This is a genomic window from Niameybacter massiliensis (assembly GCF_001282685.1).
Taxonomy (GTDB): domain Bacteria; phylum Bacillota; class Clostridia; order Lachnospirales; family Cellulosilyticaceae; genus Holtiella; species Holtiella tumoricola.
In genome coordinates, this window is the sequence record NZ_LN875035.1 from 229,308 (window position 1) to 286,978 (window position 57,671).

Sequence of the window (57,671 nt, forward strand, 5' to 3'; positions counted from 1 at the left end):
CAATAGAAATATAGTACATAGACGAAGTTGATCTAATAATATAATTTTCACTTAGAACACTAGGAGCCTGTTCATCTAAATCAGGCTCACGTAAAATGTAAAATTATCATCGGTTGTAATATGTCCTGATAGCTATCTTAGATGCTGATAATAGGGGGCTTTACCAAAAGCTATTTCATAAAATGCATCACCTGCACTCTTACCTTCTGGCGTATTCATATAATACCCCAGAATTTTTCCATCTAGAGAGGTCATCATGTGACAACGATATAAGATCTATTCATTTTGTCTCATTTCACTTATACATTTTTATCCTACCATCAAACTATACAACTTAGAGTTAACTAAAAGTGCTTTATAAGCTACACATAGAATCTATGAATTCAGAGCAAATGGAATAAGTAACGTGTACTTAGTATCACAACTATGATTGCTAACAGTAACTACCTTTGTATTTTTATAATAAAAATTCTAAGTACCACTATTGTGATTTAATAAGCCTCTGGTATATATGTATTGTTTAAAAGGATTCCTTTAATTCAGTACAATCTCCTTATGCACATTAAAGGAAAAAAGGTAGGATTTTATTCCTACCTTTCTACATTCATTATAAAATATGTTTGTATTATTTTTATGTTAAATCTTTTGCACAATATTACCTATTATGCGTGATACATTCCTATTTTCTATGATCTCTCAACTACTTTATTTTGGGCAGTTCTTTGAATCGTTCCCCATGTCTTTTTACTTTTCTTATAACCAATGAAAGCCATAACTCGAGTAAAAGATATAAGATATCGGAAAAATACATTTTCTAAGACACACATAATAAGTGCTTTAAACATATCACCCCAAGTAAGTTTCAAGCTTTGTACATAGGCGCATTGAGAAAAAGCCGTAAGTGTTAGGAGTATATTATAAAGAGTATAAAGAATAAAAAATTGTACCATAGCCTTCATATTTAATAAACCAATAGAACATCCTAATACTATAATCAGTATCCCTGCTACCTCTATAATAGGTGATAATAGTTCATAAAATAAATAATACATATATGAAATAGCACTTATCATCCCATATCTAGAATTTGCAAATACTTGACGATATTTGATCATACACTGGAGTAATCCTAGATGCCATCTGCGTCTTTGTGTGATTAAATCTCGCAACCTTGTTGGGGCTTGACTCCAACAAACTGCATTCGGCTCATATTTTATAGTATAAGGGATATTATTGTTTCTACAAAATGAATGTAATTTTACAACAATCTCCATATCTTCACCTAGAGTATCTGTTGCATATCCTCCTACGGCAATAACTATATCTTTTTTAAAAAGGCCAAATGAACCGGAAATAATAAGATTACCATTAAAGTGATCTAATAAAATCCGAGACGCAAAAAAGGAACGCATATATTCCATTACTTGAACACCAATAATAGGCCTCCATGATAAGTGGTCTTTTGTCACTTCCCCCCTTACTATTTGTACACATTGGGCAATTCGCACTAATCCTCCTACGGCTACAATTTTATCATTTTCCAATAAGGGTTTCACAATATTTTCTAGAGAATCTTTTTGCAGCATAGAGTCTGCATCCATACATAAAAAATAGGGACTTTCTGCTGCATTAATGCCCATGTTTAAAGCATCACCTTTACCACCATTTTTCTTTTTAATTAGGGTAAGCTTAACTTTTCCTTTCTTAAATTCATAAATAGCTTCGTGAGTTTGACAAGGTATTTTTTTTCGAATAGGCCTATTCACCTCTTCCATTCGAAAATGATCTATCAATACTTGAGCTGTACCATCTTTTGAACCATCATCAATTACTATAATTTCATATAATTGATAATCCAAATGCATCAATGATAGCACTGTATCAACAATAGTGACTTCTTCGTTATAAGCTGGAATTAAAATCGAAACTGGAAAATAAAATTTATGCCTAAGTTCATTTTGAACCTTCTTCATTCGATTGCGTTGATAAAGGCGATAGCCTCCACTTATTACACCAATCCATAAAAAAGTGGCATAAAAAATAAGATATATAATATAAAATATAGAAACATAATCAAAAAACTTCTCTATTCCTATCATGACACTTGCCTTATCCTCTCTCTATCATTCAAAGCCATTGTTCTAAGCATATAACTTAGCATTTCACTTGCATAATGATCAGCACCCTTTAGAATTTCATCAATTTCTTCACCAGTGATGCCTAAATGAATTAGCGCTATGGCTGCATTATGCCTTATGTACCAATCACTATGATGTAATGCCTTCTTAAGTACTTTCATGGTAGTGGCTCCCGGATAATTTTCTAATGCCGAAGTAGCCACAATACCTAATATTACATTTCTCTCATCACTTTCTTCTATATACTGACACAATTGCTTACCAGCAGGTTCATAATAATGCTTTTTGTAGTAACGTATAAGTGCTAGCCGAATCTCTATTTGTACATTTGAATCATTCATCATCTCCCAAAAAAGTTCTGTAAAGTCTTCATCACACTTGGTGATAAATTGAATAATTGCAATAACCATCTCATCATCCCATTCCTTACAAGACTTCCATAATACTTGTGCAAGAAATTTCTGATTACCTGAAAAGGTTATAAGTCCATCTGCTAAAAGTTTAGAATGATGAAAATAGTGATGATCATTCAAAATCCTTAAAGCATTTTCTACTGCCTGTATATTACCTATACGATACAATGCTTGCAATACATTTTCTCTACAATAAACTGTTGTCTCAATTAGATAAGAAACTAAAATATCCATCATTCTATGATGTTCTTTCATATGACATGGCCAAAAGAGAGAAATCACATAAGCTAGATATGCTTTTTCCATATCCTCTTTTTTACTATATTCCATCCCTAAAAATACAAAAATCGAAGTTATTTCTATAATGTAGTCATCTAATATATCTATCTGTTCGTCTTGCTGTTTTTGAAGTGCATGCTGAAAAGCTATAAGATGATTCAAATGAATAAGCTTCTTACATAGAAATTTTTTATGTTTTTCTGAACATTTATTTCCTTTTGCTAATCCTCTACATTGCTCCTTGATTGCTTCTTCCCAAAAGATTGTTCTCTTACTGGTTAATTGATTTACTTTCCTTTCTTGTACCTTATAAAATATACTATATGCTACTAGTGTTAAACAAATGGTTCCATATATATATACGAGGACTTCAATACCTATACTCATCATTATTACTTACTCCCTCCCCATGCTTGTTGCACAATATAGTAGGATTGCTTTAATCGCTCATGATATGCTACATCTTGTCCCCATCCTTTGAGTGATAAGGCTTCCATAGGAATAGGCTCATGCTTATTTCTATTAGCTTTTGCAATACCTATATATAGTTCATCAATTGATGTATGCTCTACACCATAGTTACGATAATAATCTGCATGAATTTGCATATGTGAAGGGTCAGAAAAGTTTAAAAGTTGCCAGGGAATACGTATTTCAATTAAATCCTCTCCATAATAAAAGTCTGCTAAGGAATTAAATGTCTCACTCTCTGGATTTCCATTACCATAATGAAGCTTACCTGTTTCCAATACGTCAGTTAAACGCTTAGATTGTATCTCCTTAATTGTTTCATCTAGTCCTATTAAATCTTTGTCATTACTCATCATGTGAATGGGTACAAATAATGGTGTAGATGCTTCTGGTACTTCTACATAAGCATCTACTCCTGTTGTTTCGATTGAATAATTTGCGCGTATAGATTCGTATCGTTTTTGAACTAATACTTGACTATTATCTGGTCCATCTAGTACAAGAAGAAAATCTGCATTTTTTTCAAATTGTAAAAGATATTGCTCACAATCTGAACTACCTGTTTGCTTTGTAGTATCGATAGGAATATAAAGGGGTTGTTTACTATTAACTTGCTCTCCCTGTATTAAAAGATAGATCCCACGTTCATCATATTTTGCAGATAGTTGCATTCCGTCATGCTCTATAATTACATCTTCTTCTGTCCACTCTGAGTTCTTACCATCAATATAGCATATTGATTGAATTTCGCCTGGATCAAAACTTAATAGACCATTACCTTGGTTATAAGATTGTATATCATTCCAATAATGTCTATTATTTAGTGTTACAGCATATGATGTATTCCAGGTTGATTGCCCCCATATATCTTGCCAAGCAGATATTACAACGCCGGCTGATCCTGCTTTTATAAAGTCTTCATACCCCTTTACTAGGGCTTTACCTTGTTCAAACTCCGATAATGGACCACTTTTTACAGCACCTCTAGATGAAGAAAATCCATATCCCACTATAACAGGTATTGTATGATATGCATTAAGTAATCTAACATATCCATCATAAGTCTCCCCTTGTAGCTCCTCTACCTGTTGAGTATCTAATAATCTTTCTTTTTGTTCTTCTGAAAAATAGTCATAAAAATTTTCACAAAAATCATATACACGATAAGAAGCAAAATAGCCAGACTTAAATGCCTTTTTCACTTTAAGGTTTTCTGCATCTAGCTGAGTATGTTTACCAAGCTGTTTTGCATAATGTTTATCATACTCAAATGGATCTATCACTGGGCTATTCATAAAAGATATGAGACGTTGTACATGATACTTTTCACTTTCATAATCTATCATTTGATCCATGATTTTAGCAAGCATTGCTTCAAATGCTGTTGCATCACTTGTTGTTTGTATGTATTCACCATCATATATTGCGTCATACCCATTATGATTTGTATAAGCCACTGTATCTGCATTCCAATCTGTTGCCAAAATATATCCAAGTACCCATTCTGATACATCTTTGTTGTAATGACCAGTTCCTATTCCTTTATTAATTAGAATTTTTTTCTTTCCATGAATAACATCTACCGCTCCCATTCCTGCCTCTTTTAAAGCTTGGTAAAAGCCTTCACTATATGCATCTTCTTTATTGTTATTGGCATAATCTGTAATAGAAATTCCTTGTAATACATATAAAGGTGACTCATTTTGAGTATTATAGTTATAAAGTGCATGATAAAAATTCTCATCCATAATATTGGGAATACTAATCGTATTTGCACCCATTTCTTGTATCCATCTAAACCATCTTAAATAAGTTGTTTCATTTATTGCATAATCTGTAATATAGTGACCTGGAATACTGTTTGTAAGCTCAACCCCTTTAATAGTTAATGCTTCATAATTACCTTCTTGATTCTGGTATTCAATCATTTGCCCATTAGTACGTACCTGAATAGTTAAAGGCTTATCCTCTCCCCCCTTCATGTATATACCTTTATAATAGATACCATAATCTAGCCCTAAAATAATACTTAGAATTACAAAAACGCTAATAAAAAACTTTTTCATAATAACCTCCTTCCATCATCTCATCCTATTATTGATTATAAAAATGAGAATTCTTTGATGGATGAGCATATTGATATAAGGTATCTATATGTTCATCTAGCCAACGACCTCTCTGGATAATATAGTCTTTTAACTGTTCAACCGCCTCTTCGTAGCTGGGATAATTCCTTTCTATCGGTGAAAGGAAGTTAAGTCCATCGGCGTTATCTAAATCAAAAACATATCCCCATACCTGATAATTACGCTCTATGGCATCATCTAAATAAGCAATTGTTTCATCAATATAGTTTAATAAATAGGTTTCACTTAGCACACCCTGACGTAGCCTATGATACTCATCAATTATCTTATCCACAAAGACCTGATCCTTAATTAACATAGAAAACCAAGGAGCATTTAACATAGTAAATCCTGCTTCATCCCAAGTATAATCAATATAATTATCACAGGCGTTATTAAAGTCCCATACACAGGGTTTAAGCTTTCCTCTTATATCTTTGTAATAGAAAGTTGAAAATCGCCCAGCATCTACATTTCCAAAAAATTCATTAATAATGAAGTATTGCGCAAAAGCTCTGACATCAATATATTCAGAATAATTATAGTCACTTTCATATAAATCATAAGAATAAATCACTTTTTCTATTTTACTTATATCTTTCTCTATATACGCCATACGTCCGGGTGTAATTAGTTTTTTTCCAGGATAGCGTACATCTAGTCCCGATACATCTGACTTAAAAGTATATGTAGTTAAATTATTAAGCTCATGATCACCTTTTCCTGCACGATCCCAACGTACAATATAGCTTGTCCTATCTCTATTTTTCTCTGGTTTACTAATATTAATTCGAGCTGTTGATCGGCTCACACTTTCTATAATTAAGTAAAGACCTTGATATTCACCATCTAAAAAGAGCTCACAAAATCTAACATTAGGTGCATACTCCATAATTTCACCTGCAATATTAAGACACATATAATTTCTAATTAGTGTACGGTCTAAAAAGGGACCATTAAGAACCCATTCATCATCTTTAGGTAAACCTGCTAATTCTTGTGGGTTTTCATTTCCATTTTCATCAATAAAATGCATCATCATCGGTTTTTTATCAAAAAATCTTGAAGAATTTCCTCTATATCTAATATTTGCTTTTGTTACAACTTGTCTTATATCATCTAAACTGTTTTGTCCATCTTGACTATCTATTAGTGAAAAGTCTACTATTACTTCTTCCTCTCCTTGAGGTCCTGTTTGAAATCCAGTAATCTCTTCCTCATGAAAAATAGGAGAGCCTGGTATTAACTGACCCTTTGTATTAATTTCTACAATCGGTAGATGTGTTGTAAACAATCCCTCATTCTCTTGTGCCTTGGATAGTGGAGATACTCTATGTTGATGTACTCTACTCATGCCAGATTCAAAATCGAGAAATTGCAACCCAATACTCAAGATAAGTATAAAACATAACACTCCTATATAAATGATTTTATTTTTCAATTGAATCACCCACTAATTTCATCACTTTGGGTTACAATATTTACATACTCGATATCCCCTAAACCATATAATTTTTCTGCAATACTTGTTTCTTGTTGATAAGATAAATGATATACTTTTTTAGACATTTCAAATATGAGTTCGATATGAGATGGTGTAGTATTTTTTACTCTTTGTACAGCCTTACCTTTAAAATAACTAAAAATAATTGATTCAATCTCTCTTTCCTTTATAAATGAACCACGCACTATGAGTAAAATACGATTTTCATTTCTTACACGTCCTAAGCAAAGAAGTACTACAAAAGTTACAGCTGTACCTATTCCTGCTACTACAAAATCACCTACTCCACAACAAATCCCTACAGTAATTGCCCAAAATATATAAGTTGTATCTCTAGAATCTTTAATAGCTGTACGAAAACGTACAATAGATAGAGCTCCAACCATTCCTAAAGATAGAGCCACATTATTCCCAATAACAGTCATTACTGTTGCTGTTAATATTGTTAGTGTTACAAGTGAGACATTAAACTTTTGACTATATGTAGTACCTGAATGGGTATACCAATATGATATATAAATTGCACTACTTATAAGTGCTGCCGCTACAATATACATTATAATTTCTTCTAAGCCCAGCGTTCCGCTTTGTTCCAATACATTTTGTAAATATTCTTTCATAACTTCTCCTTTTTGGGTATGATCACCATATTATGTTCTATCGCATCTCTTTAAAATAAATAGTGCTTGCTCACTGAGCGTCCTAAGCAGTATTTACTGACTGAAATCTCACTTGCATTACATTCTTGTAAAATATCCTTCAAATAGCTTAAAAGGAAACCATTATACTTTACTTCTAGAACAACCAAATCACTATTAAAAATAGTATTTTGAAGTAGGTCTTTAGAAAAAATATCATAATAACTTTCAGTGCCTCTAATTTGATAGTCAAATGTAATACGAATATTATTTTCCTTAGCTATATATGCCTTGCGCTTATACTCTACTACCGCTTTCGGGCTATAACATAATGCATTTAATAAATAATAACATTCTGCTGCAAAAGGTTCACTGTATTTTAAAAGAACACTATAATCTTTTTGTACCAGTTTTTGTGCATCTTCTTTGGGCATCTTCAAAGAGCGTTTTTTCTGCATGCTTCCTTGCTTTTGCTTCATCTCTAATACAGCAAAAGAACTTTCAGCTCCATAATTTCTAAGTCTAATCTTTCGTCTAATCTCTACGCCTTCTTCTTTCTCCGTAAAATCTTTGTCATCTAATGTATCAAAATATAAGGAACGTATTGTATAGCCTTCACCCTTATTGTGTATGTCTTGTTGTATAATCTGATCGAAATAATGAGTATACTGATAGAATTGAGCTAACGAAATTAAAAATTTCTTTTCTTGCCTTAATACCTCATTCAATATTTACAACCTCCTTTAGTGCCTCATAGTCATGTAATGCAAAACTAAATAATTTATAATTAAAAAAGCCCTTCAAGCTCTCCCAACTCTTTAGGATAGGCTGTAACCCTTCGTGGTAGTAAGTACTCTTTTCTGTCAAACCGTGTGTTCCCGGAGCTTTTAATTCATAGATTTGGATAATCTTCTTACTATATTGATGTGCCAACTCCATTTCTTTTACAATATGCTCTTGTTCTTTTTCCTTATAGTAGTTCATGACAGCTATTGTATCACATCCATTTTGCACCAATGTTTCAAGCTGCTTCTCATAACCTAGACTATCGTAAAAATAAGGAATACAGATAAGCCCCTCTAAATGATTTTCTGTTATTATTTTGTAGGCCTTTTCCATTATCTTTACATACTGATTCATAACACCTTCTTGATCCTTATCCCATTCATCTGTTAGATAAGGCTCTACATCTAAAATAATACCTTTAAACCCTATTCTTTCTGGAAAACTTTCATTAAGAGTTATAATATGCTCAATATATGTCATCATCTTTCCACTAGATTTTTCAATCCCCCATTCAGGTGCACCTGCTAGATAATAAACATTAATCTTATACATATTAGCTAATTTTAAAAAATCTACTATAACTTCTTGAGGTGTATCTTCTGGAAATTCTTGATATAAAGAATGCACTCCCATTTCTTTCATCATTTCAAACAATTTTTCTTTTTCTTCAAAAGCTCTTGAAAAGGACCATGAGAATAGTCCTATTTCTTCCTTCTTCATCGCACATCCTATCTGGGTTAAGACTAATGCCATTATCATAATACGTAAAATTATTGACTTTCTACACTTTCTTATCATCCTCTCCTCCTTTCTTATTTCTACATTTTTTGTATATTTAGACACTGCATCTTTAACAATTTTATTATATATAACTTTCATATTTAAGTAAATATTTCATCAATACAACAACAAATTACATAAAATACCAAGATAATGCAACTTATTGGGATATCTCACTTTTAGTATGATATAATATATATTTTTATTTAATACTTTTTACTAATAAATCCCCTAAAGAATAATGTTTCTTTAGGGGATTTATAGTCGTTTATGCTTATTCTTTCATATATAACGAATAGGCCTTACCTGTATACTTTTTAAAACACTTCCCAAAATAGTTAGAATCAGGTATACCTACTTCTTTTGCTGCGCAATACATCATTACTTCACGCCTGGCTAATTGCTTAGCCTTCTCCATTCTACATTCCGTTAAGAAATCAATAAAACTATCGCCAACTTCTGCTTTAAATATTCTACTTAAATAGCTTGGATTAAATCCAAAATGCATGGCAGTTGAGGTTAGATTCAAATCTGGATCCATATAATGTGCTAATATGTATTGTTTGATTTGATGAATGACTTCATGGCCTATACATTCATCTTTTACGTCTTCGTCCATCATTTTTTCTTCAACCTCATGATCTAGTTCACTCTTGATTTTCTCTAATACGGTTTGTATATCCGTTTGGGCAACGGGTTTTAGAAGATAGTCCTTAACACCAATTCGAATACACTCTCTTGCATATTCAAATTCATCAAAGGCTGTTAATATAATAATCTTTAGCTTGGGATAACGTTCAATTGCTAACTTCGCAAATTCAATGCCATTCATAAAAGGCATTCTAATATCTACAAAAACAATATGAGGTTTTAGATCATCAATAATATTAATAGCCTCTACACCACTTGCTGCTTCTCCTACCACCTCAACATCTAAGTTCGTCCAGCTAATTTTAATTTTGAGTAAGTTTCTAATGGATGTTTCATCATCTATAATCATGATTTTATACATGAACCTTCCCCCTAGATAACTGGTATGATAATTTCTATTTCTGTAAAAACACCTACTTGACTTCTAACCTTAAAGACATCTTCTTTACTGTAATAATAACGAATTCTTTCAATAGTACCTTTGAGACCAAAGCTTTTATGCTCTTTAGAATTCATAATGGTATGTAGCTGCTCCACATCTATGCCTATTCCACTATCATAAACTTTGATATGAATCTGACCTTCTAACTTCTCAACTGTAATTTTAATAAGTCCTTTCTCCCCTTTAGGTCTTAATCCATGATACAGACTATTTTCCACCAAGGGCTGTAGAATTAACTTAGGTATTTTAAAGTCTAATAGATCGTCTTGAATATTATATTCATCTTCAAAAACCTCTTCATAACGTAACTTTTGAAGACTTAAGTAGTCTTTAATAATTTCAATTTCACCTTTAATCGTTATTTCTCTACTTCCTTTGCTTAAAAACTTTCTATAAAAACTTCCTAATGTTTCTAAAGCCTGATAAACATGGATTGCATCATTTTCAAGTGCGAGATAAGCAATGGTATCTAACGTATTGTATAGAAAATGAGGTTTAATTTGTTCTTGCAATACTTCTAGTTCTGCTTTTTGGATAAACTTCTCTTTGTTAATAAGTTGAGTGATCAAGTCATTCATTTCCTTAATCATTCCATTATAGCTTTCTTTTAAATCCCCTATTTCATCATTTGCAACTGACAAAGATACTTTTTGAACCTTTCCTTGTTTAAAGCTTTTCATCGTTGCAACCAATTTTTCTATAGGATTGGTAATAAATATAGATATAAAAACACCTATCATACTCATTGCTATTAACGTAAGTATTAAAATACTCCCAATAATCCAACCTGCTTCTTTAGAAATCATCTTACTAATTCCTATCTTTTCAACTGCAATAAGTGTAATAGGCATATTCTCTATTGGGTATAACCCTGTAACACTTTCATTTACTATAAATCCTTCTTTGTATTGAACATAGTGCTTCTGCTCTAGTGCTAAATCTCCAATTTGTTCTATACTTAAGTTGCCACAAAAAAGCTTATTACCATAAGCATAGCCAAAGCTTTTATTCCCGCCTATCATATCTTTATATGTACTTGTAAAAATGCTTTTAGACACATTAATAATGAGCATCCCTTTAGGTTGTTGTGTTTCAATATCATTCATTAAACGAATAAAGGAAATTACCTGCTCTTTTCCACTAAATGCCCCATCTCCGTCTAGGCGTATTCTATAACCACCTGCAGCTTGAACAATTTCATCATACCATTGGTGTTCTTGTATTCTTGCCGAATCTAACTTAACCGTATTACGACTTACGTTAATATAGCCCCCTTCTTTATTAAAGACATAAATAGAATTAATATGGTTAAAAGTATTCATTAAATCAAACAAAGCGCTTTTAGCTTCTTGTGCATGACGCACGCCTTCTTTATAGCCATTATCTAAGTATTTATTAATGATACTATCTGTAAGAATTAACTTGCTGACATTATTAATCGTCACAAATTCTGTCTCCAGATTATTCCCAACAGCAGTTATGGTATTCAAATTATTTTCGAAGGCATATTGTACCATATTGCGTTTTAAAACGAAGGCATAGGCAATAAAAAATATAATCATATAACTCATAATAATAAAAAGAAATAAGTACTTGATTTTTTGCTTAAGTTTTAAGTCTAAAAAGCGTTTGAACAACCTTTTGCCTCCTTTTATGGCCCTTACCCTTTATGATTGCATCATAAGTATATTTTAACATAATTTAACTTTAAATTTTATATTTTTTATAATATTTATACATATATATTCTATACAAATGTATCAATATCTCTAATAACCCATTCCATTTCATCAATTAAGCTTATAAAAAGAGGCTAGGAAAATGTTCTATCCATTTTATCTAGCCTCTTAGGGTTTATTTAAATATTACATTTACTTGTACGGGTTTCATCTTTGTAAGTTCTTCACTTCTAGTATCCGGTTGACTTGTTCCAACAAAAAGGCTAAAAGTAGATGAATCATAGCGTCTTTCACCTTTTGCATCAACTATTGTAAAAGCATTCCATGGAATGGTTAACTTTACTTCTTCCTTTGCTTTTCCTTTAAGCGCTACACGTTTAAATGCACATAGGCTTGTATTAAGCACAGCATATTGAGAGGTCTCATTTTTTACATAGACTTGTAAAACCTCTTCTGTATCATATAAGCTATCATTAAAAAGTTTAACGAGAAGTTCTACATCGTGTCCAACCTCTAATGGACTCATAATTTGGGCCTCTTCACAGAACACTTTACCATAGGATAGGCCATAGCCAAATGGATATAAAGGTTGGTCTTTCATATAACGATAAGTTCTACCTTCCATAGCATAGTCTGTAAATGCAGGAAGCTGGTCGGATGATTGATAAAATGTAACAGGAAGTTTACCTGATGGAGAAGTTTTGCCAAACAAAATATCTGCAACAGCTTTACCACCTCTTGCACCTGGATACCACACCTGCAAAATGCCCTTGCAATGGGCCTCGGCATAGCTTAAGTTCATTGCACTTCCTGTCATCATACATAAAATCACAGGTTTGCCTATTGCAACAACTCTTTCAAGAAGCTTCTTTTGAACTTGTGGAAGTTCTAAATCCTTTTTATCGCCTGAACCCACTTCATTACCTTGGTCAAACTCCTCACCCTCCAGTGTCTCATCTAATCCAAGACATAAAATGACTACATCACTATGCTCTGCCACACTTAATGCTTCACAGATTCTGTCATATTCCATGGCTAAACCTTCTGTTTGCCTTTTTATGAGCTCACAACCTTTGGCAAATAAAACTCGTACTTCATCACCTACTTCATCTTGAATCCCCTCTAATAGGGTAATATATCTAGAGGACGTGCCGTAGTAATTCCCTTTTAACGCTAGACGACTATTGGCATTAGGTCCTATTACACCAATGGTTTTAAGCTGCTTTTTATTAAGGGGAAGGATGTTCTCATTCTTAAGAAGTACCACACTTTTTCTAGCAGCTTCTACTGCTAGATCAATATGTTCTTGGCATTCTACCTTGTCAAATGAAATCGTATCATATTCACAGTCTTCAAATAAACCCAGCTTAAATCGTGTTGTAAAAAGTCTCTCAGCTGCTTTTGTAATCTGTTCTTCTGGAATAAGCCCATTTTGATTTGCCATCATCACGTGCAAATAAGTATTCCCGCAATTTAGATCACAGCCAGCATCCATTGCTAAAGCTGCCGATTCTTCTGGTGTAGATGTGACATGATGGTGCATATGGAAATCTTTTATGGCCCAGCAATCTGATACAAAATGCCCATTAAACTGCCACTGCTCCCTTAAAATATCTTGAATGAGGAAATAACTCCCACAGCAAGGTTCTCCATTGGTTCTATTATAAGCACCCATGACACTTTCTACTTGCCCTTCCTTGACACAAGCTTCAAATGCTGGCAAATAGGTTTCCCATAAATCTTTTGGACTTACCTGTGCATCAAACTCATGTCTTAAATCCTCTGGACCACTATGAACAGCAAAATGTTTTGCACAAGCTGCCACTTTCATATGCTCTCCATGACCTTGAAGCCCTTTAATAAAAGCTACCCCTAGCCGACTTGTAAGGTATGGATCTTCTCCATAGGTTTCATGGCCCCGCCCCCATCTTGGATCTCTAAAAATATTAATATTAGGTGACCAAAAAGTCAGCCCCTTATAAATATCACGATCACCATGACGTGCACTTTCGTTATATTTTGCCCGTCCCTCTTCGGCAATAGCACTTGCTACTTGCTCTAAAAATTGTTCATCAAACATTGCTGCAAGCCCTATGGCTTGTGGAAAGCTCGTTGCTGTTCCTGCTCTAGCTACTCCATGTAATGCTTCATTCCACCAGTTATAAGCTGGTATATTAAGCCTTGGTATTGCTGGAGCATTATACGTAAGCTGGCTTGCCTTTTCTTCTAAAGTCATTTGTGAAACTAACTGAACCGCCTTTTCCTTGCATACTACATCATTAAACATATGTAATCCCCCTATCCTTTGACTGCGCCTACAAGTAAGCTTTCTTGAATTTTTTTATTCATAAAACAATAAACAATTAATGTTGGGAAAGTTGCAATGACAAGTGCTGCACCTATTGGCCCCCAATCTGTTGTATAGGCACCACATAAGGTCTGTATCCCAACTGACAATGTTCTATATTTAGAACTACTAATAAAAATAACAGCAAACATAAGCTCGTTCCAAGCTTGCAAGAAAACAAAAATACCAATAGTTGAAAGTGCTGGCTTCATAAGTGGTAAAATAATTCTAAAAAAGATACCATATACACTACATCCATCTATACAAGCTGATTCTTCTAACTCTCTGGGAATGCTCTGCATAAAACTTCCACTAATCAAGATTGCCATAGACAAAGCAAACGCGGAATACGGCAAAATCAATGCTTGATAAGAATCTAGCATTTTCAAATTACGTAAAATAATAAATACAGGAAGTATGGCCGCATGGATAGAAACAGTAAGTCCTAACATAAAAATGATGTTCATTACTTTTTGGCCTCTCCAAATCATTCTTGTTAATGCATAAGTTGCCATTAAGGCTAACATTGTTGTAAGTAAAATAGTTCCACCTGTTACAATCACACTATTAAAAAAATAACGTCCCATGTTACCTGTTGTTAATGCTTCGCTATAGTTAGACCAAAGCCAGTTTCTAGGTAATCCTATTATATTTTGCCCAAAGATTTCTGAGTTATCTTTTAGTGAGAAAGTAAACATCCAGTAGAGAGGAAAAAGTTGAATCGCAGCCCATATTATAAGAATAACAAAAACTATTTTTTTTCCTAGACTTGACTTCATTTATTCCACCTCCACCTTAAACATTTTCTTTATCAAAATAGAAAAGAAGAAACATAAGAAGATAATACAAATAGCAATGGCGCTCCCTACCCCATAACGATTACGACCAAAGATCATAGATACCATCAAGGTACTTGGTACCTCGCTGGCATGGGCTGGACCTCCATTGGTTAGAACATAAATTAAATCAAAAGCCTTTAATGAACCTGTTACCGCAAAGATAACGCACACTTGGATGATTGGCTTAATAAGTGGAATAATAATATATTTACATGTTTGCCAGTAAGATGCACCATCTATAACAGCTGCTTCTCTTACATCATTTGAAATAGACTTAATACCAGCATAGAGTAAAAGCATGTGATATCCTACGTATTGCCACAATATTGGTACAAAAACAGCCAGTAATGCTGTCTTTGGATCGCCTAACCATACACGCGTCAGGTGGTTTAATCCTAAGGCATTTAACCCACTATTAATAATGCCGTAGTCAGGGTTATAAATTTTTGCCCACAACTGTCCAATAACAACTGTTGAAATTAATACAGGAATGAAGAAAACCGTTACAAAAAACCTTTCTCCTTTAATCCCTCTTGCAAGTGCAAGGGCTAAAAACAATGAAATAGGTAACTGAATAAAAACAGATAACACTGCCAAAATACATACATTTGAAAGGGCTTTAGGAAAGGCAATAGACTTGCTTGTAAAAAGGGTTATATAGTTTTCTAAGCCTAAAAAAGTTCCTGTTGTAATACCATCCCATTTTAATAAACTATAGTATGCTGACATAAAAATAGGAATAATAATAATCATAAAAAAAAGTATTGCTGCTGGTGCTATGAATATAAAAATGGCTAACTTATTACGCATCACTTTATCCATGTACGACTTCCCCCTTTAGCTAAAATGGCTATCTCCATACTTCTCTATAGATAAAAAGGTACTTCTATATGGCTAGAAGTACCTTTTATACCTTGTTTATTCACCTAATTGAGTCGCCATACTTTCTACAAATTCTTGTGGTGAAATATTCCCCATATACAATTCTTGTAAGAGTGCAAGGTATTCTCCAGCATCTTCAGCTGCCATCAATGTGTCAAACCATAATGTGAAAGAGGTTGCTTCACTTGCAAACTCTGCAATTTTTTGTGTAATAGGGTTTACGCCACTATCATCATAATCTACTTCCCAAGCAGCTACACCAGCGCCATCTAAATAAGCATATTTAGAAATACTTCTACAAAGTTCAAATACTGCATTACCTGCAATATCAGGATATTTTGTAGACTGAGCTACCATTAAAGTATCTGCTGCCCCACCCATAAAGTCCGTAATTTTAGCATTATTACTATTGATTACTGGAACAGGGGCAACACTAAAGTCTTCTGGATTCTGAGCATCTGTCAAAATAGAACCTCCCATCCAGCTTCCTGTAATGTACATAGGAACTGTACCGTTGTAAAATTGTGCACTTGCTTCATCGTTTGAAACACCTGTCGCACCATTTAGAAAAGCACCCATATTTACTAGCTCTTTAAGCTTTGTTGCTGAAGCCAAGAAATCTGGATCATTATAGCTTACCCCTTGCTTAGTAATTGCTTGTTTTGTCTTTTCAGGACCAGCCGATTTTAGAGTAAGTGCATCATGACACATAGCAAGTACCCATGTATCTTTTACACTTACCCCAAATGGTGTAATACCATCGCTTAAGAAGGTTTGGCAAACTTTAGCAAGTTCATCCCAAGTCGTTGGTGGCGTAAGTCCACGTTCATCAAACATTTTCTTATTATAGAATAATGCAGATACAGGTGTGGTAAAAGTTGAACCGTATAGTTTATCGTTATATGTAGCATTCGTTAGTGCTGCTATAGGAAGTTGAGTTTTGTATTCATCTGTAAAGTAGCTATCTAATTCTAAGACTTTACCTGAAGCGATAAATGGTTCAGAAAATCCTCCCCCCCATGTGAAAAAGATATCTGGAAGTTCATTGGCGGCTACGGCTGATTTGATCTTGGTCTTATAAGATTCATTTTCAAAAGTTTCATGTACAATCTTAACCTCTGGATGGGCTGCCTCATAATCAGCAATTGCTTTTGTATAGGCTGGATTAAAGGCATCACTTTCTGTTGCAATACTCCACATGGTTAAAGTCACTTGGCCATTCCCTTTTTGACTCTCTTGTGTGCTAGAAGGTGTTTCACTAGGTGCAGGCGTGTTACTTTGGCTACATCCTACCATGGTTGCCATCATAGGTACTGTTAATAATAATGGAAGTAATTTGTGTAAAACCTTTTTCATAACATTTCCCCCTTGTTCTCTCTTTTTATAGTTTCATTATAAGAAATAAACCTACTACTTTTGAAGGGATATTTTTTACTTGAAGAGGTAATATTTTTACATTTTTATTCGCCCCAAAAGATAATCCACTACTAAAGAGGCATTTCCCCTTTTGGTAGTGGACTCATCGTTTTATTAGGTATAATCATGAAGCACTTCTACAATTTCTTTTAGTGTATCTTGTTCACCTACATTACCTGGAAAAATAATATAGGCCATTTGAGGAAACTTACTTTCTTCTCCTGTTCGCCATATAGGAATTCCTTTAGCTATTTGCCCGAGTACCCATGCTTTTTGAATATGTAAGCCCTTGGTAGCTACATCACTTGAAGTAATACCTCCTTTGGCAATAATATACTTAGGTCGTACTTGTAATTGCTCCACAATACTTGTCAAAGCATTTGATATATTGGTTGAAGTCTTTAGAATCTCATCTTTATTCGTTGTATACGTTTTAATCAATTGGCGACTTGTATATAAAAGTACATCTCTTCCCGATTGAAGGGCTGCTTCCGTTAATTCCACAATCCTGTGGATTTCTTGTTTGGTCTTTTCTCTATTATAGATCACATTGACATCAAATTCTACCGTTGTAAAAGGTAGACCACAATTTTTAAGTGCCTCTAACTGCTGAGATGTTTTCTTTACATGAGAACCTACTACCACAATCCCACCATTCGTGTTGTTCCCTTCAACAATATCTGCTTTTTTTAATAAAGGTTGGTCTTCTATACCACCTATAACCTTTACAAAAGAGGCAGCTGTTCTAAACATAAAATGTTTGCCCTGTTTGATTGCATCAATAAGTGCAATCACAAAAATTTTAATATCTAATAAACTGGTTGCATTTACAAAGATTTTATTAAAATTATTGACGCCCATTAATTTTCTAGTCAATGCCTGATAATCTAAGTGATGCAATTCTTCTAAGGAAAAACTAACCATTTCACTTTTTTGATAACGCCCTTGTGTTTTTTCTTCACACCATTCCAAAAGGTTAGAAGCACAAAAACCAAAACTTTTATCTTTTGCAAACTCTGTTTCACCTACTGGAATAAGGCTATCCTTAACTTCTACATAATGAATATTGTCAATAGTCTTCCTACCACCTTCTTCAAAAAAAGGAATAATGATTTCTCCATCATAGCGATAAGGCACATGTGCTTCAATACTCTCCTTTAATACTTCTGTTTCTAAAGGATAGTGTCCACGGAGTGTAGAGTCACCACGACTAATGACCAGAAAATCTTTATTTTCTATTTGGGCACACATTGCAAGGTCTGTTCCTATTGTATGATGTATCTTGGTTGTTTCCTCTACAGAAAAACTACGTGAATTGGTCAAAATAAAAGACATACTTGCATCACTTTTAAAACATTCCAGTAAAGTCTCTCTTTGCCAATTTGTAAATACGTTCACACGATTCACTGTCTGTGTACCCGTAGGATCATCATCGAGCACAATGATTTTATGTTTCAATTGCTTTAAGCGTTCTTCTAAAGTTTGATTAATTTGCTTTTCTTGCCAAAGACTAAGAACCATATAGACCTCCTATTATTTTTGAAAAGGAAATGTTAGCTTAGCCAACATCCCCTTTTCTTCTTATAAATTCATTCCAAGTATCCTTGGTAAAATAAGTGAAATCTCTGGTATAAAGGTAACAATCATTAAAACAATAATCATGACCACTATCCAAGGGAAGATTTTCCTCACTAAGTTATCAAAGGTAATATCTCCAACTTGGCATGCCATAAATAAGTTGGCACCTAATGGTGGTGTAATAAAACCTATCGCTAAGTTCATGATCATAATAATCCCAAAGTGAATGGGGTTCACACCTAATACCGTTACAACAGGTAAAAGAATTGGTGTTAAAATAATAATGGCTGCATTGGTTTCCATAAACGTTCCTACCATAAGTAAAAGTAGATTGATAAGGAGTAAAATAAGTATCTTACTATTTGTTATGGATAAAATAACTTCTGCAATTTGTTCAGGAACTTGTGTAATTGTCAAAATCCTTCCAAAACCTGTAGAGATACCAATAATCACCAATACCGTTCCACACATTAAACATGAACGATAAGCAATGCCCATTAAGTCTTTGAACTGTACTTCTTTATAGATAAAGATACTTACAATAATTGCATAAGCACTTGCAATAGCAGCTGCTTCTGTTGGTGTAAAAATACCACCATAGATTCCCCCTAAAATAATAACAGGAATCAATAATCCAGGGATTGCCTCTCCTATAATGTGCATTGCTTCTTTGAAAGTATACTTTGTCTGTTCACCTTTATAACCTTTTTTCTTAGAATAAAATATGGTATAGATAATAAGTACTAGACCAATGAGTAAGCCTGGCAAAATCCCTGCCATAAATAAACTAGATATAGATGCACCAGATGCAACAGCATAGACTACCATACATACACTAGGTGGGATAATAACCCCTACTGTACCAGCTGTAGCAACTAAGGCACTTGAAAATCCTCTATCATAATTGGCCTTTACCATAGTGGGTATCATTACAATACCTATAGCTGCAACGGCAGCAGATCCTGTACCAGATATTGCTCCAAAAAATAAACAAGTAATGATGGTAACAATTCCCAAACCGCCTGTAAATCTTCCTACAAAAATCTTAGTTACATTTAATAAGCGTTTAGAAATACCACCTTGCCCCATAATCTCGCCTGCAAAAGTAAATAAAGGTACCGCCATTAATGGAAAAGAATTTAAGCCTTGCATCATAGACTGGGTAAAAGTTTCCATACTAATAGGTTGCTCCATCAAAATGCAAACTAAAGAACTTAGTCCCAAACTGATTCCTATAGGAATAGACATTAACAAAAACAAAATCAGTGCGCCAAATAATATTCCTGCTGTCATATTCTATTCCCCCAATCCAAGCTTAGATTCAGCTTCAATTTTCATCTTATCAACTTCTTTAAGCTGCTGAGGCATAAAACAAATATGATTATTCTTATAGTATTTGCCATCATAGTTCTCAAACACTACTAAACTATCTTTCCAATGGGTTATTTTCCAACCGATTACTTGTATCCCTCTTATGAGCATTAAGGCAAATCCTATTAAACCAGACAAGTACAGTAAGTTAGAGCTAATAGGTAATGTAACCAGCTTATCTTCAAAACGAGCTGTTTGCAGACAAAGTAGTAGAACTGCTTTAAATGCATAAAAACTAAAAAATAGGAACAATAAATCACATACTACTAAGAGTATTTTTTGAATACTTTCTGGAAACCTTTCTCTTAGAAAACCGATTCTAACATGTCGATTATTTCTTGTAAGATAACCAAAAGTCACAAACGAAAGCCAGACAAACATAATTCTTGCTATTTCCTCTCCCCAACTTAAACCCGTTTTAAATACAAAACGCAGAATAACTTGAATAACAATAAGGAAAAACATGATGCTAAACAAACTCACCATGGCCAGTGGTTCAAAATTGACATCTAACCAGCTTATGCATTTTTTCATATGAACTTCCCCCTATCTTGGCCTAGTTTTGGCGTGCCTTTTCTATTTCTTCAAACACACTATTATAGACCTCTTCACCACACATTTTCACAATTTCATCCTTAATTGCATGATTCATTTTCTCGCCCATTTCTCTTCTCGCATCTTGATCTAACTCATTGATCTCAATACCACTCTCTTCAAGTAACTTGAGTGTATCTTGCTCAATTTCAGAAACAAGTTGCCAGTTATAATCAATGGCTTCTTTGGCGGATTCCATAATGATGTCATACTCTTCTTTGGATAAACTTTCTATAAACTCTGCATTAGCGAACCATAAAAAGTTAGTAAAAATATGCTTAGTTAAAGATAAGTACTTCTGTGCTTCATAGAATTTTTCTAGGTAAAAACTATTAATAGCACATTCTTGGCCATCGATAAGTTTTTGTTGTAGTGATGTGAAAAGTTCATTCCAGCTGACACTAGTAGGCGCTGCACCTACTGCACTCCAAGCAGCAATCTGAAGAGGATTATATCCTCTCATCTTTAATCCTTTTACATCTTTTGCTTCTATAATAGGTCTTTTACTATTGGAAAAATTTCTAAAACCTAATGCCATATAACCTATTCCTTTTAAGTTCATACGTTCTAATGACTCCATCATTTCTATACCTGCTGGACCTTCTAAAACACGTTTGGCATGATCTGCATCATCAAACATATAGAAGCTCTCCCACATAGAAAATTCTGGAATAGAAGAGACTAGATTACTCGTCGTAGTTGCTGACATCTCCACATCTCCACGCCTAACTTGCTCATAAGTATCGATTACACTGCCCATCTGTGCCGCTGGAAAGAGAATCACATCTATTTGGTGATCTGACTTTTCTTCTACTAGCTTTTCAAAATGAATAAAAGCCTTATGGATAGGTGTTTGAATACCATTATCGTGTGCTATACGTATCTGTTTCACATCTTGTTTAATTTGAGTAGAACATCCACAAAAACATAAAAGACATAGTGTACTTATAATACTAAAAAAATATTTTTTGTACCCTCTCATATGCTACCCCTCTCTACCCACTCTTTTACTTACTATCTCTCTTTATACTGCTCATGAAATTGTTGTGCTGTTTGATGTGCAAGCTGAGATAATGCTACACCATCAGCCATGATAACGACATATTGATAGCCTTTTTCATAAAGCACTTTAGCTTTTTCAAAATTACCTGCCACTGTTCCTAAGAATTTATTAGACTTTGAAACCTTCTCTTCAATGATTTTAATAGTGGCTTGCACATCTGGATGAGAAGGGTCACAAAAATGTCCCATTGATGTTGCAAGATCCATAGGACCAATAAAAATACCATCAATCCCTTCAACTTCTAATATAGCGTCTAGATTAGATACTGCTTCTGGCGTCTCCATCGCAACCATCAACATAATCTCTTGATCTGCATAAGGAAAATATTGATTATTTCCTAAACCATAGCCTTGTGCTCTACAACTTCCGGCTACACCTCGAATTCCCTTTGTTGGATAGGTTACAGCTTTAACTGCATCTTCTGCTTCTTGCTTTGTATTCACATAAGGTACAAGTACCCCATGTACGCCAGCATCTAATATTTTTTTGATGGCTACAAAATCATTCCAAGGTGCTCTTACAAAAGCTTCTACACCATATCCTTTCATCGCTTGGAGTTGAGAAATAAGTGTCATGATATCCCCAGGTCCATGTTCCATATCAATCATTAACCAATCAAAACCAGCTCTTGCCATAATTTCTGCTGTAAAAGGACTTGCCACCTGTAACCAAGCGCCTGCAGTCTTTTTACCTTCTTTTAATAAAGCCTTTGTTTTATTAGAAAAGTTTTCGCCTAATGGTAACATCTTATTTCCCCCTTTTAATTGACTGCATCTATTTCTGGCAGTTGACTTTGAATATTGTATTGTTGCTTAAGTGCTATAAGTTCCTCATACGTTGTAATAGGTACAGGAATGCCACCTTCTAGACGTTCTTGTTCTTTGCGGTATTCTATTTCTCCTGGCATAAACATTTCTTTTGTTTCATCCCACATTGGGGTCGCTTTAATACGTTCGTAGTACTCTGTCATACGCTGTTTCATCTCATCTTGCCCAATAATAGCATCAATATTGATAGCAATCATAAAATGTCCTGTCAAACTTGGTTCATCAGGATTAGCATACATACTCTTCATTTGATGAGAGAACACGCCACCTGTAATTACACCACATAAAATATCAATGACTTCTGCAAGCCCAAGTCCCTTATGATCTGCTGCTGGAAGTAAGAAGCCTTTATGTGCTTTTGCTGGGTCATCCGTTGGTCTACCTTCACTATCGGTTCCCCAATCCATTGGAATCTTTTCTTTTTTCTTCATTGCTAAAGTAAACTTACCACCTGCTACCTTAGAGAATGAAATATCTAAACAAAATGGAAAGGCATTATACGTTGGTACTGCTATGGCTAGTGGATTATTACCGACCACTGGCTTACTTGCTCCTGGTGCGACAATAAGAGGAAGTACATTGGTCATTGCAAAACCTATCATGCCTTTTTCAGCAGCCAGCCTTGCATAAAGTGCACCTGCTCCAAAGTGATTACTATTTACAACCCCTACCATCCCTACGTTATATGTCTTCGCAAGTTCAATGGCTCTATCCATAGCTTTTTGTGCTACAATAAAACCTGCTCCACCATCTCCATCCATGACTTCAAGGCCCTTATCTCCTTTTATTGTCTTAATGTTTGGTGATACATTGATTGCGCCATTCAACATACGATTAAAATAAGCCGGTACTCTTAATACACCATGTGAATCAATTCCCCATAAATTAGTTTTAACTAATGCTTGTGCATGAAATCTAGCATCTTCTTGTGGCATACCCGTTGTCTCAAATAATTCTGTAACAAATTGCTCTAAATTTTTTGCTGAAACTGTTACTGTATTTTTTGACATACCTATTCCCCCTAATGTTTTAGACGTTAAGTCGTTGTTCTTTCAACAATTTTACATTGTAAAAGCCTTAAACCGCCTTCTACAGGTAAACCTTGATCAATCCTATAGAAATATTCATAAATCTCATCCACCATTTCTTCTAATGGCTGATGAACAGATGTAATCTTATAACTTTCCCATGTACACATATCAATATCGTCAAATCCTATAATAGCAACATCCTCAGGCACTCTAAGCTTTAGGTCATGCCTAACGGCATCTGTTGCCCCAATTGCAATCATATCATTGCCACAAAAAACTGCATTAGGAGGGATTTCTTTTTCAAAGAGCTTTTTCATTGCCTCTCTTCCATATTCATATAAATAGTCTCCCTCTTCAATATAGCAGTTCTCTATGCCTCTTTCTTGTAAACGATCTAAAAAGCCTTTCTTACGAATGGTACCTGTTGTTGTCGTTCTTCCTCCAATAAAAGCAAATTGAGTATACTTTCGATCTAGAAAATAATTTGCTACCATTCTTCCTGCTTCTGCACTATCACTACATACCGAGCACATCCGTTTATCTGTTGTATATTGATTGAAAAATACCGTAGGTACATTCACCTTTAAATACTCCTCAGCAAAATCTTTAGGTAAAGCTGGCGCTGCAATCACAACGCCATCTACCTGATATTCTAAAACTCGGTTAATAATTTCATTTGCATCTTCCTCGCATCGCATTTGAAAAAATAGCACCTGCTTATTGTTCTCTTGTAACCTTTGTGTCAAATAGGAAAATACACCTGTATAAAATCTATTATTAATATCTGACAACACAACAGCAATAATATTAGATTTTCTAGAAGATAGGCTGCTAGCTATTTTATTAGGTGTATATCCTAATACTTTAGCAGCCTCTATTACTTTAATTCTTGTATCCTCTTTAACCGTCATCTCTCCACTAAATACACGTGATACTGTTGCTTGTGATACGTGCGCAAGCTTTGCAACTTCTTTTGAAGTAATGCGGTTATCTTCACTTTTCTTGCGTGCCATTCATATTCCTCCAACTTTTAAGCTTGTAATACCTCTAAACCACATTCATTAGCTAAAGCTATTACTTGATCTACATAATCTCCATATACAATTGCAAAGTGATGTCCTACATATTTTTGACATTGATGGAAACGCTCTGCATCTGCTACTGTATAGCGTACAGCATGTTTACATTCTGGTGTAAGATAATCATCACATCCGTTGATTGTTCCCTTAGCAACCATAATTTTCTTCATATCTGGGCTTAGATTTACCAAAGTTAATGTTTCTCCTATATCATTAGCAAAATCATAACGCATTGTAGTTCCCCAGTTATTCATCGTAAAGGATACTAATTCAATAGGTAAGCAGGCCTCACCGTATCCCTTCATCTTAGAACAAGCTACATCATGTAGTGTTCTACATTGATTGGTCTTACGATCTAATACCATTGTATTGCCCATATAAGGTGCTTTTTTAGATAGGTTCATTAAAATAGTCATGGATAAGATAGAGCCTACATCTCCTGCACAAGAAGAAGCAATTCCTTCATCTTTGAAAATAGAATGTGCAAGACAGAAAGTAAGCTTACGCTTATTAAGCTCTCTTGTTGCACATACTTCAAAGCATGGCATTGTAAAGGCATTACAATCAAAATGTTCCATCATTTTCTTAATGGTTATATAATACTCTGTGTCATTTTGTACATATTCAACTGGCATATGCACACCTTTTGCAGTACTTACAATTTGCTCTGCTAATGCTTTAGCTTCTTGCTTCTCATCTTCTGTTAATTCATCTAACCATTTAAATACATCTTCAGAGTTAACATGTGCAAAACGAATACCAAATTTATCTGTAATATCACCTAATTGTATGTAAGAACTTTGGCATCCAAAAGTTAATAAAGCACTCTTTAGTGGGAAGAACACTTTTGTTGTTTCTAGGGCTTTCTTTGTACGTAAAATCTCAAAGGTACGATTCACATCATCAAAATCTAAGAAAGCATAGGCTGGATGACCAATAGCAAGAAGATGTGCAGTCATATCAACATGATCACATTTTGATATGGCAGATTTATTAGGTGTATGACCAATAGGTTTCTTTGTACGTTTTGCAAGTTCTACTGCAAAATATGAAGAAATACGAAGACCTCTTACAAGATAAAAATCTGTTTGAGCATCATCTTTGATTGCTTTTTGAATCTCTGATTCTTTAAGTGCAAAGTCTTCATTCCATACTACAATTTCTGGCTCCAATAAATTAACTTGTGTAAGATCTAGCTCTGTTGCTAGCTCCTGTTTAAAAATCTCAAATTCTTTTTGAGCAACTTCCATATCTTTTTCTGTTGTAAGGTCATAGCCTTCTCCATAACGACAAGGTCCCATATAGGCATGAATGTGATACATTGTAAATAAAATTGGTTTTACGTTTAATTTCACATTTAAAGTACTCATTGGATTTAAATTTGACATATTATAACCTACCTTCTCTCTTAATCATTTCTTTTAGAACTTTAATTAAATAATCTATTTCCTCTAAGTTATTATTTTTACTTATGCCAACACGTAAAGTACTCATGACACGCTGCTTATCAAACCCCATCGCTTTTATAACGTGACTTGTAGCGCCTCTACTACATGCTGCACTACCAGATAATAAAATACCTTTCAATTTCAAATAATGAATCATCTCATCTGTCCTTAAAATGGGAATAGAGAAGTTTAAAATATAAGGACTACTACCTTCTGGTGAGTTTATTTCCACTTCAGGAATTGTTTCAAGCTGATCTAGAAGATGTTTCTTTAGACCCGTTACATAATCTAAATGTTTGTGTAGGTTGATTAACCCCCTATTGGCTGCATACCCAAAAGCAACTGCCAAAGCTACATTTTCAGTACCTGGTCGTAAACTACTTTCTTGATAGCCTCCATAAAACAAAGGTTTCAGTTGAATTCCAGGTCTCACATAAAGCGCACCACACCCTTTAGGGCCATAAATCTTGTGTGCACTTACGGAAAGTAAATCCACTGGTATCTCATATAATTTAAAAGGCATCTTACAAAAACCTTGAACATAATCACAATGAATGATTGTATGAGGATTTCGTTTTTTTACACCTTCAGTAATAGCTTTAATAGGTAAAACTTCCCCTGTTTCATTATTAATACCCATTACAGATACCAATAGTGTATTGTCATCTACCGCTGCTATCACATCTTCTACTTGGATTTTACCTAGTCTAGGATCAATGTATACAACCTCATATCCCTCGCTTTGAAGATACTTAAAGACATCTTTTACTGAGGAATGTTCTATAGATGTTGTAATAATCTTTTTGCCTTTTCCTGGATTTCCATAGACAGTACCTATAATAGCAAGATTATTACTTTCTGTGCCACCTGATGTAAAGTAAATGGAAGATGTTGGTGCACTTATAACCTGTGCAATATAAAATCTTGCTTGTGTAAGACGTTCTAATGCTTCTCCTCCCAGTAGATAAGGCGATGAAGGATTTCCATAGCACTCTAACATCATTTCCATTGCTTTTTCAGCTACATCCTGATCTACTTTAGTGGTCGCACTATTATCAAAATAAATCACGTCTTCACCTCACTCCACAAATCTTTCCTTTCAAGCTATAAATACAATCTGCTGCACAAATGAATAAGGTTTTTCCATCTTTTCCACCAAAGGTAAAATTGGCTACTTGACCCTCAAACACAATCCGTCCAAGCTTTGTGCCATTTTGATCAAAAACATGGATACCTCCTTGTGCACAACAATACACATTACCTTCATTATCGATTTTCATTCCATCAGGAAGTCCAAGCCCATCCCCTGTTACTGTAGCCCATAACCGTTTATTTGTAAGTTCTCCCGATGGCATCATATCAAATACCCAAATAGACTTTTCAGGTGAATCATTTACAAAAAGCTTTGTTTCATCTAAATTAAAGCATAGGCCATTAGGCGCTGTAAGGGAATCATCTAGTACTGTCAATGTACCTTTTGCATATTTATATATGCCTTGGAAATCCAGCTGCTTTTTCCGCTCTACCCCAACTTTTGATGGATTCCTCCCAAAATGAGGGTCTGTAAAATAAATTGTTCCATCCTTTTTAACAATGATATCATTGGGGCTATTGAGCTCTTTATCCTTATAATGACTGCAAACGATAGTATAGTCTTTGCCTTCCTTATTTCGGCTCACAATACGACTTGTTGCATGCTCACAAGTTATGAATTGACCTGTTGTTTGGTCATAAGCATTTCCATTGGCCTTAAAACTATAATTGACCCATTCTTTAAGACCATCTTCTTCTGACCATCTGTACATCTTATTACCAGCTATATCACTAAAAATGAATGATGCATCTATAGCATTCCACACAGGACCTTCTGTAAAGATAAGGCCATCTTTACTTGATGCTAGAAGATTATAAGCTTGTTCCTTATCTATAATGTCATGCATCCTTAGATCTTCTACCTCTATACGTAGTCCCATTTTTTCACCTACTCTTCACCTACTACAGTTACAGGTATATTTAAAATTTGGCATACAGCTTTAATTTCTTTTATACAATCCGTTCCAACACCTACAATATGATTAGAGTCAAAAGATTGTACGAAACCATCAAAGTCCATATTGACTTTGATATAAGACATAGGAAGTTGATGTTTTCCTCTAGACTTGGAAAAAGCTTCATGACGTTCTTTTTCTGGTGTGACCATCTCACCTTTAATCACGTACATTTTGTATGCTCCAGCTGTCCTTGTCAGCCTTGCCAAAGTTACAGGACCAGGCGCTGTAACAAATAGTGTAATCGCACCTCCTGCTGGTCTATTGGCTTCTTTAAGCTGAATTTTTGATAAGTTTTCTTTTGCATCGTTGCTTCTAGCTGCAAACCAAGCACTATAAGCACCACAGTTTGGCAAATAAAGTATGCCATCTTCTGGATCTAAATGACTGACATCTGCAAACATAGTTGCCATCCCACCGCTTACCTGTTTTAGAATTTCCATCGTCAATGCTGCATCTGCATCTGCCTCACAAGCAAACGCTATAGGTTCTTTTATCCCTTCACTATCAAATGGACTAGGTAAAAGTGCTGCTGATAAACATTGTGGTGTATAATGATTGGTTAAATCCGGCATACATTTAATGGCTGCAAAGTTAATATGTTTTTCCTCTATAATATCTTTAGTGGCTAAATAGCAACGTACTTGGAATTTAAAAGCATCTGGTGTAAATTTCTCTCCATAAGTTATACCGCCTACATGATCACTTAACCATTTCACCATAGCTTCAACTCTGTCATCTTCTATGTAGTCCGTACGTCTAATAATCTCTAGCTGGTCAATGTGTTCACAGTCTATACCAAATAACTGTTTCCACTGCATTGGATCAAAAGTTCCAGTTTCAATTCCTAAAGACCTTCCACCAAACAATCCAAACACGCTACCTCTTAGATGCTTAACAGTATGAGCTGCTACAGCCGTCGGCATCAATTTATCATTCATAACTTCAATAATCTTAGGATCATCATAATTTTCTTGTATACGTATATGAGGATAACCTATTTGATTTAACGCGCCTCCCGCTCCTAATAAACCAACTGTTGCATGAGAACCTGTTTCACGATTTGCAAATAGTACTGTTGGTAAATCCATTTGTTGTACAGCTACTGTCGCTAAATTTGGCCAAGTCCAACAAGCAATATGCAACACAAAGAGCTCTACTTGTTGCTGCTTGAGTTTAGCAACTTGCTCTTTAATCCCTTCAATGCTACGTGGAAGTTCACTAAAGGTATGTAATTCTACTGGTAATTGTTTTAAAACTTTAATAGCCTTTTCATGACGATCTAAGGCTAAATTTTTAAAGACATTGTTCCATTCATGCTCTCTTGGATCCCCAATTGTAATCATTCCAATAATTGGTTTAGTCATCTCTTCCATCTCCTATGCCTTTATTTGTTGTAATAATTCATAGTCTTGGTCTGTAACAGTTTTATAACCTTTAGTTGGGAAGGCTTGGAATGATCGCCCGCCATCAATATAAATGGTTTGACCAAAAATAAAGTCAGACTCTTCACAAGATAAAAAGACTGCTAACTTACCACATTCATTAGGTGTACCAATTCTTCCAATAGGTGTCCTTGATAAAATCGTATCCATAAGTTGCGTATCGTTCCCTACTCTTCTCATCAATTCTGTTTCAATAGGCCCTGGAGCTAGCGCATTGACTTTAATGCCATAATCATTTAAAGCAATAGCTTGAACTTTCGTAAGTTGTACAATTCCACCCTTACTTACCGTATATACAACTTGAGAATCAAGACCTAAATAAGAGTTTACACTTGCCATATTAACAATAGCGCCACCTTCTCCTTGCTTAATCATTTGACGCGCTGCAAACTGTCCACCAAAAAACATGCCCTTCAAGTTTACATCCATAATTCGGTCATACTGCTCAGATGTAATATCTATGAAATGGGTTTTATTTGCATCATTAATACCAGCATTGGCCATATATATATCTAATCGGCCAAAAGTACTTACGGTTTGATCAATTGTATTTTGTAAAAGTTGTAAATCTGAAACATCTTCATAGATATATTTTACTGCCCCTAGCTTACTCAATTCTTGTTCTGCTCTATGACCTGTTTCTTTTTCACGTCCTGTAATAACAACCTTGGCTCCTTCTTTTAAATACTCCTGCGCAATACCATAACCAATTCCTTTTGTACCGCCAGTCACTATAGCGACTTTATCTTTTAATTTCATTATTTCCCCTCCCTATAACAACTTACGCGAAAAGTTAATGCTCCCCGCGTAAGCTTGATCCTCTATTTTTCCTTCACTTCTATCTATCAACAGGTGGTTTTTCGCCTACTGCATAGCGACTATTAATATCATTAACAACCTCTACAATATAGTCCACACATTTATTGACAATAACTTCCCCTTTTTCCTTACATGCAAGTGAAGGTGTTCCAATAACGCCACTCTTAAGTTCTAAATACTCTGGTCTTGCAAAAGTTCCTTCAAAGTGGTACATCATACCTGGTTTTGCTGCCATACCTGGCTTGATTTGGAATTTAGCATCGATGAGTGGTGTACCACCATCATCAACAGCTTTAGACATATCTACGTATTGTGGGTAAAGATACAATGCTACAGATGTTTCCGCCTCATCTGCATGTACCATAGGTGTTTCCAAATCTGTTTGATTATCTCTTAGGAAATCATACCAATGCATAGTAAGTACAAAGTGACCTTCTAGGCCAAGTTTGTTCATTGCGACTAAAGTTGACGCAACTTGACCATGAGCTGAAAGAATTATGAATTTTTTGTATCCCGCTTGTGATGCTCCTCTTATAATATCACATAATAATGCAGTATGTGTATCATAACCTACAGGAATCGTCCCTGGCATATACCAATGATGATAAGGATGAGCACCATATGGTAAAGGTGGTAAAAGCATAACTCCTGTACGCCCTGCTACCTTCTCCGCCAAACCTAATGCATTAAAATAGTCGCTTCCACATGGGCAATGAGGTCCATGTTGCTCCGTTGCACCAATTGGCAAAATCGCAATATCCGTATTTTTAACATCTTCTAAGATCTCATCCTTTGTAAGCTCTTGCCACCATAAATGTTTACGTTTCAACATATTCATTCCTCCTAATAAGATAAAATTATTTTTTGTATACGTATTCATTCTAGATTAAAAAAATAATAAAATTCGATTCAAACTCTTTATAAACGAGTTATTTCATAAATTTTTATCTCTTTAAATTCAACTAAAGAATACGTATTCATTTCATAGTTCTATTTTATTCCATGTTCACTAACTTGTCAATCAATATATTATACTATATTCTAAATTTTTAAGTTTATTTTATCATTTTTGAAAACGTATTCATATAAGATAACAAAAAAGACTACTGGAATCTCTCCAATAGTCTCCTCTTATATAATCTCTACACTACTTAACAGGTATCCAAATTTCACAAGCATACCCCTCATCAACTTCAAAATACACTTCTAACTGTGGTTGATCTACAATTTCATATTCTGCTCTCGGAATCCAGCTTGTATAAATCTGCTTCCATATTTGAAGTATAGACTGAGGCATCTCACCTGGGCAAGGAAAAATAGCCCATTTATGAGGTGGAATAGTCACTACTGTATCCTTTGATGGCTGTGTACATTTTGCCTTAATAGTATATCCCTCTCCTGTAGAAACACCAACTAAAGTTTCAAATTGTGAAAATCCGCAGCACCTATCTAAGTATCCATCTGTTTCAGACTTTGCCCACAGATAACCTGTAGCATTTGGGTCATCACTTGGAACACTATTGGTTATTCCATTTAAAAAGATGTGTGTCTTCTCTTGAATAGTATAAGTAAGTGGACGCTCTTGTGTCAGTATAAGCTTTACTTGCAAAGGGTAAAATACTTTTAATTTTTCACCTCTACTTTCACTTGGTGTCACACCATGAAAACGTTTAAAGGCTTTAGAAAACGCTTCTGCTGACTCATAACCCACATTAAGAGCAACCTCAGATACAGATATTTCTAAACCTTGTAACTGCTCTCCAGCCACACATAGACGGCGATTACGAATATATTCTGATAGAGTGAAGCCTGTCAATATCTGAAATGCCCTTGTAAAATGGGATTCACTCACATGGACATGTTTGGCAACAAGTTGAGAGGATAGCTCACTGTTTGCCAACTCCATTTCTATAAAACTCATTGCTTTTTGTATAATTTCTATCCAGTTCATTCGTCCTCCTATCAACAAAATCTACTGTTATTTTATCATGTAGCTTTAAGTTAATCGTTCCACAAAATAAAATTTTCATTCAAAAATAGAGAGCTTTTTAGCTCTCTATTTTGATTTCAATATTCAAATAGGTTTAGGGATATCTTAATAGCTATCCATGATACGCTCTGCAGCTAAATAACCTGATTCTACTGCACCTTCAAAAGTTGGATAAACTAAGTAATCTCCTGCTAAAATAAGAGATCCATAATTCAGTTCATCTAATCTTAGCAATCTTTTATATGCCCCTTCAGACATAATTGGATATGCATATGGGAAGCGTTCAATATCGTATCCTGTAACCTTACTACTTGCAGCGTTAAAAACTTTATCTAAATCATTATAGACATTTTTTATTAATTCTTTATCACTCATAGTATCTAATGAATGATCTGCACCTGTTTTAGGTGCAACATATACAGAAATAATATAGTCCTCTAACTCTGTTTTTTTATCATCATAAAATCTTTCTACCCATGTAGAATCATAAATATCCGTAAAGAAATATCCATCTGGTACTGCTAGATCAAATGCTTTATCAAATATTGGTGTTTCTGAGAATAGTGCAACCGTTGCATAAGATGCATATTTAATATTTTTCATAATATTCGTCTTTTCTCTAGAAATCACAGTAGGTGCTATTTTAAGTGCTTCAGGAGCTGGTACTGCTAATACAACGTTATCAGCAAGTATAATCGATTCTTTACCATCATCTCCTACATATGTCACAACGTACTCTCTACCTTTTTTAGTAATACTTTTAACATTACTACTTAATTTGATTTTATCTTCTAATACCTCACCTAATTTATCTGTGAGCTCTGTCAATCCTTTGACAAATGAGTAGGACCCTGAACTTTCTTCTTTTGCCTCTGCATACTCTTCTTCAATATCCTCTTCATCAAAATCTTCGTAATCTACATATCCTTCATTAAAGCCTTCATCCTCATAGTCATAGGCTGCTTCAGGAATAAAACTTAATGCAGAGATTTCGTCAAGGGTTGCACCAAATAATCCTTTTGAAGTGACGTTATATTTTTTTATAAATACTTCTGGAATATTATTGTTACGAAGCCAACGACTTGCACTCATATTATCTAGTTTTCTTGCTCTAAATGTATAATCAAGATCTGGAACTTCATCATAATCTTCATAGGCATCTAATATAAGATCTGTAAACGTTTCATAGGCATCATAGTCACTATTACTCACCAAATACCTTTTTATACCATCACTTCCATAATAGAAGTTTTTGCCATCAAAATACCCATCCATTGGTGAAGGAATTTCTTTGGGTTCTAATCCAAGTTCATCTATCATCTCCATTAAAGCACTTTCTGGTGTTCCTAAATATTCTGTACCTTTAGCATATGTAAAAGATTCATGAACACCCGAGATCGTTCTTCCACCAATTGTACTTTTTCTTTCAAGAATAACGAAATCTTCATCTTCTAAAAAATAACCACAAGTTAAACCTGCAATACCGCCCCCCACTATAACTGTATCATGACGCTCCATTTGTATCGCTTGTTTAGCTTCTATCTCATTAAATTTTAGGCTTATTAAACCTATACTAATCAAGGTACCAATCCCTAGTAGTACCCCTACCATTCTACCTTTCGAATGAATCATTGTTTTACAACCTCCCTTTTTGCTGTTTTCATAACTATACTATCATGTATCCTTGACTTTCTCCTGTCTTTATCCATCCTAATTTGTCGGTCTATATTATTGGAGAGCCTTTTTAATCTCCTTATGCAAAAAGATCCCGCTATTGGCACACTTCGCTGTACACCAATAGCGGGACTTCTCATTCTTTATTTTGTTTATAAAATGCCTAGTCGTTCTTTTGCTTCAGGTAATACTCTGAAAAATGCAGTATAGAAGTCTTCATCCTCTTTTACTTCTATACGATAAAATGTATCCAGTACGTATTGATTTATCACTTCTAACTCTGCTTCATCATAGACAAATTTTAATCTAAAGTTAAGTGCTTTCAATAACTTATACCAAGTTAAAATGAATGTCTTGTTTTCATTATAATTCACAATCCCAATCCATTCACTTACTTTAATGTCTTCTAAGTTAGGCATGACACATGTCCCTACTTGTAAGAAGTATTTAAAATCATCATTTTCATACACTCTTCCTAATGGGAATAGTCTACAGATGTTTGGGCGTTGTCCATGTATACTACATCTGCCTTCTCCATTTAAAAAGCTACATTGCTGTGTTTCTCCTACCATTTTGAGATAAGGGAGCATCAATTTATTATTTTTTTGAAGGGCTAATTTATCATCTAATAACTCATCAAAGGATACCTTAAGGTGACTTACAATTTCATAGGCATCAAATGGTGTCAGCTCTACTAAATCTCCTACTTGATGACAACAGGTATAGCACCCATTACACCCACATGTATCTGCTTTTACATAGTCATCTATATCATAGAGTTTACCGTCTGAAATACCTTCTAGTGTCTTTAATGTTCTCATATTCTTCCCTTTCTTGTACGCTGACTTCCAATGCATACGTTCTGTCATGATCAGTTCTCATTACTTTCTACATTATAATACAAAAGCCCATAGGATTTCTACACCTTTTATATAAGAGATTGCTCTCATCAAAAGTTTCCATTAAAGGTGTCTAATTTTATATCTTTAGGGGCTAAAAAAGCATTTTAAAAAGCTACAGATATTATAAAATAAGGTTAATAAAACTTTTATAGTAATCTATGCATCTTAGGAGGATGATTGAATGAAACAAATTACAGCTATTGTTGTAGGCGCAGGACCTCGCTGTACCCTTGCCTATACATCATACGCTTTACAAAATGCTTCTGAAATTAAAATTGTAGGTGTTGCTGAACCTTTAGAAGATCGTCGCAAAACCCTTCAAAAACTACATAATATTCCTGAAGAAAACTGTTTTACCTCTTGGGAAGAACTCTTAGAAAAACCTAAATTTGCAGATGTAGCTTTCATTTGTACCCAAGACCAACTTCACTTTGCACCTGCTATGGAAGCTCTAGAACGTGGCTATGACCTTCTACTTGAAAAACCTATTGCACCAACTGCCAAAGAGTGTATTCAAATTAGAGATAAAGCAAAAGAAAAAGATTTGAATGTGGTTGTGTGTCACGTGCTTCGTTATACCAATCTTTTTAGAACCCTTAAAGAAATTGTAGACAGTGGTCGTATTGGGAAGCTTATGTCCATCACTCACTGTGAAAATGTTTATCATATCCATTATTCACATAGCTATGTTCGTGGTCCTTGGCAAAAAGCTTCCGAAAGTGCGCCTATGATTATGGCAAAATCTTGTCATGACCTAGATATTATTCAATGGCTTTGTGAAGATGAATGTACAGAGGTTTCTTCTTTTGGTCACCTCAGCTACTTCTGTGAAGAAAATGCACCAAGCGATGCACCAAGTCGTTGCACCGATGGTTGTCCTCACGTCCATACCTGCACCTATTCAGCACCTCGCATTTATGCTAAAGATAAATTATGGGGAACAGAATACTTCTCTCCAAATCCTATGACTTCTGAAGAGATCATAGAGTATTTAAAGACTTCTCCTTTTGGTAAATGTGCTTTTAAAGCAGGTAATGATGTTGTAGATCACCAAGTGGTTAATCTGAACTATAAGAGTGGTTTAACAGTGTCTTTCACCATGTGTGGCTTTACAAAAGACTTTAGCCGTACCATGCGATTAATGGGTACTCACGGAGAAATTCGTGTCCTCTTTGGTGATGAACATGTAATAGAAGTCTATGATTTTGCTAGTGGACGTAAAGATGTCATTCACACAACTCAAAATAGCTCTGGACATGGGGGTGGCGATCATAACCTTATGAATGATTTTGTTAACTTTATTGCTACAGGCAAGCCCTCTCCTTCTATTACCCCTATTGATATCTCTGTTGAAAGTCATTTACTTGCTTTAGCTGCCGAAGAATCTCGTCTTTTGGGTAAAACCATCAAAATGAAAGATTTCCGTAAGTAAATCTTCACCCAACCTCTCCTTATATGAAAACGCCTCTAGAACTGTCTACAAATGACTTGTTCTAGAGGCGTTTTATTCCTTTATTCTATCAAAGATTTTAGAATCTGAACTTCTGCCGTTGCTGCTAAAGTATCAATATGATTTTGAATCCACTCTTCTGTATACTTAATGGCTAAAAAATCTCTATATTCTTCAAACGGTCTTTTATCCCCTTCTTCTTTCTTATTTAAAATACCAATATAATAGGCACCATTATCACGTGTCACTGGTGTAAATGCCCCTTCTTTTACTTGATTAAGCGCCTCCATCAAATTCCCGTAGCTATTCATATCTTGTCGCTCGGTCTCTTCTGTAAATAGATGCGCCTCATAACTTAATAGATCTGGATATAACTTAAGGAGCTCTTCTATCTCTTTTCCTTCTTCAAGCAATCTATAAATTTCATTCATAGATGTAAAGTATAATTGCTCTTTATGGGCATTAATAGTCCCATCCTCTTCTACAAACTTCATATAAATAAGGTCTGTATTTAAAGTATGCGCTTCTGTATGAATAAGCTCTGGATGACTTTGTTCATAAGCTCTAAGCCTATCATCTGTTAGTTCTACTTTTTCTGATGCCATATAACGCTCTCTTAAAGTAATAAGATTGTTCGCCATTAAATAATTATAGTAGTCAAACTGAGAATACTCTATAGGTCCATAGATAACTTCCTTATTAGCTACTGCTTTTTTCCTCATTTCATTCACATTGACGAGCAGTTTATTGAATGCTTCAAAGCTATCATATTGTAAGATACCTTCTGCACTTAATAATTCTTCTATCACTGTATTTCTTACCAATGTCTCTATAACCTTCTCCTCTAATATATTTCTAGGTGTTGTATCATCTACTTGAGTATCCCAAAAGCTCTCATTGTAGGCCAACCCATATTTGCCTTGTACTTGACTAATCACACTGGACTTCATACTACTAACAATAAAATAGATCTCATCTTTTCCAATAGATTTCTGATTTATTTTCAAATAAGTCTCCTGCCCCTTAGTAGCCCCCATCGTTACCGTCATAAAAATAAGTCCTGACAAAACAACGATGACTCCTAAGATGACTCTTTTCTTTAATCTTTTTTCCATGTGTTCACTCCTACCTTTGCCTTTGTGATAAAAGAGGATAAGATATGCTCTTATCCTCTTTTATGTGTGTGCTAACTTTTTATTGATGATACAAAAATGCTTTATAAGCCCTTACAACAACCGTTACAGCCATTTCTCTATTTGCTATATCATGAGGCTTAAAGTTTCCATCCGTTCCTTGAATTAGTTCATGATAGTATGCTGTTTGAACCCCTTCTTTTGCATATTCTGAAATACTATCAAAGTCATTGATACATGCATCACTTTTTACTTGTTCTAACGCTAATGATCTGATTAAAATTACAACCATCTCTTGTCTGGTAATTGGTGCATCAGGATAGGCATAACCATTGTTGCCCTTCAAAATCCCCCTATCATAGGCTACTGCGAGATACTTAGCATACCACTGTGTGCCTACAACATCTTTAAAGGGATTGCTAATAGACTTTGTTGTATCCAGTTCTAATAATTCTACTATCATCTTAACAAACTCTGCCCGAGTAATGGCTTGCTGTGGTTTGAAGTAACCTTCAGCTCCATGAATCAATCCCAGTGCCGTTGCAAGGTCTACTGCATTCCTTGCATAATCAGAAATCATTTCATGATCTTTAAATACCACCATTTTCTCTTTGTCTACTTCGATCCCATCTATTGTAATCATTTCTTTATAAATAGGTTGCTCAGGTTCTTTCTCATTACTTGTACTACCGCCTGTTGAACCACTATCAGATGAACCGCCTCCAGTCGAGCCACCACCTGTTGATCCATCTCCATCTGTAGATAGACGTACAAGTTCTGCAATGGCCTTATTAAGATGTTGTATAGCTTGCTCCACTGCTAGCTTTGTAATCTTTTCTTGATCTAAAAGCTTATTGGCTTCATCTATTGCATTTCCTAACTTTTTGTAAGACTCACTCGTATACAAAGCTTGATTATAACTCTTTGCTTGACTGACTGTAGTGATAAGTACCTGAATATCTTCTGGTGTAGCCTCTACTTCTACTCTAGGCTCTAGCCCCTCAATTGCGTTCATTAAGTCATTCATTCCTTGTTGAACTTGTGCTTTTGTTACCTTTTCCTCATTTAAAAGCCCTTCTATCTTTCCTATCTCACTTTGTAGTGTGCTATAGGATTCTACAGTATATAAATCTTCTTGATATGCTTGTGCTTCTTTGAGTTTATCTGTTAACGCTTGAAGTTCTTCTTGGGTTGCTTCTAAGTCTCCTACGCGAACCAGCCCACTTATTGCTTGATTGATGCCTTTAATCGTCTGTTCTACATCAAACTTGGTTACCTTATTTTTCCCTAGTACTTTCTGTGCCTCACGTACTGCTAATACTAATGTGTTATAGCTTTCTTCGGTATATAAGACTTGGTCATAGCTTTGTGCTTGTGCAATCTTGTCTCTTATACTTTGAATCTCTGCTTCTGTACCATAGGCATTCACTTTTTCTAGTTTATCAGCTACTGCATCAATCTCTTCTTGGGTTGCTTTTGAGTTATGGAAGTGTAGACGTGCCTCATTATAAACTTCTAATAAATCTGGATTAAAAGGTAAGCTATTTTGTTGATGTGTATAAATCATCCCTATTTGTTTGACTAAAGCATCTTTATTCGTTGTATAGGCAAGTATATCTGAACCATCTACTTTATTGGAATAACTTATACGAATCACATCTTTTCCATTAACGAGTACTTTGCGTGTATCAGGATGGCTATTGGTTCTATCATTATTAATGGTGATGACCCATGACGTTGGTCTCATGTTATTGAGTGCAATGAGTTTACCATCGGCATTAAAAGTGGTGTTTTCAAAAGTTGAGGTCAAAAGTTCTTTAAGTGTTGTACTTCCAGATTCACTTAATTGGGTAGCATTAGGAAGTGGGACTGCTTGTGGTTCAATGCAGTACTGTGTTCCTAATAAGTCACATTCAATCGAAAGATATACTGTATTTCCTTGAAGTAAATTTTGTCTTGTACGTAATGTTTCTACCATTTCATCCACTGCTTCTTGAGTTACCGTTGTTGAAGTTTCATAAAGTTTTGCTAGGTCAATTAATGCTTTGAATGCTTCCACAATAGGTGTAGCAATCTCTGTTACATCTATTTGCTCTGCATCAGCAATAGCTTGAGTAAGTGCACGCTTATCAATTTCAGTCATACCATAGACTTTGAATTCACATAAAACAAAGTTATTTTGATTATCATCATCTTCAAGTACTGTAATCTTAAGATGTGTGGCAGATATAGGCGCTTCTAGTCTAATGATTGACTCATTTAAAGCTGCCATATTACTAACGATTTGCTCATTGGTAAAATGAATACCATCTGTTGAAAATTCTACTTTATAAGATTTCACTCTAAAGGCACTCATCCCTTTATTAATTAATGTGGTTTGTGTCACTTGAGTCTTGTCAGGAAGCTCTACAATGAGGTATGGTGCTGGTTTCCCATTAAGTGGGAATGTATTGGTGTAACTTGGTGCGTAAGCATGGCCATCATCTTCAATCTGATCAAATGCTTTTTCTGGTGCAAACTTTAACTCATCATGTCGATTATTGGTTTCCACTTTAGCCTTTCTTAAATCAAGGAGTGTACCATTATTTTGCTCTGCAAGAATGGCTTGAATAGAAGTATGGGCTTTAACCTCTGTTGTAAAGGATTCTGGTCCTTTAAATGTCCCATTTACATTGAATCCAACAAGTGTATAAGCATTATTCGTAACAGTAGCATGAACGGTAACCTTAGAATCTCTTAGCACTTTGTAAGGTTTTTGTAAAATAAAGCCGTTTTCATCTTCTAAGGTCATTTCTACATAAGCTAAGTTAGAAGAAAGATCGATGTTACATAGATTACTTGTTCCATCTTTATTGCATGTATTAATAATAAAGCCATCTAGAACCATTTGATTCCCTTTATTTATCACTGACACACCATACTTCCCATAGGCTAAATCTTGTTTATCATATGCTATAAAATAAGGTTCTGTATGATCAGATTGAGCTGAAAGACGTATCCGATCTATCTCTTGTTCATCTTGGTAAAGCACGATTTCCATCTCTCCATTTAGAGGAGCCTTTTGACTTATTACTTGAATACCAGAACCCATAAACTCAAGTTCTGCAGAACCTTGTTCACTTTCTTGTGCAAGATGGGTTGTTTTATGCATACCCATAAGTTCTGATAAATGTGTTTGTGGTGTCATATCCCTATAGGTGATTTGATGTACTTCACGATCATCAATGAAGTAACTTCCTTCTGGAATCTCAGGTTTTGCTATGCCTTCACCTACGTAAGTTACCACTGGGTTCCATGTAATGACATCTCCATGATTATTGTCTCTACTTCCTGCAATAAAGTAAACGACATCCCCTTTGCTTAAGTCTAATGTGATATCATGAGTGATACCTTTTGTTATATCATTGGCTTCAAGTGTTACAGGTGCAAGAATTTCTGTGCCATCACTTAATTGAATAGAAAACTCTACACCATCTCCACCTATTTGATCTTTTATAGCAGTACCAGAAATATTGTAAATCCCTGTTTGTGGCACTAAGAAGCCATAACCTATTTTGTCGTGTTGTGCAAGAGGTGCCATATTGGTAGGACCATTGTTGTACATGGTATGAGGCTTATACCCTTTTACTGGTAAGGACATCTTATCTTGTGCAATATAGGCAACTGTCTCATCAACAGGTACCACTTCATCTGGATAATAGCCTTCATGTGGATTGGCGCCTCCAGATTTTTTGAAAATCCACTGTGTACCACGCCATGAAGGACTTACACCTGATACATTAGAATCTGGTGTATCAAAAACGGTTATAAGTGGTGTATTATTTTCACTAAACAATAAGTAAGACCAATTATTCTCTCCTGATACAATAGAATAACCTTCTGAGAACTTCCATGAAGTCCCCTCTTGAATCGCTGCAGGGGCATCATTAGAAAATTCATGTGCACCCATATCTGGTTTGCCATTTCCTAAACTGTTTCCAAAGAAGTCTTTTGTAGCTGGTACAACTTGATTGGTTGATAAATCCACTTCAATCCCTGCATCAATTACTGGAGAACCTTCCATTAACTTATAACCTTTTAACTTCTCATTAACTAAGCTTTCCCATGCTACTGCTCTATTGTCACTGTCTGACTCTACGGTGAGTTGGTAGAGTGCACCACCTGTTCCCGGTGCATAAAGCATAGGGTCAACAACCATTTTATTCGGATCGTTTGGAAGCTTACTTTCATCAATACCATAATATAAGTTATTGTTATAACGATGTCCACTTCCGTTAGCAAAGCTAAAGTTAGTCCCATCATTATAGAAGATATTGTTATTAAATTCAGCGCTATCTCCTGTACTACGTGTCATTTCTACATTATTTCCTAGTCCTGCATAAAACGTATTGTTATAAATTTTAAAGTTTGTTGCACCAGCAAAATGAATGATTTTGCTTAAATCATTTTGACTAATATTATAACGAATAACACCATTTCTATTGTCTCCACCGCCCCATTGGCAAAGGAGCATAAATCCACCTTCATTGTCATGGCTATAGTTGTATTGGTAAACGGTTCTATTACAGCCACCATCTGCATCGTAAGCTTGGCCATCGCTATCTTGTCTTGTTAAATAAGCTTCATTGTACTGTAGTAATGTATCGTCACTATTAATATTCCAAATCGCAGCACATGGTGCGGGGCACTTTATATGACTATCTTTAACAACATTATACTGAATGACTGCACCAATCCCAGTACTTACAACGATACCATCTCCACCAATTTGGTCTAAACTATTGTTTTCAATAACGATATTGGTACTGCCAATCCAAGAACCTATACCAGCACCTATAGCACCTCTATTCTGATTATCATTACGGAAAAATATCCCGCCGTAATCTACATTGTGAATAGTATTATTTCTAATATAGACACCATCAAAGTTATAGGGACCTTGCTTTGTACTACGCACAATAATACCCCCTTCATTATTAAATCTATGGTGGTAATGGGCATTAATATCTCTTACAAAGCAATCTTGAACGGTGATATTCTCCATGGTATCTCCTTCTATACCATGATTCTCTATATAAATCCCACGAAGTACCCTTGTGTGGTTTTGATTATCTACTGCTTCTGGATGTTGGTTTGTCACTTCTAAGTCTTCTACAACCACATGATTCATATTTTTAATATGAATGGTAAAGTTCACTTTTCCTAGTCCATTAAATAAAGGCCTTTCATTATAACTATCTGTACCGTACTTGCCAATAATGATTGGACTTTGCTCTGTACCATTGCCTTTTGGTTTTAAAAAGGCTGTTGCTATCTCTTCTTCCTCTTGCCATTGTGGCCATCCACCATTGATTTCAGGTGCATACCCTTCATGGCTTGGCGCCCATACATCTCCAGCTTTAAATAAAATCTGGTCCCCAGGTTGAAAAATCTGCTCATTGACTTTTTCTACTGTAGCCCATGCCGTCTCTGGTGTGGTTCCATCCTGATCATCATTTCCACTATTACTCACATAGTAAGTCGTTCCACCCATAAGCTGTAAAGCACCTGGAGTAGTCAATGCTATAGCGCCCGGTGTGGTTATTTCAATCGCACCTGGCGTTGTTATCGATACATCTGAATACAAATTAATCGTTTCTTCTTGTTTGCTTTGTGTACTTTGATCATCAAATATACTTAACGCTGATACCTCCATCACACCTGTAAATAGTGTCATAAAAAACATACATAACGAAAGATAACAAGCTAATGCTTTTCTTAAAAACCTTGTATTTGCTCTGTTCATCATTTCCTCCCTGTAATGAGTCGTTTGTAATGACTAAATCTTCCTATTTATAAAAAGAAAAACCCTACAGTCTAGAGTGTTATCATTTCTGTAGGATTTCTCTTCGGTCTTTTATTCAGATACTTTATTTAATTTATTAAACTCTTCTAGTTTTTCTTTTGTTGCAAGATCTTGTGCTGCTTTAAACTCTGCTTCTATATCCATATTAGGATCAATAAATAGCTTTTGTACAACACGGTCTACATAGCCACCAAATTCTGGTTTACCATAGAATTCAAGTCTTCCTTTTGCTTTAGCTTCTTCTAAGATCGCTATGTATTCTTCTGGTAGGTCATAGAACTGTCCAACATTCATATCATCACGTGCAATAATTAATAAGTCCATAGCACCTTTACTTGCCATTTCATCAAAGTAGGCTTCTATTGCTTCTTGACCTGTGATAAAGGTAATGTATTTAAAGGCTGCATTTTTTACGTTATCTGCCACGCCAGCTCTAATACCAAATGAGCTACCACCAATAGCACTATCTTGTTTACCACCTGGTCCTGCTGGACTTACCATAATCCCAATATCATCTGGATCCATACCCGCATTGACGAAACGAGAAATCCAATCTCCGCCACAAGGCATCATTGCAATTCTACCTTGAGCAAATTGATCGATTAAGTCATTGAATTTAAGTGTAAGGTCACTTTGAAGTACGCCTTCTGCTTTAAGTTTTTGATAGTATTTTGCCGCTTCAATAACTGCTGGATCTGTAAAGGTTAATTCGATTGTTCCATCACTATTTTCTTTCGTTAAGTCACCACCTGCTTGCCATACATAATATTGGAAGAACCATTCAGTCCACTCAGCAGTTAACGTAGAATAACCTATGATTTGCTTACTTGGGTCATTTACCCTTTTAGCAATGTCTAATGCTTGATCCCAATCTTTTGGTAATTCAGTGATACCATTTTCCTCAAAAATAGCTTTGTTATAAGCAAATAACATAGGGATAACGAGGTAAGGCACGCCATACGTATTCCCTTCTCTTGTTAAGATGCTAATGTAAGACTCATTAAACTGTGACCATTCATCCCAACCTTCTAACATTGGATTAAGTGGTTCTAAAATGCCATTGGCTGCAAATTTCATCAAGTTCATAAACTCTGCTTGTACTAAATCAGGTGCATTTCCCATTGCTACTGCTTGCATAAATTCATGCTGTGGGTCCCCTTCTTTAATAACAATCTTAACATTAACATCTGGGTTTTCTTCCATGAACAACTTATCTAGGTCACGATACACTTCATTTTGTTGACTTGTTCTCCAAATAGTAATTTCTGCTGGCTCCGCTGTTTCAGTTGGTTCAGTTTGGTTCGTATCCGCTTTATCCTTAGATTCAGAGGTTACCTCTGCAGAAGGTGTAGGTGTTTTTTCTGTACTTCCACTTGCACATCCAACTAAACTGGATGCTAACATGACACCTGATAACATAAGTGATACCATTTTTTTCATATTTATCCCCTCGCTTCTCTTTATTTATTATGATCTACACACTAAGCGCATGTAGCCTAATACAACATTTAACCTTTAACCCCAGATGCAATAACACTCTGTTTAAGTTGTTTAGAAAATAAAATAGATAATAAAATAACTGGTGTAATGGTGATGATTGCAAGACCTAATATAGAATTTTGTTTCGTTCCATTGTTGTTAGAAATGTTATAAAGTGCAACATTTAATGTCCATAGTCTTTGATCTTCTGTTACAAGCCATGCCCAGAAGAAGTCATTCCAGTTCCCTAAGAAAGTCTGAAGTGCAATAAGTGATATAATCGGTTTAGAAAGTGGCATACATATTTTAAAGTATAAGAAAATATTAGATGCCCCATCTATTTTAGCTGCTTCAAAATAAGAGCTTGGAATCTTATCAAAGAATCCTTTATAAAGGTAAACAAAGAAACCTGTTGGATAAAGGAATGGTAAGAGGAGCGCCCAATAGTTGTCATAAGCCCCCATATCTCTAAACATTAAGACTAATGGTGTCATAATACTTGCAAACGGGATCATCATTGCTCCCATAAAGAAGAAAATCATATATTTTGCAGCCTTTTTCCCCAGCATTGTACTAATAACAAAAGCACAAATAGAACATAAGAAGACTTGTGAAAGAATAGCAAATCCAATAACGATGCATGTATTCATGGCGAACACACCAAAACCATACTGACTTACAAAGGGATTGTCTCCATAAATATATTGGGGCATCCTTATGTAGTATTTAAAAGTCTCCAATAACAACCAGACATTATCCTTTATCCCACTTGTTACATAGGTTCCGTTTAAATCAAAATCTTCTGTTAAGATTGTTTTAATTTCTTCATTATAAGTCGTTTCATAGTCATTAAAATCTACCGTGTCTGAGAGTCCTTCTAAGTCAAAGTCATATCCAATATTTTGTATGACTTCTTTATGTCTATCTTTAGCTAATAAAACTTTTTGCTTTGCTACAGCACCTGCATAGACACCATAATCACGCTCAAGCTGAATCAAACTCTGATGAATTCTACTTTTGAAAATCGTTTTGCCATTCATCTCGGCATAGACTTTGTATTCATAAACACTTTCTTTACTTAGGTCATCTGCCACCCCGAACATGGTCATAACTGTATCTTCAATCAACATCTCTTCAATTTCTTCTGGACTCTTTCCCTCATGTCCTGTGTAATCTAGCTCAACCACAATACTCTTAGCCATCTCTGGTAAGATTTTAGGTGGAATGTCATAGATCTTTTTGCTATCTTTCATAGAGTTTCCTATTGTAAAGAAGAAAGGATAGAGCATGACACATACAAATAATGCTGAAATAATAAATGCACCTATTTTTAAACTTCTTTCTTCTGCTGTTGCTTTAATTTTATTATTTATTCTTTTTTTCATAGCGCCTACTCCCTTTCCGCATTCTCAAAGTGCATTTGCATCAGTGTGACTATACCTACAATAATCAACATGATGATGGATGCGGCTGAGCCTCTACCATAGTTATAATCTTTATTAAACGTATTAAAGATATAAATACCTTGAGTTGTAGATGCACCACTTGGTCCACCTGATGCATACAAATACGGAACATCTAATGCATTCATAGCCACAATAACAGCCATAATAAATTGGATAAAAATCATAAACTTAATATTGGGTAAAATAATATATACGATTTTTCTCCAACCCACACACCCGTCAAGTGCTGCTGACTCGAGTACATCTGTTGAGGTGCTTTGTATCGCTGCTAAATATAATAGTACATTGAGCCCACCACCTAATACGCCAGGGAATACGATACAGAAAAGAACAAGCTTTGGATCACTTAGCCAGGTTTGCGATTCTACACCAAAAAGGGCTACAATTGAATTGGCAATACCATAGTCTGGATGCCATATCCATTTCCATATGATTACATTTACAACAGCTGGGATAAGTGCTGGAATAATATATAGTGTTGTAAATGTTTTTTGTAGCTTTCCAAGTTCATTTAAAAAGAGTGCCTGTATAATGGGAATTAAGAAGGTCATACCTATTTGCAAAAATAAGATAATAAAGGTATTTGCCCAAGCATCCCAATAAAACTGAGATTGAAACATGTTTATGTAATTTTCTAATCCTACAAAGGTCCCCGGTCTATTGATGGGATCGTACTTATAGAGAGAGATAAAAAATGCCCTTAATATAGGATAATACCTTAACCAAATCGTAAAGATTATAGGAAGTGCCAGTATCACCCATGGTGTTATTTTTTGCCTCCAAAAATACCCCCTGTCTGTATCTATATTTTTATAATTTTTCTTTACTTTTCCTATACGCTTTTCCCCGATCATCCTAAGCCCCTTTCTCTTTTTATATGATGACATTTTTTGTACATATTGCTTAAATATTTTAATTTTGATAATATTATTTTATACATATATAAATCTTATATAAATGCATTTTTAGTCTTAAAACATATAATTTTGGGCTACTCAAAAAAGGATCTCTCTTATGATAATGAATATCTACCAACTCTATCCCTTACAGCAACTTTTTAATGTAACTAATCTCATCTCTGTTTTCTACATTACCTTTGACAAAAAGCACAAAGTTAAAGGAGAAGTTCATAATTTTTGGGAACTTGTTTATGTAGAGGAAGGTACAATTGGTGTAACTGCCCATGACCAAATCTTCGAACTCCATAAAGGCCAAATGATTTTCCACAAACCTGGTGAATTCCATAACCTTTGGTCTGCTAACGGCAGCAATCCTACTGTTTTTATCCTTACTTTCACCTTAGATACGGAAGTAAAAGAATTAGAAAATATACTTTGTACCCTTACTGAAAGCGAAATCCATACGACTCAAACACTTATTTCAGAATGTAGCGTTTTTCAGACCTTAGTAGACGACGAAACAACTCTCATGAGTATGAACTGTACCGCACCGCTTACTTATGGTCTAAACCATACTGTTAAAAACTACTTAGAAATTCTTTTGCTTTCTATTATCAAAAATCATCAATCAGAAAGTTATCCAACAACCCTCAATGCTTCTCAAGCCAACTACCATAAGATCACTTCATACATACAAGGAAATTTATTTAATAAACTAAGCATTAATATGATTTGTGAAAACTGTAATATTAGCCCTACTGCCCTTAAAAACTTATTCAGAAAATATGCAGGTATAAGCGTTATGGAGTATGTTTCTAACCTTAAGATTCAAGCTTCTATTCCTCTTCTAGAAGCTGGGATGAGCCATCAAGAAATTGCAGACCAACTGGCTTTTTCATCACCTTACTACTTTTCTACTGTTTTCAAACGGATTATAGGTGCTTCACCAAAACACTTTAAAGCCTCTCACAATCATTGAGTAAAAAAGACCTACTTAAATGTCTCTATAGACAAATAAGTAGGTCTTTCCTATTCATTATATTGAATCGCCTTAACGGGGCAAGTCTCTATTGTTTTATGTAAAAGTTGCTGATCCAGATCATTGTATGCTTTTATACTGGCTTTCTTCCCATCCATTGTAAATACATCTGGGTACTTTTTAGTACATACCGTACACCCCATACAGGTATCTTTATTAATAAAGAGCCCCTTCTGCGCCACTTCTTCTCTATGTGGTAAGTCCTCATCTTTCACTATCTTTTGAGTAATCCAAGCAAAGATTAAAATAGAAATCACAGTAAAAATCCATCGAATAATCATAAATTTCATTCCTAAAAACTTTGCTTCGTTTAAAAGCATAGGAATTTTAACTACCGCCCATGAACTTAAAATAATGACGATATTTTTAATAGATGCACCTTTTTGGTGAAGCATGACACAAAAAGGAAAGGCAGCATAAATAGGTCCTGCTGATATACTCCCAAGTAAAAAAGCTAAAAATGTTCCTTTTACCTTTGCCTCCTTACCCAAATACTTCATGATGGTTTCTTTTGGAATCCAGGTATCTAAAAGGGCTGTCAATACAAAGATAACAGGCATAATCATAAGCATTTCTTTGATATAGTACTCACTATTTTTAATACCTTGTAAACTCATTTGTGGATTGATAACCATCAATCCTCCGTACCCCATAACAACCATTATTAAAAATAAATTAGCTCTAATAAATCGAATAACCTTTGTCATAATATACCTCCCATCATCCATGCAATGATTATTGCAAATACAAAACTTAATACATTTCTAGTCACTGCAAACTTTGTTCCAAACTCTCTTTTTTCTAGTGGAAAGGTTGCAACACCTACCATGGTAAGTGTGGTTAAAAAGGCTACTGATGGCATAATGCCAACACCAGCACTAGATAATGTTCCAATAAGGGGAAATGCAATAAAGGCTGGGATCAATGTTACTGTTCCAAAGGCTGCTGCTGCAATGGTGGCAACATATACATTTTGTTTACCAATTAAAACTGCAATTTGCTCTGGAGGCAGTATGGCAAGAATAAACCCAATGGCAAATATTACAGCAAAAATTGATAGCGCCATCCCCCTTCCCATAAAAAATGCCTTCTTCATTGCTTCCTTTGTTTTCCCTTTGTCCTTAATCAAAGATGCAATCAATAGGCCTGCAGTGATGATCCAAATAGCTATTGTAAAAATATCCATGATTCTGCTCCTTTTCTTAGTAATCTGTTCCCATCATACAAGATTTTAGGAAGAAAAAAGAGACTCCTATGTTTCTTTTTAAATAGAGTCATTTAAGATAGAATAATTTAAGATAGAATGATGCATAAAGAGGTGGGATTAACATGAAGGATATTCCTATTTTTGACGGGGTGGAGCAAGTTTTACTCAAACAATTAAGTTTAACCTATAAAAAATATAAAAAGGGTGTCACCGTATATATGCAGGGTGAGTCTTGCAAGAGTATGGATATTGTGCAATCTGGTAGCTTAGTTGCCTATGCCCTGGCCCATAATGGCTCAGAAAATGTAGTCTTTGAATTTGAAAAAGATAGTATCATTGGTGCAAATCTTCTTTTTGGCAATGCAAATTATTATCCCATGAATATCTACTGTACAGCCGATTGTGAGCTTTTGCATCTGGATAAAAAGAATGTTGAACACTTACTGCATGACTACCAATTTACAATGCAATTTGTAAAAAACTTATCTTTAAACGCCCAAGGCATGAACAAAAAAATCACTATGTATACCCAAAAGTCTCTACGCGAAAATCTTTTAGACTATTTACATGGCTTGTCTGTAGAACAAAACAGCCGTACTGTTACTTTACCTATAAGCAAAAAGCAGTTGGCTGATTATCTAGGTGTACAGCGTCCTTCACTTTTTCGTGAATTAAAAAAATTAAAAGATGAAGGCATGATTGCTATTCAAAATCGACAGATTATCCTTTCTCATATCCATGACAAAAGATAACAAATAAAAAGGCAACTTCATCTTTTTATAAAATGAAATTGCCTTTAGCACTATAGTTGATATGCTGATGTCTATCAACTATTTGTTTAGAATTTTTAATTTTATACTTTTCCTTCCTATTCACTAATTACTTCTTTACGCCATCTTTTCAATAAGCTATCTTCTTTTTTATAAAAGATAACACTTATAATAAACCGTATTGCCTGGTCTAAACAAATGATTACCCAAATCGCTATAATATTCACATGAAAAACATAGGCTAATAAATAAGATAAAGGTACTCTGATTCCCCATAATCCTATTCCTGCTATAATCATAGGTAACTTTGTATATCCAAGCGCTCTTAGTGCACCATTAAAAATTCGAGAGAGATTTTGTGGCAATTGTATGAGTCCCATCAAGAAAATATAATACATCCCTAATTCAATGACTTGAGCATCTGTTGTTAAAGCTCTCATTAATAGTTTAGGGAAAAAGATCATAATAATTGACCCACATATACTAATAATTGCTGACCCCTTTACTAATTCTCTCATATATTGCTGTTCTAGATTCTTATCCTTTTTACCCACTGCTCGACCTACAAATATAGTTGAAGCTACTCCAAAACCTATTGCTGGCATTTCAGCTATTGATTCTGCTTGTATCCCCATCTGATGTGCAGAAAATGCAATTTCACCATAACTCAAAATAACCTTACTAATTAATATTGCTGCCATCTGCCAAAACATAGATTCAAAAGAAGCTGGAATACCTGCACCATATACTTTTTTAATCCATTTTAAATTCCAACCAGATAATTCTTCTATTCGTATAGGACCCAAAACACCCTTTTTTCTAAATAGAATTATGATTCCTGCTAAAGCACCTATTCCCTGTGCACATACTAATGCAATAGCAGCACCTTTTAAGCCTAAGGCTTGGAAACCCATTTTCCCAAAAATTAATGTATACCCCATTATGATATTTACAGTATTCATACCCACTGCAATCCACATAGGTGTTTTTGTATCTCCAACCCCTTGTAATGTACCTGTAACCATTGACATAATAGCAACAAAAGGTAACCCCCATACAATAATCTGCAAATAATCTATTCCATTTAATAAAATATTGGTTGGAGGATTATAAAAACTTAGAATCCAATCAGGCTTCCAAAAGAAAAACTGTTGAAATATAATACTTAATAATAATACAGTACTTGATACTTGTAATACGATCTTTTTGATATTTTCTCTATTACCGCATCCATATTCCCTTGTTACATATAACATGGTTCCAATAGAAATTCCTTTGAATAGACACCAAACCATATCTGTCAATCTTACGCATAAGCCTTGTGCTGATACATCTATAGGAGATAAACGTCCTATCATAGCCATTGTAACTAACCCCGCTGATAGTTGCAAAATGTTTTCTAATATAACGGGAATAATAACTGTATAAATTTCTTTTCTTATACTTTTCCTATTTAATATCTCAGTCATTTTTCTACCTCCTTTAACACTTAAGTAGATTTAAGACATTTTATTTTTTCCAGTATGGCATCTCCCACTTCAGCAATAATTGCCGCAATAATAATAAGTGTCCCTCCAAAAACAATATTAAGTGTTAACTTCTCATAACCAAGCATAATAGAAAACACTGTAGCAAAAAAAGCTTCACTTGATAAAATGATAGAAGTCTCTACACTTGCAGCATACTGCTGAGCATACGTTTGCATAAAAAACGCTACACATGTACTCATCACCCCTAAATAAACTATAGCAATCAATGATTTCATACTATAATCAGCTATAAAAAGTGCATTCCCCTCTAACAATAAACTGCATATCAAAGAAAGTATGCTTGCCGTTGCCATCTGTAAAACCATTATTTTAGGTATACTTATTCTATCTCTGTAATGTCCTGTAAAAAAAATATGTAATGCAAATCCTATCGAACATAGTAGAGATAAGGAATCTCCCATTCCAATTTTAAAATCACTTTTGATTGTTAACAGTCCGATTCCTAAAAGAGCAGCTAAACTTCCAATCCATAGATTTTTTCTAGGCGGTTGCCTATAAACTCCCCAACATATAAGTGGTACAATTAAAACATTTATCGCAGTAAGAAAAGCGTTACTACTAGGAGTGGTATACTGTAGTCCTAATGTCTGAAAGGCAAATGCAAAAAAAAGACATCCCCCAGTTATAACACCTCCTATTAGTTCCTGCTTTGTAAAATTTTTAAGATGCTTTATAAAAACAATACCTACTATTATGAATGCTATTGGAAACCTGATACTGAGAATAGTTAAAGGTGTCGCCCCTGTATCTAATGCTATTTGAGAAAAAATAAACCCTGATCCCCAAATCATTGCAACTACTATAAGAAGTAAGCAAGCTTTTATTCTCATATTTTTTCTCCTTTTTTCTCAATTCTTGCGCAAAAAAACTCTAGTACAGTCTTTACATATACTAGAGCTTTTTTGCCCTATCTAATTTCTACTTTCCAAATTTATTAGTAGCTTCAGCCTGTACTTGCTCCATAGTTGCTGTTACATTTTCGTTTTTAAGTAATGTTCTTGCAACAGCACCTTTCATCATTTCTAGTGCTTCTGCAAAATTCTCCGTATAATTCACTGGTTCTATAATCTTTCCTACTTCTGCAAACATTTGCCATGCCTTTTGACCACCTAAATATTCTACTTCTTCATTGAACATATCACTTTCAAATACCGGCATATAGGATGGATATAATCCATAGTTACTAAATCCTTCCTCAAGTAATGCTTCATCTGTCATTGCAAACTTTACAAATTCTTTTGCTACATGAGCATTTTTGCTTGTAGTAGGAACAGTAATAACTGAACCACCATTACTTCCAGCTGATGTAGATTTCATTTCTGAAAATTGTGGTAATGGCATCACAGCCCATTTGCCACTTTGATCAGGTGCAACTTCTTTTAAAGAACCGATCATCCATACTGCTTCTGGGAAAGATGCTACTTTTCCAGAAGCAATGCCTGTTACAAAATCATCCCAACTATTATTAGACAGTGTAATGCCTGCTTTATAAATTTCTTGTACTTTTGACATCGCTAGAATAGATTCTGGACTATTAAATTGTGAATTACCTTCTTTATCAAAATAGAAACTACCTAATTGCATAAGCATAAATCTATATAATGTATCTTGTCTAGATTCTGCAAGGCTCATCATCTTAATACCTAGCTTTTGATCTATTACCTTGCCAGCTTCAATAAAATCATCCCACGTCTTTATATCTTCAGCCTTTATACCTGCTTGCTCAAAGTAATCTGTTCTATAAAATAATCCTGCTGGTGCACTATCCCATGGATATGCAATAACTTTGTCCCCTACTTTACACTCTCCCATTTTAATAGGCAAGAATTTACTTTCATCTATCATCTCTGAGAAATCTTCAAATTTATCAGGGAAATTATATCCAAATCTAGACATTTGTTCTCCTTCTAGAGTAATAATATCCGGTAGCCCTATCCCAGAAGCAAGAGAAGTTGTCATTTTATCATAAATTTGGCTAGGTCCCATTTCTTCAAAATGGAATTTTACATCTGGATACTGTTCATTAAATTTTTCTGCTGAAGATTGGAGCTGCATCAATGCAACATCCCAACTCCATATAGTTATATCTCCCTTCATCTCTCCTGTAGAATTATCACTTGATGTTTCAGCAGTTTTTTGTCCACACCCAGCTAATCCTCCTATTCCAAGTATTGCCGCTAATCCTAATGCTCCCCATTTTCTCATACTTCTCATAACTTATTCCCCCTTATTTTTATTCTTTTATTGCACCGCCCATAATGCCTGCAACAAAGTGTTTTTGCATGAATAAAAACATCAACGCAATAGGTAGTACCGCTATTGTCGTTCCTAGCATAATCACCCCATAATCCTTCTTCCATGCCATTCCATCTAATACTGCTAATGCAACTGGGAATGTGTACATATCTTTTGTACTTAAAATAATTAAGGGCCACATAAAACTATTCCATTGTGTCATAAACATATAAATCGCAAGTGCTCCTAATGCCGGTTTCATATTTGGTAGTGTAATTCTAGTAAATATACCAAATTCTCCACATCCGTCAATTCTTGCGGCTTCAATAAGGGATATTGGAAAAGCCATCATATTCTGCCTCATCAAAAATATACCAAAGGCATTTGCTAAACCTGGTAAGATAACAGCCTGATATGAATTAGCCCATCCCATATTGTTCATAAGTTCAAAAAGTGGTACATAAAGTACTTGAGCTGGGATCATCATAGTCATTAGAATTAAAAGGAAAATAAACTTTTTCCCTTTAAATTCATACTTAGTCAAAGCAAATCCTGCCATAGAGTGTAAAATAAGAGTTAAACAAGTATATGTAATTGTAATAAATAAGGAATTAAACAAAACTCTAATAATATCTATCTTTTGATTAAGGACTTCCCAATTGTGAAAAAGTTTATCACTGAAAAATAAATTGGGAGGTATATTTAAAATTTCGCCTTGTGATGCCGTTGCAGATACTATCATAAAATAAAAAGGAAATAACGCAGTGAGTACAGCTAATGCTAAAAAACTATAAACTATTATTTTTCCAACTGTAATCTTCTTTTTTACCCTCATCATTAATCCCTCTCTTCCGTAACCTTCATCTGAATAATAGATAAGATTAAAATAATGACTACTAATGCATAACTTATAGCTGCTGCATATCCAAAATCAAAAAATTTAAATCCAGTATTATAGAGGTAATGTCCAACTGTAATTGTTGCATTATCAGGACCACCTTGTGTCAAAATATAGGACTCATCAAATAACTGTAATGTTCCAATCGTTGAAGTAATCGTAGAGAATAGGATCACAGGCTTTAGCGAAGGAATAGTAATATATCTAAACTTTTGCCATTTTCCTGCTCCATCAATATCCGCTGCTTCATATAATTCATCTGAAATCCCCTTAATCCCCGCTGTTAATATGACCATATTGTATCCCGTCCATTTCCACGTAATAGCAAGGACAATAGATAATTTAGCTGTCAATACACCATTAAGCCAATCTACCTTATCAATTCCTATTAAGGACAATAGATAATTGAGCATACCAAAATCTGTGTTTAATAAGAGTTTAAATATCAATGCATATGCAACTAATGCTGTTACTGAAGGTAGAAACATAGACATTCTGAAAAATTCTCTTCCTACTATAATATATTGCTCCAAAATAACAGCAAGGAAAAGTGCCAACCCCACCATAATAGGTACTTGAATAATTAAGTAGAAAAATGTGTTTTTTAACGCTGTTGTAAATACCGGATCATTAAAGAGTCTTATATAGTTTTGCAATCCTGCAAAACTATACTGACCCTGTTCAAATTTTTGGAAACTCAATATAAAGGAATCTATAATGGGGTATACCATAAAAACTAAATACAGAACTAATATAGGTAATAAAAAATAATACGGTGCTGTTTTCACATTTAATTTAATTTTGTTAATAAACTTCTCTTTACCTTCATTTGCTCCCATAATTTTTCTCACCCTTTTCGTTATAAAGTACAATAACTATATCCAAAATGCTTACAAATTTCACTTACAGATTCAAAGCAATCTTTGATATTGGTTGTGCTCGTACCCATTACAAATTGTATTCTAAAAGGTCTAGTACTTACACTATGTTGTGGTAACGGATTGGGTCCCCAACTTGCACTTCCTAATCCATGTACCTTTTCATCTAATCGTAAGTGTATATACTCAGATGGTTGAAGATCTACTGTATGTCTTGCTGCTTCTAACATTTTAATACTATAATAACCTGCTCCAAAATTAATTTTTTCAGGTGCTACAATTAAAAGCCCTTGCTGCTCATTACTCATAAGTATCCATTTCACATTCGTGTGATTTCCATTTTCCTGTGGTTTTACATAATCTTGATGTAGATTTTCAATACTGCTGCGATAAGTACCTATTAATTGGCTCTCTTGACTATCTATATAGCTCTCTCCTGGTCCTTTTCCATACCATGTAGCCTCATTCAATTCTTTGTTGATTCCCATATGAATACCTATTCTTGGGAATGAGTCTGGCAACTTTCCTTTAGGTATACCCGTATAAGTTAACTCTACCTCTCCAGTTGGTAAAATTGTGTACTGATACTCATAGTCAATGTGCCAATTAACTAATATAGGTGCTACAATCCCCTCCACTTTTACTATTATTTTTTCTTGCTCATACATTATCTCAACTGTTTTAACAATTTCATTTAAAATATGAATATAATGTTGCTTCCAATGTGCTACTTGTTTGATATCATTATCTAGTGGTGCTCTCCATAGTTCCAATTTAAACGGTTCTTCTATGCATTCAACTCCTTTGACTCTATAGTTAACCAGCTTACCTGTTATTTTATCAATTTTCAAACTCCATCCTTCTCCAATAACAGATATTTGTAAATCTCCTTCCCTAACTTGTAGTGAGCTCTTATGAGAATACTTCATATTTTGATTGACTCTATGTTTTACTGTTGAGAGTTTAAACTGATAACTACTAATTTCATCTTCTTTTAACACTTTACAATTTAGCCAGTATTCTTTATTTGCCTCTTGTTCATATTTTCTAAGCTCAATAATCTCGCTCTCACCTGGCTTAATATCTGGTAATATAACATTCCCTTCATAGAGAACCTCATTCTCACTAACAATTTCCCATTCTAATGTTATATCTGAAAGACTAATAAAATCATATAAGTTTTTAACCTTCACTGTCATAGGCTTTTCATTTACAAGCTCTAACTTAATAGGCTCTAATATTTTCTTTAGTTCCTTAAGCCCAGGCGTTGGTTTATGATTACCTTGAATCAAGCCATCTGTACAAAAGTTCTTTCCATTAGGCTCATCATCGAAGTCGCCTCCATATGCAAAGTATAGTCTACCATCTGGTGTTTTTTGAAGAATACCATGTTCTATCCATTCCCATACAAAACCACCTTGTAATCTAGGATACTTATAAAAAATATCCCAGTACTCCTTTAACCCTCCTGGTCCATTTCCCATAGCATGGGCATATTCACAGACAATGTGTGGCTTATTCAACTTAAGTTTTCCTATTTCCTCTAACTTTTCATGTGTCGT

General features: G+C 34.7%; 46 protein-coding genes (1 of these 46 only partly in view). 3 read left to right on the forward strand and 43 right to left on the reverse strand.

Features of this window, described 5'->3' with window-relative positions:
* Nucleotides 1-132: 132 nt before the first annotated feature.
* The 30 genes from BN2390_RS22230 to BN2390_RS06810 form a co-directional block, all read right to left on the reverse strand.
* Entirely contained in the window at nt 133-258 is a 126-nt protein-coding gene (locus BN2390_RS22230; RefSeq protein WP_278308258.1) for a hypothetical protein, read from the reverse strand.
* A 428-nt stretch (nt 259-686) separates the two neighbouring features.
* Nucleotides 687-2,099, reverse strand: a complete 1,413-nt coding sequence (locus BN2390_RS06670) for a glycosyltransferase family 2 protein (RefSeq protein WP_053983579.1) — start codon at nt 2,097-2,099, stop codon at nt 687-689.
* The gene (locus BN2390_RS06675; RefSeq protein ID WP_053983580.1) at nt 2,096-3,220 is read right to left on the reverse strand and encodes a HEAT repeat domain-containing protein; all 1,125 of its coding nucleotides are present in this window, start codon (nt 3,218-3,220) and stop codon (nt 2,096-2,098) included. The genes BN2390_RS06670 and BN2390_RS06675 overlap by 4 nt, the downstream gene beginning before the upstream one ends.
* A gap of 2 nt (nt 3,221-3,222) precedes the next feature.
* Nucleotides 3,223-5,367 carry a hypothetical protein gene (locus BN2390_RS06680; RefSeq protein WP_053983581.1) on the reverse strand — a complete coding sequence of 715 codons (2,145 nt, stop codon included), beginning with the start codon at nt 5,365-5,367 and terminating at the stop codon, nt 3,223-3,225.
* 28 nt (nt 5,368-5,395) lie between these two features.
* Nucleotides 5,396-6,781 (reverse strand): CotH kinase family protein, encoded by a 1,386-nt coding sequence (locus BN2390_RS06685; protein ID WP_082238905.1) that lies wholly within the window; start codon nt 6,779-6,781, stop codon nt 5,396-5,398.
* A 92-nt stretch (nt 6,782-6,873) separates the two neighbouring features.
* A complete protein-coding gene (locus tag BN2390_RS06690) occupies nt 6,874-7,551 on the reverse strand; it encodes a DUF4956 domain-containing protein (RefSeq protein ID WP_053983583.1) in 678 nt (225 codons plus the stop codon).
* A 50-nt stretch (nt 7,552-7,601) separates the two neighbouring features.
* A complete protein-coding gene (locus tag BN2390_RS06695; protein WP_053983584.1) occupies nt 7,602-8,297 on the reverse strand; it encodes a polyphosphate polymerase domain-containing protein in 696 nt (231 codons plus the stop codon).
* Nucleotides 8,290-9,153, reverse strand: coding sequence for a hypothetical protein (locus tag BN2390_RS06700; protein ID WP_053983585.1), 864 nt, complete (start codon nt 9,151-9,153; stop codon nt 8,290-8,292). Before BN2390_RS06700 ends, BN2390_RS06695 begins: the two co-directional genes overlap by 8 nt.
* Before the next feature lie 256 nt (nt 9,154-9,409).
* Entirely contained in the window at nt 9,410-10,147 is a 738-nt protein-coding gene (locus BN2390_RS06705) for a response regulator transcription factor (RefSeq protein WP_053983586.1), read from the reverse strand.
* An 11-nt stretch (nt 10,148-10,158) separates the two neighbouring features.
* Nucleotides 10,159-11,865 carry a cache domain-containing sensor histidine kinase gene (locus tag BN2390_RS06710; protein WP_053983587.1) on the reverse strand — a complete coding sequence of 569 codons (1,707 nt, stop codon included), beginning with the start codon at nt 11,863-11,865 and terminating at the stop codon, nt 10,159-10,161.
* Nucleotides 11,866-12,082: 217 nt separating this feature from the next.
* Nucleotides 12,083-14,194, reverse strand: coding sequence for a glycoside hydrolase family 3 C-terminal domain-containing protein (locus BN2390_RS06715; protein WP_053983588.1), 2,112 nt, complete (start codon nt 14,192-14,194; stop codon nt 12,083-12,085).
* An 11-nt stretch (nt 14,195-14,205) separates the two neighbouring features.
* Complete coding sequence (locus BN2390_RS06720; protein WP_053983589.1) at nt 14,206-15,033, reverse strand: carbohydrate ABC transporter permease; 828 nt, start codon at nt 15,031-15,033, stop codon at nt 14,206-14,208.
* A complete protein-coding gene (locus tag BN2390_RS06725; RefSeq protein WP_053983590.1) occupies nt 15,034-15,915 on the reverse strand; it encodes a carbohydrate ABC transporter permease in 882 nt (293 codons plus the stop codon). It lies immediately after the preceding gene.
* A gap of 96 nt (nt 15,916-16,011) precedes the next feature.
* Nucleotides 16,012-17,331 (reverse strand): extracellular solute-binding protein, encoded by a 1,320-nt coding sequence (locus BN2390_RS06730; RefSeq protein WP_053983591.1) that lies wholly within the window; start codon nt 17,329-17,331, stop codon nt 16,012-16,014.
* Nucleotides 17,332-17,505: 174 nt separating this feature from the next.
* Complete coding sequence (locus BN2390_RS06735; protein ID WP_053983592.1) at nt 17,506-18,912, reverse strand: four-carbon acid sugar kinase family protein; 1,407 nt, start codon at nt 18,910-18,912, stop codon at nt 17,506-17,508.
* A 60-nt stretch (nt 18,913-18,972) separates the two neighbouring features.
* Nucleotides 18,973-20,262: a TRAP transporter large permease gene (locus tag BN2390_RS06740; RefSeq protein WP_053983593.1), complete on the reverse strand. Its 1,290-nt coding sequence runs from the start codon at nt 20,260-20,262 to the stop codon at nt 18,973-18,975.
* Nucleotides 20,263-20,265: 3 nt separating this feature from the next.
* The gene (locus BN2390_RS06745) at nt 20,266-20,874 is read right to left on the reverse strand and encodes a TRAP transporter small permease (RefSeq protein ID WP_053983594.1); all 609 of its coding nucleotides are present in this window, start codon (nt 20,872-20,874) and stop codon (nt 20,266-20,268) included.
* A 22-nt stretch (nt 20,875-20,896) separates the two neighbouring features.
* Complete coding sequence (locus BN2390_RS06750; RefSeq protein WP_053983595.1) at nt 20,897-21,916, reverse strand: TRAP transporter substrate-binding protein; 1,020 nt, start codon at nt 21,914-21,916, stop codon at nt 20,897-20,899.
* Between the two features lie 32 nt (nt 21,917-21,948).
* On the reverse strand, nt 21,949-22,743 hold the full coding sequence (locus tag BN2390_RS06755; RefSeq protein ID WP_053983596.1) for an HpcH/HpaI aldolase family protein: 795 nt from the start codon (nt 22,741-22,743) through the stop codon (nt 21,949-21,951).
* A gap of 14 nt (nt 22,744-22,757) precedes the next feature.
* Complete coding sequence (locus tag BN2390_RS06760; RefSeq protein ID WP_053983597.1) at nt 22,758-23,834, reverse strand: Ldh family oxidoreductase; 1,077 nt, start codon at nt 23,832-23,834, stop codon at nt 22,758-22,760.
* 26 nt (nt 23,835-23,860) lie between these two features.
* Nucleotides 23,861-24,868, reverse strand: coding sequence for a LacI family DNA-binding transcriptional regulator (locus BN2390_RS06765; RefSeq protein WP_053983598.1), 1,008 nt, complete (start codon nt 24,866-24,868; stop codon nt 23,861-23,863).
* A 17-nt stretch (nt 24,869-24,885) separates the two neighbouring features.
* Complete coding sequence (locus BN2390_RS06770) at nt 24,886-26,322, reverse strand: hypothetical protein (protein ID WP_053983599.1); 1,437 nt, start codon at nt 26,320-26,322, stop codon at nt 24,886-24,888.
* A gap of 1 nt (nt 26,323) precedes the next feature.
* Nucleotides 26,324-27,451, reverse strand: coding sequence for a cysteine desulfurase family protein (locus tag BN2390_RS06775; protein WP_053983600.1), 1,128 nt, complete (start codon nt 27,449-27,451; stop codon nt 26,324-26,326).
* A gap of 4 nt (nt 27,452-27,455) precedes the next feature.
* Nucleotides 27,456-28,355 carry an SMP-30/gluconolactonase/LRE family protein gene (locus tag BN2390_RS06780; RefSeq protein ID WP_053983601.1) on the reverse strand — a complete coding sequence of 300 codons (900 nt, stop codon included), beginning with the start codon at nt 28,353-28,355 and terminating at the stop codon, nt 27,456-27,458.
* Between the two features lie 8 nt (nt 28,356-28,363).
* A complete protein-coding gene (locus tag BN2390_RS06785; RefSeq protein ID WP_242847652.1) occupies nt 28,364-29,797 on the reverse strand; it encodes an L-fucose/L-arabinose isomerase family protein in 1,434 nt (477 codons plus the stop codon).
* Between the two features lie 12 nt (nt 29,798-29,809).
* A complete protein-coding gene (locus BN2390_RS06790; protein WP_053983602.1) occupies nt 29,810-30,634 on the reverse strand; it encodes an SDR family NAD(P)-dependent oxidoreductase in 825 nt (274 codons plus the stop codon).
* Nucleotides 30,635-30,713: 79 nt separating this feature from the next.
* Nucleotides 30,714-31,526: a creatininase family protein gene (locus BN2390_RS06795; RefSeq protein ID WP_053983603.1), complete on the reverse strand. Its 813-nt coding sequence runs from the start codon at nt 31,524-31,526 to the stop codon at nt 30,714-30,716.
* A gap of 315 nt (nt 31,527-31,841) precedes the next feature.
* Entirely contained in the window at nt 31,842-32,645 is an 804-nt protein-coding gene (locus BN2390_RS06800) for an AraC family transcriptional regulator (RefSeq protein ID WP_053983604.1), read from the reverse strand.
* Nucleotides 32,646-32,789: 144 nt separating this feature from the next.
* Nucleotides 32,790-34,316: a protoporphyrinogen/coproporphyrinogen oxidase gene (locus tag BN2390_RS06805; RefSeq protein ID WP_053983605.1), complete on the reverse strand. Its 1,527-nt coding sequence runs from the start codon at nt 34,314-34,316 to the stop codon at nt 32,790-32,792.
* 194 nt (nt 34,317-34,510) lie between these two features.
* Complete coding sequence (locus BN2390_RS06810) at nt 34,511-35,227, reverse strand: YkgJ family cysteine cluster protein (RefSeq protein WP_242847653.1); 717 nt, start codon at nt 35,225-35,227, stop codon at nt 34,511-34,513.
* A 214-nt stretch (nt 35,228-35,441) separates the two neighbouring features.
* Between BN2390_RS06810 and BN2390_RS06815 the strand changes: the two genes are divergently transcribed.
* On the forward strand, nt 35,442-36,692 hold the full coding sequence (locus BN2390_RS06815; RefSeq protein ID WP_053983606.1) for a Gfo/Idh/MocA family protein: 1,251 nt from the start codon (nt 35,442-35,444) through the stop codon (nt 36,690-36,692).
* 80 nt (nt 36,693-36,772) lie between these two features.
* Here the strand turns inward: BN2390_RS06815 and BN2390_RS06820 are convergent, their stop codons facing one another.
* From BN2390_RS06820 to BN2390_RS06840, 5 genes are all read right to left on the reverse strand, one after another.
* Nucleotides 36,773-37,825 carry a peptidylprolyl isomerase gene (locus tag BN2390_RS06820; RefSeq protein ID WP_053983607.1) on the reverse strand — a complete coding sequence of 351 codons (1,053 nt, stop codon included), beginning with the start codon at nt 37,823-37,825 and terminating at the stop codon, nt 36,773-36,775.
* Nucleotides 37,826-37,904: 79 nt separating this feature from the next.
* Nucleotides 37,905-43,628, reverse strand: coding sequence for an S-layer homology domain-containing protein (locus tag BN2390_RS06825; RefSeq protein WP_053983608.1), 5,724 nt, complete (start codon nt 43,626-43,628; stop codon nt 37,905-37,907).
* A 111-nt stretch (nt 43,629-43,739) separates the two neighbouring features.
* Nucleotides 43,740-45,128, reverse strand: a complete 1,389-nt coding sequence (locus tag BN2390_RS06830) for an extracellular solute-binding protein (RefSeq protein WP_053983609.1) — start codon at nt 45,126-45,128, stop codon at nt 43,740-43,742.
* Between the two features lie 68 nt (nt 45,129-45,196).
* Nucleotides 45,197-46,552 carry a carbohydrate ABC transporter permease gene (locus BN2390_RS06835; RefSeq protein ID WP_053983610.1) on the reverse strand — a complete coding sequence of 452 codons (1,356 nt, stop codon included), beginning with the start codon at nt 46,550-46,552 and terminating at the stop codon, nt 45,197-45,199.
* 5 nt (nt 46,553-46,557) lie between these two features.
* Nucleotides 46,558-47,487 (reverse strand): carbohydrate ABC transporter permease, encoded by a 930-nt coding sequence (locus BN2390_RS06840; protein ID WP_053983611.1) that lies wholly within the window; start codon nt 47,485-47,487, stop codon nt 46,558-46,560.
* A gap of 160 nt (nt 47,488-47,647) precedes the next feature.
* Here BN2390_RS06840 and BN2390_RS06845 point away from each other — a divergent pair, with 160 nt between their 5' ends.
* Entirely contained in the window at nt 47,648-48,511 is an 864-nt protein-coding gene (locus BN2390_RS06845; RefSeq protein WP_053983612.1) for an AraC family transcriptional regulator, read from the forward strand.
* A 50-nt stretch (nt 48,512-48,561) separates the two neighbouring features.
* On the opposite strand, the gene BN2390_RS06850 is transcribed toward BN2390_RS06845, so the two are convergent.
* Together BN2390_RS06850 and BN2390_RS06855 are read right to left on the reverse strand one after the other, a co-directional pair.
* Nucleotides 48,562-49,278, reverse strand: a complete 717-nt coding sequence (locus BN2390_RS06850; RefSeq protein WP_053983613.1) for a permease — start codon at nt 49,276-49,278, stop codon at nt 48,562-48,564.
* Complete coding sequence (locus BN2390_RS06855; protein ID WP_053983614.1) at nt 49,275-49,757, reverse strand: permease; 483 nt, start codon at nt 49,755-49,757, stop codon at nt 49,275-49,277. The genes BN2390_RS06850 and BN2390_RS06855 overlap by 4 nt, the downstream gene beginning before the upstream one ends.
* 143 nt (nt 49,758-49,900) lie before the next feature.
* On the opposite strand from BN2390_RS06855, the gene BN2390_RS06860 reads away from it, so the two are divergent.
* Nucleotides 49,901-50,530: a Crp/Fnr family transcriptional regulator gene (locus BN2390_RS06860; protein WP_053983615.1), complete on the forward strand. Its 630-nt coding sequence runs from the start codon at nt 49,901-49,903 to the stop codon at nt 50,528-50,530.
* A gap of 116 nt (nt 50,531-50,646) precedes the next feature.
* On the opposite strand, the gene BN2390_RS06865 is transcribed toward BN2390_RS06860, so the two are convergent.
* The 6 genes from BN2390_RS06865 to BN2390_RS06890 form a co-directional block, all read right to left on the reverse strand.
* Nucleotides 50,647-52,017: an MATE family efflux transporter gene (locus tag BN2390_RS06865; protein WP_053983616.1), complete on the reverse strand. Its 1,371-nt coding sequence runs from the start codon at nt 52,015-52,017 to the stop codon at nt 50,647-50,649.
* Between the two features lie 20 nt (nt 52,018-52,037).
* Complete coding sequence (locus BN2390_RS06870; protein ID WP_053983617.1) at nt 52,038-52,928, reverse strand: DMT family transporter; 891 nt, start codon at nt 52,926-52,928, stop codon at nt 52,038-52,040.
* Nucleotides 52,929-53,016: 88 nt separating this feature from the next.
* Entirely contained in the window at nt 53,017-54,312 is a 1,296-nt protein-coding gene (locus BN2390_RS06875) for an ABC transporter substrate-binding protein (RefSeq protein WP_053983618.1), read from the reverse strand.
* A 19-nt stretch (nt 54,313-54,331) separates the two neighbouring features.
* Complete coding sequence (locus tag BN2390_RS06880) at nt 54,332-55,171, reverse strand: carbohydrate ABC transporter permease (protein ID WP_053983619.1); 840 nt, start codon at nt 55,169-55,171, stop codon at nt 54,332-54,334.
* Nucleotides 55,171-56,070, reverse strand: a complete 900-nt coding sequence (locus BN2390_RS06885; RefSeq protein WP_053983620.1) for a carbohydrate ABC transporter permease — start codon at nt 56,068-56,070, stop codon at nt 55,171-55,173. Before BN2390_RS06885 ends, BN2390_RS06880 begins: the two co-directional genes overlap by 1 nt.
* A 20-nt stretch (nt 56,071-56,090) precedes the next feature.
* Nucleotides 56,091-57,671, reverse strand: partial view of a glycoside hydrolase family 2 TIM barrel-domain containing protein gene (locus tag BN2390_RS06890; protein ID WP_053983621.1) — the 3' portion only. Its footprint extends 1,500 nt past the window's final position; 1,581 of the gene's 3,081 nt are visible here — the last part of the coding sequence; its start codon lies off the right edge, out of view — the gene reads right to left on this strand; the stop codon is at nt 56,091-56,093.

Excerpts from the sequence above, each read along its gene's own strand:
- BN2390_RS06880 (WP_053983619.1), bottom strand. The coding sequence starts at position 55,171 with ATGATGAGGGTAAAAAAGAAGATTACAGTTGGAAAAATAATAGTTTAT.
- BN2390_RS06835 (WP_053983610.1), bottom strand. The coding sequence starts at position 46,552 with ATGAAAAAAAGAATAAATAATAAAATTAAAGCAACAGCAGAAGAAAGA.
- BN2390_RS06755 (WP_053983596.1), bottom strand. The coding sequence starts at position 22,743 with ATGTTACCATTAGGCGAAAACTTTTCTAATAAAACAAAGGCTTTATTA.
- BN2390_RS06870 (WP_053983617.1), bottom strand. The coding sequence starts at position 52,928 with ATGAGAATAAAAGCTTGCTTACTTCTTATAGTAGTTGCAATGATTTGG.
- BN2390_RS06785 (WP_242847652.1), bottom strand. The coding sequence starts at position 29,797 with ATGACTAAACCAATTATTGGAATGATTACAATTGGGGATCCAAGAGAG.
- BN2390_RS06840 (WP_053983611.1), bottom strand. The coding sequence starts at position 47,487 with ATGATCGGGGAAAAGCGTATAGGAAAAGTAAAGAAAAATTATAAAAAT.
- BN2390_RS06675 (WP_053983580.1), bottom strand. The coding sequence starts at position 3,220 with ATGATGAGTATAGGTATTGAAGTCCTCGTATATATATATGGAACCATT.
- BN2390_RS06850 (WP_053983613.1), bottom strand. The coding sequence starts at position 49,278 with ATGACAAAGGTTATTCGATTTATTAGAGCTAATTTATTTTTAATAATG.
- BN2390_RS06800 (WP_053983604.1), bottom strand. The coding sequence starts at position 32,645 with ATGAACTGGATAGAAATTATACAAAAAGCAATGAGTTTTATAGAAATG.
- BN2390_RS06780 (WP_053983601.1), bottom strand. The coding sequence starts at position 28,355 with ATGGGACTACGTATAGAGGTAGAAGATCTAAGGATGCATGACATTATA.
- BN2390_RS06670 (WP_053983579.1), bottom strand. The coding sequence starts at position 2,099 with ATGATAGGAATAGAGAAGTTTTTTGATTATGTTTCTATATTTTATATT.
- BN2390_RS06860 (WP_053983615.1), top strand. The coding sequence starts at position 49,901 with ATGAAGGATATTCCTATTTTTGACGGGGTGGAGCAAGTTTTACTCAAA.
- BN2390_RS06745 (WP_053983594.1), bottom strand. The coding sequence starts at position 20,874 with ATGAAAAAATGCATAAGCTGGTTAGATGTCAATTTTGAACCACTGGCC.
- BN2390_RS06770 (WP_053983599.1), bottom strand. The coding sequence starts at position 26,322 with ATGTCAAATTTAAATCCAATGAGTACTTTAAATGTGAAATTAAACGTA.
- BN2390_RS06725 (WP_053983590.1), bottom strand. The coding sequence starts at position 15,915 with ATGGATAAAGTGATGCGTAATAAGTTAGCCATTTTTATATTCATAGCA.
- BN2390_RS06705 (WP_053983586.1), bottom strand. The coding sequence starts at position 10,147 with ATGTATAAAATCATGATTATAGATGATGAAACATCCATTAGAAACTTA.
- BN2390_RS06680 (WP_053983581.1), bottom strand. The coding sequence starts at position 5,367 with ATGAAAAAGTTTTTTATTAGCGTTTTTGTAATTCTAAGTATTATTTTA.
- BN2390_RS06750 (WP_053983595.1), bottom strand. The coding sequence starts at position 21,916 with ATGAGAGGGTACAAAAAATATTTTTTTAGTATTATAAGTACACTATGT.
- BN2390_RS06730 (WP_053983591.1), bottom strand. The coding sequence starts at position 17,331 with ATGAAAAAGGTTTTACACAAATTACTTCCATTATTATTAACAGTACCT.
- BN2390_RS22230 (WP_278308258.1), bottom strand. The coding sequence starts at position 258 with ATGATGACCTCTCTAGATGGAAAAATTCTGGGGTATTATATGAATACG.
- BN2390_RS06685 (WP_082238905.1), bottom strand. The coding sequence starts at position 6,781 with ATGAGTAGAGTACATCAACATAGAGTATCTCCACTATCCAAGGCACAA.
- BN2390_RS06790 (WP_053983602.1), bottom strand. The coding sequence starts at position 30,634 with ATGAAATTAAAAGATAAAGTCGCTATAGTGACTGGCGGTACAAAAGGA.
- BN2390_RS06825 (WP_053983608.1), bottom strand. The coding sequence starts at position 43,628 with ATGAACAGAGCAAATACAAGGTTTTTAAGAAAAGCATTAGCTTGTTAT.
- BN2390_RS06830 (WP_053983609.1), bottom strand. The coding sequence starts at position 45,128 with ATGAAAAAAATGGTATCACTTATGTTATCAGGTGTCATGTTAGCATCC.
- BN2390_RS06715 (WP_053983588.1), bottom strand. The coding sequence starts at position 14,194 with ATGTTTAATGATGTAGTATGCAAGGAAAAGGCGGTTCAGTTAGTTTCA.
- BN2390_RS06875 (WP_053983618.1), bottom strand. The coding sequence starts at position 54,312 with ATGAGAAGTATGAGAAAATGGGGAGCATTAGGATTAGCGGCAATACTT.
- BN2390_RS06805 (WP_053983605.1), bottom strand. The coding sequence starts at position 34,316 with ATGATTCATTCGAAAGGTAGAATGGTAGGGGTACTACTAGGGATTGGT.
- BN2390_RS06865 (WP_053983616.1), bottom strand. The coding sequence starts at position 52,017 with ATGACTGAGATATTAAATAGGAAAAGTATAAGAAAAGAAATTTATACA.
- BN2390_RS06810 (WP_242847653.1), bottom strand. The coding sequence starts at position 35,227 with ATGACAGAACGTATGCATTGGAAGTCAGCGTACAAGAAAGGGAAGAAT.
- BN2390_RS06820 (WP_053983607.1), bottom strand. The coding sequence starts at position 37,825 with ATGGAAAAAAGATTAAAGAAAAGAGTCATCTTAGGAGTCATCGTTGTT.
- BN2390_RS06795 (WP_053983603.1), bottom strand. The coding sequence starts at position 31,526 with ATGTTGAAACGTAAACATTTATGGTGGCAAGAGCTTACAAAGGATGAG.
- BN2390_RS06845 (WP_053983612.1), top strand. The coding sequence starts at position 47,648 with ATGATAATGAATATCTACCAACTCTATCCCTTACAGCAACTTTTTAAT.
- BN2390_RS06740 (WP_053983593.1), bottom strand. The coding sequence starts at position 20,262 with ATGACAGCAGGAATATTATTTGGCGCACTGATTTTGTTTTTGTTAATG.
- BN2390_RS06735 (WP_053983592.1), bottom strand. The coding sequence starts at position 18,912 with ATGGTTCTTAGTCTTTGGCAAGAAAAGCAAATTAATCAAACTTTAGAA.
- BN2390_RS06815 (WP_053983606.1), top strand. The coding sequence starts at position 35,442 with ATGAAACAAATTACAGCTATTGTTGTAGGCGCAGGACCTCGCTGTACC.
- BN2390_RS06720 (WP_053983589.1), bottom strand. The coding sequence starts at position 15,033 with ATGAAGTCAAGTCTAGGAAAAAAAATAGTTTTTGTTATTCTTATAATA.
- BN2390_RS06690 (WP_053983583.1), bottom strand. The coding sequence starts at position 7,551 with ATGAAAGAATATTTACAAAATGTATTGGAACAAAGCGGAACGCTGGGC.
- BN2390_RS06765 (WP_053983598.1), bottom strand. The coding sequence starts at position 24,868 with ATGGCACGCAAGAAAAGTGAAGATAACCGCATTACTTCAAAAGAAGTT.
- BN2390_RS06700 (WP_053983585.1), bottom strand. The coding sequence starts at position 9,153 with ATGATAAGAAAGTGTAGAAAGTCAATAATTTTACGTATTATGATAATG.
- BN2390_RS06885 (WP_053983620.1), bottom strand. The coding sequence starts at position 56,070 with ATGGGAGCAAATGAAGGTAAAGAGAAGTTTATTAACAAAATTAAATTA.
- BN2390_RS06760 (WP_053983597.1), bottom strand. The coding sequence starts at position 23,834 with ATGTCAAAAAATACAGTAACAGTTTCAGCAAAAAATTTAGAGCAATTT.
- BN2390_RS06855 (WP_053983614.1), bottom strand. The coding sequence starts at position 49,757 with ATGGATATTTTTACAATAGCTATTTGGATCATCACTGCAGGCCTATTG.